General features: G+C 64.9%; 63 protein-coding genes, 1 tRNA gene and 1 riboswitch (2 of these 65 cut by a window edge). Of the genes, 33 read left to right on the top strand and 31 right to left on the bottom strand.

Annotated features, from left to right (window positions below):
* From hflK to LCL94_RS08900, 3 genes are all read left to right on the top strand, one after another.
* A protein-coding gene (gene hflK, locus LCL94_RS08910; RefSeq protein ID WP_224831890.1) for a protease modulator HflK crosses the window boundary here: on the top strand, positions 1–636 show its 3' portion. 468 nt of this gene lie to the left of the window's left edge; the window shows 636 of its 1,104 coding nt (coding positions 469–1,104); the start codon falls outside the window, past its left edge; the stop codon is at positions 634–636.
* Positions 637–649: 13 nt separating this feature from the next.
* On the top strand, positions 650–1,483 hold the full coding sequence (gene hflC, locus LCL94_RS08905) for a protease modulator HflC (protein WP_224832692.1): 834 nt from the start codon (positions 650–652) through the stop codon (positions 1,481–1,483).
* A gap of 132 nt (positions 1,484–1,615) precedes the next feature.
* Positions 1,616–3,172 (top strand): Do family serine endopeptidase, encoded by a 1,557-nt coding sequence (locus LCL94_RS08900; RefSeq protein WP_224831889.1) that lies wholly within the window; start codon positions 1,616–1,618, stop codon positions 3,170–3,172.
* A gap of 78 nt (positions 3,173–3,250) precedes the next feature.
* Here the strand turns inward: LCL94_RS08900 and LCL94_RS08895 are convergent, their stop codons facing one another.
* Both LCL94_RS08895 and msrB read right to left on the bottom strand, forming a co-directional pair.
* On the bottom strand, positions 3,251–5,428 hold the full coding sequence (locus LCL94_RS08895) for a transglycosylase domain-containing protein (protein ID WP_224831888.1): 2,178 nt from the start codon (positions 5,426–5,428) through the stop codon (positions 3,251–3,253).
* A gap of 98 nt (positions 5,429–5,526) precedes the next feature.
* Positions 5,527–5,925: a peptide-methionine (R)-S-oxide reductase MsrB gene (gene msrB / locus LCL94_RS08890; protein WP_222555494.1), complete on the bottom strand. Its 399-nt coding sequence runs from the start codon at positions 5,923–5,925 to the stop codon at positions 5,527–5,529.
* Between the two features lie 210 nt (positions 5,926–6,135).
* Here msrB and rpsT point away from each other — a divergent pair, with 210 nt between their 5' ends.
* The 4 genes from rpsT (at position 6,136) to LCL94_RS08870 (ending at position 9,627) form a co-directional block, all read left to right on the top strand.
* On the top strand, positions 6,136–6,396 hold the full coding sequence (gene rpsT / locus LCL94_RS08885; protein ID WP_222555493.1) for a 30S ribosomal protein S20: 261 nt from the start codon (positions 6,136–6,138) through the stop codon (positions 6,394–6,396).
* Positions 6,397–6,899: 503 nt separating this feature from the next.
* Positions 6,900–8,309 (top strand): chromosomal replication initiator protein DnaA, encoded by a 1,410-nt coding sequence (dnaA, locus tag LCL94_RS08880; RefSeq protein ID WP_224831887.1) that lies wholly within the window; start codon positions 6,900–6,902, stop codon positions 8,307–8,309.
* 110 nt (positions 8,310–8,419) lie between these two features.
* The gene (locus tag LCL94_RS08875; RefSeq protein WP_224831886.1) at positions 8,420–8,860 is read left to right on the top strand and encodes a DUF983 domain-containing protein; all 441 of its coding nucleotides are present in this window, start codon (positions 8,420–8,422) and stop codon (positions 8,858–8,860) included.
* Entirely contained in the window at positions 8,857–9,627 is a 771-nt protein-coding gene (locus tag LCL94_RS08870; RefSeq protein ID WP_224831885.1) for a HesA/MoeB/ThiF family protein, read from the top strand. Before LCL94_RS08875 ends, LCL94_RS08870 begins: the two co-directional genes overlap by 4 nt.
* On the opposite strand, the gene LCL94_RS08865 is transcribed toward LCL94_RS08870, so the two are convergent.
* Both LCL94_RS08865 and LCL94_RS08860 read right to left on the bottom strand, forming a co-directional pair.
* Entirely contained in the window at positions 9,560–10,009 is a 450-nt protein-coding gene (locus LCL94_RS08865) for a hypothetical protein (protein ID WP_224831884.1), read from the bottom strand. The two genes, LCL94_RS08870 and LCL94_RS08865, sit on opposite strands and share 68 nt — an antisense overlap.
* Positions 10,010–10,018: 9 nt before the next feature.
* Complete coding sequence (locus LCL94_RS08860; protein WP_224832691.1) at positions 10,019–10,720, bottom strand: NAD-dependent deacylase; 702 nt, start codon at positions 10,718–10,720, stop codon at positions 10,019–10,021.
* Positions 10,721–10,754: 34 nt separating this feature from the next.
* On the opposite strand from LCL94_RS08860, the gene dapB reads away from it, so the two are divergent.
* From dapB to LCL94_RS08840, 4 genes are all read left to right on the top strand, one after another.
* Positions 10,755–11,483: a 4-hydroxy-tetrahydrodipicolinate reductase gene (gene dapB, locus LCL94_RS08855; protein ID WP_224831883.1), complete on the top strand. Its 729-nt coding sequence runs from the start codon at positions 10,755–10,757 to the stop codon at positions 11,481–11,483.
* 13 nt (positions 11,484–11,496) lie between these two features.
* The gene (locus LCL94_RS08850) at positions 11,497–12,357 is read left to right on the top strand and encodes an ion transporter (RefSeq protein ID WP_224831882.1); all 861 of its coding nucleotides are present in this window, start codon (positions 11,497–11,499) and stop codon (positions 12,355–12,357) included.
* Positions 12,358–12,361: 4 nt separating this feature from the next.
* Positions 12,362–13,024 carry an endonuclease III gene (nth, locus tag LCL94_RS08845; RefSeq protein ID WP_224831881.1) on the top strand — a complete coding sequence of 221 codons (663 nt, stop codon included), beginning with the start codon at positions 12,362–12,364 and terminating at the stop codon, positions 13,022–13,024.
* A 67-nt stretch (positions 13,025–13,091) separates the two neighbouring features.
* The gene (locus LCL94_RS08840) at positions 13,092–13,523 is read left to right on the top strand and encodes a hypothetical protein (RefSeq protein ID WP_224831880.1); all 432 of its coding nucleotides are present in this window, start codon (positions 13,092–13,094) and stop codon (positions 13,521–13,523) included.
* A gap of 15 nt (positions 13,524–13,538) precedes the next feature.
* Here the strand turns inward: LCL94_RS08840 and LCL94_RS08835 are convergent, their stop codons facing one another.
* From LCL94_RS08835 to dapE, 3 genes are read right to left on the bottom strand one after another with little or no spacing between them, the layout of a single operon-like run.
* The gene (locus LCL94_RS08835; protein ID WP_224831879.1) at positions 13,539–14,858 is read right to left on the bottom strand and encodes a dicarboxylate/amino acid:cation symporter; all 1,320 of its coding nucleotides are present in this window, start codon (positions 14,856–14,858) and stop codon (positions 13,539–13,541) included.
* A 47-nt stretch (positions 14,859–14,905) separates the two neighbouring features.
* Positions 14,906–16,144: a dicarboxylate/amino acid:cation symporter gene (locus tag LCL94_RS08830; RefSeq protein WP_224831878.1), complete on the bottom strand. Its 1,239-nt coding sequence runs from the start codon at positions 16,142–16,144 to the stop codon at positions 14,906–14,908.
* Positions 16,145–16,168: 24 nt separating this feature from the next.
* Entirely contained in the window at positions 16,169–17,305 is a 1,137-nt protein-coding gene (gene dapE, locus LCL94_RS08825; RefSeq protein ID WP_224831877.1) for a succinyl-diaminopimelate desuccinylase, read from the bottom strand.
* A 29-nt stretch (positions 17,306–17,334) separates the two neighbouring features.
* On the opposite strand from dapE, the gene LCL94_RS08820 reads away from it, so the two are divergent.
* Positions 17,335–17,802 (top strand): cupin domain-containing protein, encoded by a 468-nt coding sequence (locus LCL94_RS08820; RefSeq protein ID WP_224831876.1) that lies wholly within the window; start codon positions 17,335–17,337, stop codon positions 17,800–17,802.
* Here LCL94_RS08820 and LCL94_RS08815 read toward each other — a convergent pair.
* Both LCL94_RS08815 and LCL94_RS08810 read right to left on the bottom strand, forming a co-directional pair.
* On the bottom strand, positions 17,799–18,692 hold the full coding sequence (locus LCL94_RS08815) for a S1/P1 nuclease (RefSeq protein WP_224831875.1): 894 nt from the start codon (positions 18,690–18,692) through the stop codon (positions 17,799–17,801). The genes LCL94_RS08820 and LCL94_RS08815 overlap by 4 nt on opposite strands.
* On the bottom strand, positions 18,659–19,318 hold the full coding sequence (locus LCL94_RS08810; RefSeq protein ID WP_222555480.1) for a glutathione S-transferase family protein: 660 nt from the start codon (positions 19,316–19,318) through the stop codon (positions 18,659–18,661). Before LCL94_RS08810 ends, LCL94_RS08815 begins: the two co-directional genes overlap by 34 nt.
* A gap of 77 nt (positions 19,319–19,395) precedes the next feature.
* On the opposite strand from LCL94_RS08810, the gene LCL94_RS08805 reads away from it, so the two are divergent.
* From LCL94_RS08805 to LCL94_RS08790, 4 genes are all read left to right on the top strand, one after another.
* Positions 19,396–19,812, top strand: a complete 417-nt coding sequence (locus LCL94_RS08805; protein WP_160608929.1) for a VOC family protein — start codon at positions 19,396–19,398, stop codon at positions 19,810–19,812.
* 302 nt (positions 19,813–20,114) lie between these two features.
* Positions 20,115–20,585, top strand: a complete 471-nt coding sequence (locus LCL94_RS08800; RefSeq protein WP_224831874.1) for an META domain-containing protein — start codon at positions 20,115–20,117, stop codon at positions 20,583–20,585.
* Positions 20,582–21,526: a hypothetical protein gene (locus LCL94_RS08795; RefSeq protein WP_224831873.1), complete on the top strand. Its 945-nt coding sequence runs from the start codon at positions 20,582–20,584 to the stop codon at positions 21,524–21,526. Before LCL94_RS08800 ends, LCL94_RS08795 begins: the two co-directional genes overlap by 4 nt.
* A gap of 49 nt (positions 21,527–21,575) precedes the next feature.
* A complete protein-coding gene (locus tag LCL94_RS08790) occupies positions 21,576–22,352 on the top strand; it encodes a hypothetical protein (protein WP_224831872.1) in 777 nt (258 codons plus the stop codon).
* 151 nt (positions 22,353–22,503) lie between these two features.
* Here LCL94_RS08790 and LCL94_RS08785 read toward each other — a convergent pair whose 3' ends face one another.
* Genes LCL94_RS08785 through LCL94_RS08775 form a run of 3 tightly spaced genes read right to left on the bottom strand, consistent with a single transcriptional unit; the run spans position 22,504 to position 25,649 of the window.
* The gene (locus LCL94_RS08785) at positions 22,504–23,310 is read right to left on the bottom strand and encodes an SDR family oxidoreductase (protein ID WP_224831871.1); all 807 of its coding nucleotides are present in this window, start codon (positions 23,308–23,310) and stop codon (positions 22,504–22,506) included.
* A gap of 14 nt (positions 23,311–23,324) precedes the next feature.
* Positions 23,325–24,464: an acyl-CoA dehydrogenase family protein gene (locus LCL94_RS08780; protein WP_160608925.1), complete on the bottom strand. Its 1,140-nt coding sequence runs from the start codon at positions 24,462–24,464 to the stop codon at positions 23,325–23,327.
* Between the two features lie 3 nt (positions 24,465–24,467).
* The gene (locus LCL94_RS08775) at positions 24,468–25,649 is read right to left on the bottom strand and encodes an acyl-CoA dehydrogenase family protein (RefSeq protein ID WP_224831870.1); all 1,182 of its coding nucleotides are present in this window, start codon (positions 25,647–25,649) and stop codon (positions 24,468–24,470) included.
* Positions 25,650–25,829: 180 nt separating this feature from the next.
* On the opposite strand from LCL94_RS08775, the gene LCL94_RS08770 reads away from it, so the two are divergent.
* From LCL94_RS08770 to LCL94_RS08735, 8 genes are all read left to right on the top strand, one after another.
* The gene (locus LCL94_RS08770; protein ID WP_224831869.1) at positions 25,830–26,693 is read left to right on the top strand and encodes an SDR family NAD(P)-dependent oxidoreductase; all 864 of its coding nucleotides are present in this window, start codon (positions 25,830–25,832) and stop codon (positions 26,691–26,693) included.
* A complete protein-coding gene (locus LCL94_RS08765) occupies positions 26,693–28,129 on the top strand; it encodes an MFS transporter (RefSeq protein WP_224831868.1) in 1,437 nt (478 codons plus the stop codon). The genes LCL94_RS08770 and LCL94_RS08765 overlap by 1 nt, the downstream gene beginning before the upstream one ends.
* A gap of 74 nt (positions 28,130–28,203) precedes the next feature.
* Positions 28,204–29,538, top strand: coding sequence for an acyl-CoA dehydrogenase family protein (locus LCL94_RS08760; protein ID WP_222555039.1), 1,335 nt, complete (start codon positions 28,204–28,206; stop codon positions 29,536–29,538).
* Complete coding sequence (locus LCL94_RS08755; protein ID WP_160608920.1) at positions 29,538–30,626, top strand: Zn-dependent alcohol dehydrogenase; 1,089 nt, start codon at positions 29,538–29,540, stop codon at positions 30,624–30,626. Before LCL94_RS08760 ends, LCL94_RS08755 begins: the two co-directional genes overlap by 1 nt.
* Positions 30,626–31,705, top strand: coding sequence for a phosphotransferase family protein (locus tag LCL94_RS08750; RefSeq protein ID WP_224831867.1), 1,080 nt, complete (start codon positions 30,626–30,628; stop codon positions 31,703–31,705). Before LCL94_RS08755 ends, LCL94_RS08750 begins: the two co-directional genes overlap by 1 nt.
* 49 nt (positions 31,706–31,754) lie before the next feature.
* Positions 31,755–32,579: a 2,3,4,5-tetrahydropyridine-2,6-dicarboxylate N-succinyltransferase gene (gene dapD, locus LCL94_RS08745; protein ID WP_224831866.1), complete on the top strand. Its 825-nt coding sequence runs from the start codon at positions 31,755–31,757 to the stop codon at positions 32,577–32,579.
* Between the two features lie 79 nt (positions 32,580–32,658).
* Positions 32,659–32,961 carry a hypothetical protein gene (locus LCL94_RS08740; protein ID WP_224831865.1) on the top strand — a complete coding sequence of 101 codons (303 nt, stop codon included), beginning with the start codon at positions 32,659–32,661 and terminating at the stop codon, positions 32,959–32,961.
* A gap of 17 nt (positions 32,962–32,978) precedes the next feature.
* The gene (locus LCL94_RS08735; RefSeq protein WP_224831864.1) at positions 32,979–33,206 is read left to right on the top strand and encodes a DUF2945 domain-containing protein; all 228 of its coding nucleotides are present in this window, start codon (positions 32,979–32,981) and stop codon (positions 33,204–33,206) included.
* Between the two features lie 16 nt (positions 33,207–33,222).
* Here the strand turns inward: LCL94_RS08735 and LCL94_RS08730 are convergent, their stop codons facing one another.
* Positions 33,223–34,446, bottom strand: coding sequence for a dipeptidase (locus LCL94_RS08730; protein WP_224832690.1), 1,224 nt, complete (start codon positions 34,444–34,446; stop codon positions 33,223–33,225).
* Positions 34,447–34,573: 127 nt separating this feature from the next.
* Here LCL94_RS08730 and LCL94_RS08725 point away from each other — a divergent pair, with 127 nt between their 5' ends.
* Entirely contained in the window at positions 34,574–34,864 is a 291-nt protein-coding gene (locus LCL94_RS08725) for a DUF427 domain-containing protein (RefSeq protein WP_224831863.1), read from the top strand.
* 66 nt (positions 34,865–34,930) lie between these two features.
* Here LCL94_RS08725 and LCL94_RS08720 read toward each other — a convergent pair whose 3' ends face one another.
* Together LCL94_RS08720 and LCL94_RS08715 are read right to left on the bottom strand one after the other, a co-directional pair.
* A complete protein-coding gene (locus tag LCL94_RS08720; protein ID WP_224831862.1) occupies positions 34,931–35,182 on the bottom strand; it encodes an SWIB/MDM2 domain-containing protein in 252 nt (83 codons plus the stop codon).
* A gap of 35 nt (positions 35,183–35,217) precedes the next feature.
* Positions 35,218–35,799: a YbhB/YbcL family Raf kinase inhibitor-like protein gene (locus LCL94_RS08715; protein WP_224831861.1), complete on the bottom strand. Its 582-nt coding sequence runs from the start codon at positions 35,797–35,799 to the stop codon at positions 35,218–35,220.
* A 237-nt stretch (positions 35,800–36,036) separates the two neighbouring features.
* Here LCL94_RS08715 and LCL94_RS08710 point away from each other — a divergent pair, with 237 nt between their 5' ends.
* Positions 36,037–37,452: a S41 family peptidase gene (locus LCL94_RS08710; RefSeq protein WP_224831860.1), complete on the top strand. Its 1,416-nt coding sequence runs from the start codon at positions 36,037–36,039 to the stop codon at positions 37,450–37,452.
* A gap of 10 nt (positions 37,453–37,462) precedes the next feature.
* Here LCL94_RS08710 and LCL94_RS08705 read toward each other — a convergent pair whose 3' ends face one another.
* The 4 genes from LCL94_RS08705 to LCL94_RS08690 form a co-directional block, all read right to left on the bottom strand.
* Positions 37,463–37,915 carry a DUF3429 domain-containing protein gene (locus tag LCL94_RS08705; protein ID WP_224831859.1) on the bottom strand — a complete coding sequence of 151 codons (453 nt, stop codon included), beginning with the start codon at positions 37,913–37,915 and terminating at the stop codon, positions 37,463–37,465.
* 43 nt (positions 37,916–37,958) lie between these two features.
* Positions 37,959–38,381 carry a COG3650 family protein gene (locus tag LCL94_RS08700; protein WP_224831858.1) on the bottom strand — a complete coding sequence of 141 codons (423 nt, stop codon included), beginning with the start codon at positions 38,379–38,381 and terminating at the stop codon, positions 37,959–37,961.
* Positions 38,378–39,301 (bottom strand): alpha/beta hydrolase, encoded by a 924-nt coding sequence (locus LCL94_RS08695; protein ID WP_224831857.1) that lies wholly within the window; start codon positions 39,299–39,301, stop codon positions 38,378–38,380. The genes LCL94_RS08700 and LCL94_RS08695 overlap by 4 nt, the downstream gene beginning before the upstream one ends.
* Positions 39,302–39,382: 81 nt before the next feature.
* On the bottom strand, positions 39,383–40,279 hold the full coding sequence (locus tag LCL94_RS08690) for a hypothetical protein (RefSeq protein ID WP_224831856.1): 897 nt from the start codon (positions 40,277–40,279) through the stop codon (positions 39,383–39,385).
* Between the two features lie 188 nt (positions 40,280–40,467).
* On the opposite strand from LCL94_RS08690, the gene LCL94_RS08685 reads away from it, so the two are divergent.
* Positions 40,468–41,013 (top strand): hypothetical protein, encoded by a 546-nt coding sequence (locus LCL94_RS08685; protein WP_224831855.1) that lies wholly within the window; start codon positions 40,468–40,470, stop codon positions 41,011–41,013.
* Positions 41,014–41,016: 3 nt separating this feature from the next.
* Here the strand turns inward: LCL94_RS08685 and LCL94_RS08680 are convergent, their stop codons facing one another.
* From LCL94_RS08680 to LCL94_RS08645, 8 genes are all read right to left on the bottom strand, one after another.
* Positions 41,017–41,421, bottom strand: coding sequence for a hypothetical protein (locus LCL94_RS08680; RefSeq protein ID WP_224831854.1), 405 nt, complete (start codon positions 41,419–41,421; stop codon positions 41,017–41,019).
* Positions 41,422–41,536: 115 nt separating this feature from the next.
* Positions 41,537–42,115, bottom strand: a complete 579-nt coding sequence (locus LCL94_RS08675; protein WP_224831853.1) for a fasciclin domain-containing protein — start codon at positions 42,113–42,115, stop codon at positions 41,537–41,539.
* Positions 42,116–42,272: 157 nt separating this feature from the next.
* The gene (locus LCL94_RS08670; protein ID WP_224831852.1) at positions 42,273–42,617 is read right to left on the bottom strand and encodes a hypothetical protein; all 345 of its coding nucleotides are present in this window, start codon (positions 42,615–42,617) and stop codon (positions 42,273–42,275) included.
* A gap of 34 nt (positions 42,618–42,651) precedes the next feature.
* Positions 42,652–42,996 carry an HPF/RaiA family ribosome-associated protein gene (locus LCL94_RS08665; RefSeq protein WP_160608904.1) on the bottom strand — a complete coding sequence of 115 codons (345 nt, stop codon included), beginning with the start codon at positions 42,994–42,996 and terminating at the stop codon, positions 42,652–42,654.
* A 100-nt stretch (positions 42,997–43,096) separates the two neighbouring features.
* Positions 43,097–43,501 (bottom strand): nuclear transport factor 2 family protein, encoded by a 405-nt coding sequence (locus tag LCL94_RS08660; protein ID WP_224831851.1) that lies wholly within the window; start codon positions 43,499–43,501, stop codon positions 43,097–43,099.
* Positions 43,491–44,108 (bottom strand): hypothetical protein, encoded by a 618-nt coding sequence (locus LCL94_RS08655; protein WP_224831850.1) that lies wholly within the window; start codon positions 44,106–44,108, stop codon positions 43,491–43,493. Before LCL94_RS08655 ends, LCL94_RS08660 begins: the two co-directional genes overlap by 11 nt.
* 12 nt (positions 44,109–44,120) lie before the next feature.
* Positions 44,121–44,576 carry a RidA family protein gene (locus LCL94_RS08650; protein WP_224831849.1) on the bottom strand — a complete coding sequence of 152 codons (456 nt, stop codon included), beginning with the start codon at positions 44,574–44,576 and terminating at the stop codon, positions 44,121–44,123.
* Positions 44,577–44,579: 3 nt separating this feature from the next.
* Positions 44,580–45,053, bottom strand: coding sequence for a Rid family hydrolase (locus LCL94_RS08645; protein WP_224831848.1), 474 nt, complete (start codon positions 45,051–45,053; stop codon positions 44,580–44,582).
* Between the two features lie 187 nt (positions 45,054–45,240).
* Between LCL94_RS08645 and LCL94_RS08640 the strand changes: the two genes are divergently transcribed.
* The 4 genes from LCL94_RS08640 to LCL94_RS08625 all read left to right on the top strand — a co-directional run bounded on the left by LCL94_RS08640 (position 45,241) and on the right by LCL94_RS08625 (position 47,281).
* Positions 45,241–45,852 carry a DUF2726 domain-containing protein gene (locus LCL94_RS08640; protein ID WP_224831847.1) on the top strand — a complete coding sequence of 204 codons (612 nt, stop codon included), beginning with the start codon at positions 45,241–45,243 and terminating at the stop codon, positions 45,850–45,852.
* Between the two features lie 78 nt (positions 45,853–45,930).
* Entirely contained in the window at positions 45,931–46,425 is a 495-nt protein-coding gene (locus LCL94_RS08635) for a helix-turn-helix domain-containing protein (RefSeq protein ID WP_224831846.1), read from the top strand.
* A gap of 47 nt (positions 46,426–46,472) precedes the next feature.
* Positions 46,473–46,820, top strand: a complete 348-nt coding sequence (locus LCL94_RS08630) for a hypothetical protein (protein ID WP_224831845.1) — start codon at positions 46,473–46,475, stop codon at positions 46,818–46,820.
* 2 nt (positions 46,821–46,822) lie between these two features.
* A complete protein-coding gene (locus tag LCL94_RS08625) occupies positions 46,823–47,281 on the top strand; it encodes a hypothetical protein (protein WP_224831844.1) in 459 nt (152 codons plus the stop codon).
* On the opposite strand, the gene thiC is transcribed toward LCL94_RS08625, so the two are convergent.
* From thiC to LCL94_RS08610, 3 genes are all read right to left on the bottom strand, one after another.
* Positions 47,254–49,137 (bottom strand): phosphomethylpyrimidine synthase ThiC, encoded by a 1,884-nt coding sequence (gene thiC, locus LCL94_RS08620; RefSeq protein WP_224831843.1) that lies wholly within the window; start codon positions 49,135–49,137, stop codon positions 47,254–47,256. The two genes, LCL94_RS08625 and thiC, sit on opposite strands and share 28 nt — an antisense overlap.
* 38 nt (positions 49,138–49,175) lie before the next feature.
* Positions 49,176–49,286: riboswitch (TPP riboswitch) on the bottom strand.
* 44 nt (positions 49,287–49,330) lie between these two features.
* Complete coding sequence (locus LCL94_RS08615; protein ID WP_224831842.1) at positions 49,331–50,020, bottom strand: thermonuclease family protein; 690 nt, start codon at positions 50,018–50,020, stop codon at positions 49,331–49,333.
* Positions 50,021–50,133: 113 nt separating this feature from the next.
* Positions 50,134–50,207 (bottom strand) — tRNA-Gln (locus LCL94_RS08610).
* A 179-nt stretch (positions 50,208–50,386) separates the two neighbouring features.
* Here LCL94_RS08610 and LCL94_RS08605 point away from each other — a divergent pair.
* Together LCL94_RS08605 and LCL94_RS08600 are read left to right on the top strand one after the other, a co-directional pair.
* A complete protein-coding gene (locus tag LCL94_RS08605) occupies positions 50,387–51,622 on the top strand; it encodes a Ppx/GppA phosphatase family protein (protein WP_224831841.1) in 1,236 nt (411 codons plus the stop codon).
* The gene (locus tag LCL94_RS08600; RefSeq protein WP_160608892.1) at positions 51,615–52,280 is read left to right on the top strand and encodes an RlmE family RNA methyltransferase; all 666 of its coding nucleotides are present in this window, start codon (positions 51,615–51,617) and stop codon (positions 52,278–52,280) included. Before LCL94_RS08605 ends, LCL94_RS08600 begins: the two co-directional genes overlap by 8 nt.
* A gap of 61 nt (positions 52,281–52,341) precedes the next feature.
* Here the strand turns inward: LCL94_RS08600 and LCL94_RS08595 are convergent, their stop codons facing one another.
* A protein-coding gene (locus tag LCL94_RS08595) for a c-type cytochrome (protein ID WP_224831840.1) crosses the window boundary here: on the bottom strand, positions 52,342–52,878 show its 3' portion. It continues 165 nt past the right edge of the window; only the last 537 of its 702 coding nucleotides appear in the window; the start codon falls outside the window, past its right edge; it ends in the stop codon at positions 52,342–52,344.

Below are 52,878 nucleotides of genomic sequence, written 5' to 3'. Positions count from 1 at the left end.
CAGGTGAAGCTGATCCTGACGGGTGACCAGAACCTCGTCGATTTGAGCTTCATCGTGCGCTGGAACATCTCCGACCTGGAAGACTTCAAGTTCCGCCTCGTCGATCCGGTGGAAACGGTCAACGACGTGGCCGAGGCTGCCATGCGCGCCGCGGTCGCCGAAACCGAGCTGGACGAGACCTTCTCGGGCCAGGGCCGTGCGGCGATCGAACAGGAAGTACGCGAACGGATGCAGCGCACGCTCGACGGCTACCAGGCAGGCGTGCGCGTGCTCGGTGTCGAAATCGAAAAGGCCGACCCGCCGTCCGACGTGGTCGAGGCCTTCCGCGACGTGCAGGTCGCCGAACAGCAGGCCGATGCCGCGCGCAACAAGGCCCGCGGTGAAGCCCAGCAGGTGCTTGCACAGGCGCAGGGTGAGGCGGAAGCCTTCGACAAGGTCTACGAACAGTACCGCCTTGCCCCCGAAGTGACGCGCCAGCGCCTCTATTACGAAACCATGGAACGCGTGCTCTCCAAGACGCCCAAGACCGTGGTCGAAACCAACAATGTGACGCCCTACCTGCCGCTGCCGGAAATCCGTGCGCGGGCCAAGCAGGGGACGCAGGCGAACACCGTGACCACGCAGGAGGGCCAGTAACATGGCCATGAACATGCAGCAGATCTGGGAAGATCATAAGGCGACCGTCGCCGCCCTCGGCCTTGCCGTTGTGGCATTCATGCTGAGCGCCTTCGTCGTGCCCGAAGAAGAGCAGGTCGTGATCGTCAGGACCGGTGAACCGGTCGGCACGATCAATACGCCCAGCGGCAATCTGAAAGCCGGCCTCCACTTCCGCTGGCCCTTCATCGACAAGGTCGTGCGCATCGAGAAGCGCCTTCTCGACCTCGAGATGAGCGATGAGGAAGTCCTTTCGAACGACCAGCAGCGCCTGCTAGTCAACGCCTATGCCCGCTTCCGCATCACCGATCCGGTGACCATGGTGGAACGCGCCGGTTCGACCGATGGCGTGCGCAATGCGCTGCAGCCGATCCTGAACTCGGTCCTGCGCCAGGAACTGGGCCGCCGCACTTTCCAGGCGATGCTCACCGCAGAACGCGGCGATGCGCTGGCCAATGTGCGGACCAATCTCGACCGGCAGGCCCGCCAGTACGGCGCGGAAGTGGTGGACGTGAAGATCACCCGCACCGACCTGCCCGAAGCGCCGCTGCAATCGGCCTTCCGCCGGATGGAATCGGACCGCGAGCGCGAAGCGCGCACGATCCGCGCACAGGGCGCCCGCGATGCCCGCATCATCCGTGCAGAAGCCGACGCGGAAGCTGCGCGCATTTACGCCGAAAGCTTCGGCAAGGACGCGGGCTTCTACGACTTCTACCGCGCGATGCAGAGCTATGATGCCACCTTCGCACCCGGCAACGGGAATGCGGAGAGCAACATCATCCTGTCGCCGGACAACGAGTACCTGCGGCAATTCCGCGGGCGGCGTTGACGGTTCGTCGAACGCGCAACACCGCGTTCAACGGGCATTCAGCGCCCCTTGGCAGTCTCGCCAGCAGGAACCGCCTGCACGGGTCCCGCATAGAAGCGGTGTGATCTTCGTGCAGATACAGACGAAGAGGAAATGAAGGACGTGAAGCCAGTGCGATATGCATATTCCGTAACCGCCGCCCTGCTTGCCGGAGGCGCTGCTCTTTCCCTCGCCGGATATCCCGCCGGAGCGCAGGTCGCCCAGAACGACGATTCCCACATGGCCCGCGTGGTCCCGCGTGCCGGGGCCCCCGAAAGCTTCGCCGATCTGACGGCACAGCTGCAGCCTGCCGTGGTCAACATCTCTACCCGCCAGCGGATCGAGATTTCCAACGGTAACGGCGGCAACCCCTTTGCCGGCACGCCGTTCGAAGACCTGTTCAACCGCCGCAATGGCGGCCAGCAACCGCAGGAGCCGCAGTACCGCGAAGGCCAGTCGCTGGGTTCGGGCTTCTTCATTTCGGCCGACGGTTATGTCGTGACCAACAACCACGTCGTCAGCCCTTCGGGCCGCGGCACGGTGGAAGAAATCACCGTCACCCTGCCCGACGGCACCGAATACGAGGCGGAACTGGTCGGCACCGACGCCCAGTCCGACCTTGCCGTGCTCAAGGTCAGCCGCAGCCAGCCCTTCCCCTTCGTGAGATTCGGCGATTCGAGCCAGGCGCGCGTGGGTGACTGGGTCGTTGCCATCGGCAACCCCTTCGGCCTCGGCGGCACGGTGACCAGCGGCATCGTCTCCAGCGTGCTGCGCAACACCGGCGCGGGCGCGTACGACCGCTACATCCAGACCGACGCGGCCATCAACCGCGGCAATTCGGGCGGCCCGCTGTTCGACATGCAAGGCAATGTCATCGGCATTAACAATGCCATCTATTCGCCTTCGGGCGGCAGCGTGGGCATCGGGTTCGCAATTCCCGCAGAAACCGCCGCGCCCATCGTCGACAAGCTGCGTCGCGGCGTGGAAATCGAACGCGGATATCTCGGCATCCAGATCCAGCCGGTGACCGAAGACGTCGCCGCTTCGCTGGGCCTGCAGCGCAATCGCGGCGAGTTCGTCCAGTCGGTCCAGGCCGGCCAGCCGGCCGAACGCGCGGGTCTGCAGCCGGGCGACATCGTGCTCAAGGTCAATGGCCGCGACGTGACGCCCGACCAGACGCTGTCCTACCTCGTCGCCAATATCGCGCCGGGCACGACCATCCCGCTTGATGTCGTGCGCGACGGCGAACGCCGCCGCATCAACGTCACTGTGGGCAAGCGTCCGACCGAAGAGGAGCTGCGCCAGAGCCAGATGTTCGACCCCGATGCCGAACAGGAAGACGACATGGCGCCGAGCGACAATGCGGTGATCGAGGAACGCCTCGGCCTGCAGGTGCTCGAACTGACGCCGCAGATTGCCCGCCAGCTGGGCGCTGGCGCCGATACGCGCGGCGTGGTGATCGCTTCGGTCAACCGCAACTCGGATGCGGCGCGCAAGGGCCTGCAGCGCGGCGACATCATCCTGTCCGCGAACTACCGCCCGCTGACCGCCGTTGCCGACCTCGAAACTGCCGTGCGCGGTGCGCAAGCCGAGAACCGCGAGGCCGTCCTGCTGCGCGTCCAGCGCCGCGGTCGCCCGGCCCAGTACGTGGCGGTTCGCCTGAGCCGCTGAGCGCACTAGCGAAGGCCACAAAGCAAAAGCCCTCCCGGTTCGCGCCGGGAGGGCTTTTTCTTTGCTCGTTCTGCCTGCCTACTGGCGGGGGCGTTCGGGCTGGCGCTGTTCGTTGCGCCCCGTAGCCCGGTCGAGGAAGTCGTCCCCGATGGCCTGCGGTGCGCCATCCGCCCCGCGACCCGGCTGCCCGCGCACCGGCGGCTGCTCACGGAGCGGGGGGCGCGTGGGATCGGTCGGCACCGGTTGCGGACGTTCGCCGTCTACCGGGAAGGGTAGCTGCCCGTCGGGACCTTCCGGCGGTCGGCCGGGCTCGATCAGATTGCCCTGCTCGTCGATGTAATAATAGTCGTCCGGGCTGCCGAAGAAGTACTCGTCATCCTCCTCCAGCTGCCATTCGGGCAACTTGAGTTCGGTATCGAATTCCTCGACCGGGCGATCCTTCACGGCATAGCGCATGAAGGCAGCGAAGGCCTTGGCCGGGGCGGCACCGCCCTGCAGCCCGCCGACGCGCTTGTTGTCGTCGCGGCCCATCCACACGCCGGTGGTGATGCCGGACGAGAAGCCGACGAAATAGCCGTCCTTGTTCGAACTGGTGGTCCCCGTCTTGCCTGCCACCGGTCGTCCGATCTGCGCGGCGCGGCCCGTGCCGGTCTGGACGGCGGCCTGCAACAGGTCGGTCATGCCCGCCGCCACGTGGTCGGGCACGAGCTGCGTGCTACGCGACTTCTTGTGCTCGTAAAGCGTCTCGCCATCGGCGGTCGTCACCTTGACGATGCCATAGGGTTCGACCGAGGCACCCTTGTTCGACACGGCGGCAAAGGCGCGGGTCATGTCGAGCAGGCGAACCTCGTTCGAGCCGAGCACCATGGCCGGATAGGTGTTGATCGGCGTGCTGATGCCGAAACGGCGTGCCATCGACGCGACCGAGCCGAATCCGACCTCGTTGCCGAGCTGCGCGGCCACGGTGTTGACCGAATAGGCGAACGCCGTGCGCAGGTCCGTCTCGCCGATATTGCGCCCCGTGGAATTGCGCGGGCTCCACCCGCCGATGGTAACCGGCGTGTCCACCACCCGGTCTTCCGGCGTGTAACCGGCCTCGAGCGCAGCAAGATAGACGAACAGCTTCCAGCTCGATCCCGGCTGGCGCAGCGCATTCGTCGCGCGGTTGTAATTGGTCTCGACGTAATCCGTCCCACCCACCAGCGCGAGGATCGCGCCGTCGCGGTCGAGGCTGACCAGCGCGCCTTGCGAGCCTTCGGGCACGTTCGACTGGACCGCGGCGGTGGCCGCGCGCTGCATCCCGACATCCAGCGTGGTCCAGACCTCGATCGGCTCGAACGTCTCGGGCAGCAGCAGGTCGAGCTGCGGTAGCGCCCAGTCGGTGAAGTAGCGCACCGAATTCTGCGCGGCCTCTTCCTTCAGCCGGACTTCCGAAGGGTCGACTGTCGCGTCCTGCGGAATGAAGTTCTGTTCCTTCATCAGGCGCAGCACCACGCTGGCGCGGCCGACGGCAGCATCGACATCGGCGGTGGGCGAATAGCGGCTAGGCGCTTTCACCAGGCCCGCGATGATTGCCGCCTCGCCGACCGAGAGTTCGTTGGCAGGGTGGCTGAAGAACTTCCGGCTGGCCGAATCGATGCCGTAGGCACCGCCGCCGAAATAGACCTTGTTGAGGTAGAGCTCGAGGATCTGCTCCTTGGAGAACTTCCATTCGAGCGCCATCGCCAGCACCGCCTCGCGCAGCTTGCGGTCGAGCGAGCGGTTCGAGTTCAGGAACACGTTGCGCGCCAGCTGCTGGGTAATCGTCGAGGTCGCGCCGAGCCGGTCCTCGCCCGTCGCCCAGACGTAGACGGCGCGAGTCAGGCCGTAAGGATCGACGCCGGGATGCGAATAGAACCGCCGGTCCTCGACCGCGATCATCGCGTCCTTCATGACTTGCGGGATTTCGTCATGCGACAGCCACTTGCCGTAACTCGGCCCAAGCTCGACGATCTCGGTCCCGTCGCGGGCGCGCACGACGATGGTCTGCGCGTTCTGCGTGGCCTTCAGCTGGTAGAAGCTGGGCAGCGAACGGGCCGCAAAACCGACCGCGATGGCGAGGAAGAGCGCGCCGACAAGCGCGAGCGCGCCACCCCAGACGAAGAGCCTTTTGGTCCAGCGCCAGAACCGGCCGGGTTCGCGTTGACCGTCGGCCTCGGCGCGCTGGGCCCGCTGTGCTCGAGCGGCCTTCTTGCGCCGGCTGCCTCTCTTATCCATTCTTCGCAAAATCCCTCATGCGGCCTGGCAGTGCCCTATAGATGCCACAATCTCGCATGGCGAGCCTCAACCCCCGCTGAACGCCCCGAGACGCCCCGTCAGTCCTCCGGCTCGAAATCGAGCGCGGCGGAGTTGATGCAATAGCGCAGGCCCGTCGGGCCGGGGCCGTCGGGAAAGACATGGCCGAGGTGGCCGTCGCATTTCGAGCAGACGACCTCGGTGCGAATCATCCCGTGGCTGGTGTCGCGATGCTCTTCGACCGCTGCGCCGTCTGCTGGCGCGCTGAAGGCCGGCCAGCCGCAGCCGCTGTCGAATTTCTCGTCGCTTTCGAACAGCAGCTGGCCGCAGGCAGCACAGTGGTATTCGCCTTCCTGCCTGTTCTTGTCATACTTGCCGGTGAAGGCCCGTTCCGTGCCCTTCTCGCGCAGGATATGGTACTGCTCGGGGGTGAGCGTCTCGCGCCATTCGGCCTCGCTCTTGATCAGCTTGTCACTCACGCATTGTCCTTTCGGCTGGCCTACCCATATAGGTGCAACAGGAGGCGATGCACGCGGTTCCTGACCCGGGCAGCATGTCATGCGACGATGTGCTTGACGATTCGGGCCCTCACCGCTAAGTGCGCCGCTTTCCGGCGGGGCATCCGCCTCTTTCGATACGACCAGACAAGATTTCGCCGCCCGTAACGTGCGGCCCGACCGAGGACAGACATGGCCAATACGCCGCAAGCCAAGAAGCGCATCCGCCGCAACGACAAGCGCGCCGAGATCAACGGTGCCCGCATGAGCCGCATCCGCAACTTCGTGAAGAAGGTCGAACTGGCCATCGAAGGCGGCGACAAGGAAGCGGCCAAGACCGCCCTGCTCAACGCGCAGCCGGAAATGGCTCGCGGCGTTGCTCGCGGCGTCATGCACAAGAACACCGCGGCTCGTAAGATGAGCCGCCTGTCGAAGCGCGTCGCAGCTCTCTGATTCGGCCTCCGGCGGCAACGCCGGACCATGGAATCGACAAGGGGTCGGCACGTCAGGTGTCGGCCCCTTTGACATATCCGGCACACTGCTGACGCAATTCCCTGCCGCACCGTCACCGGCCCGCAATCAAAACCCAGCGTTTCCAACGATTCGCATCCTGTGAATGTTCACATTGACGGAAAAACAGGGGTTTGAACGGCGGCCTGCGGGGTTCAGCGAGTCAACAAGTTTATTTCAGATTTTTTGCACTTATCCCCCTTGCGACTCATCGCCGCGGCGACTTATCAAATAGCTCTGCTCGGGGGGGACAGCCCGAGTTTTCACATCGATGGCCAAATGGGGGGAGCGCCCGGGAATCCTGCGATTCCGGGCAACGGCGGAGCCGTGCCGTCCGCCCATGCCGAATAAAAAGCACATCCGGTCGCCAAGGCCGGGCACCGGGGGTTGAATTCACTATGGTCAAGACGGGTGACCTTGCGAACAAGCGGAAGGCAAAAGACGAAATGGAGGATCTCGAGGCGGTAAACCTGGCAGCCGATTGGGCTGACATCAGCCAGGGGCTCCGCAAGGATCTCGGCCATCAACTGCACAGCCAGTGGATCAAACCGATCCAGCTCGGCAAGATCGATCCGGAAACGGGTACGCTGGACCTGTTCCTGCCGACCGAATTCAGCGCCAACTGGGTCAAGGACCGCTTTGCCGACCGGCTGAGCCTGGCATGGAAGATCGCCCGCAGCGAAGTGCGCCGGGTGAACATCTCGGTCCATCCGGGTCGCCGCCAGGTCGCCGACCTACGCCTGCACGGCGACGGCCGTCGTCCGGCCAATGATGGCGATCATTCGATGATGGCGATCGGCGCGGACACGCTGGGCGACCAGGGCTTCACCTCCTCGGTGGGCCTCGACGCCTCGCTCAGCTTCGCCGCCTTCGTGACGGGCGAGGCGAACGTGCTTGCCTTCAATGCCGCACAGCGCATGGCCGCGACCGAAAAGCCGCAGTTCTCGCCGCTTTACCTCAAGGCCGCCACCGGCCAGGGCAAGACGCACTTGCTGCACGCCATCGGCCATGCCTTCCTGAAGGCCCACACGCGCAGCCGCATCTTCTACTGCAGCGCCGAGCGTTTCATGGTCGAATTCGTCCAGGCGCTGAAGGCCAACCGGATGATCGAATTCAAGGCCCGCCTGCGCAGCTTCGACCTGTTGCTGGTGGACGACATCCAGTTCATCATCGGCAAGGCGTCGGCGCAGGAAGAACTGCTTTACACGATCGATGCGCTGCTGGCTGAAGGCAAGCGCCTGGTGTTCGCTGCCGACCGTGCGCCGCAGGCGCTCGACGGGGTGGAACCGCGCCTCCTCTCGCGCCTGTCGATGGGCCTCGTCGCGGACATCCAGCCCGCCGACATCGAGCTGCGCAAGAAGATCCTGCATTCCAAGCTGAGCAAGTTCGCGCCTCTGGCGGTGCCGGAAGACGTGATCGAATTCCTCGCCCGCACCATCACGCGCAATGTGCGCGAGCTGGTCGGCGGCCTCAACAAGCTGATCGCCTATGCGCAGCTGACCGGCCAGGAAGTCTCGCTCCAGCTCGCCGAAGAACAGCTGACCGACATCCTGTCGGCCAACCGCCGCCGGATCACGATTGACGAGATCCAGCGCACGGTCTGCCAGTTCTATCGCATCGACCGCAGCGAGATGTCGTCCAAGCGCCGTGCGCGCGCGGTCGTCCGCCCGCGCCAGGTCGCGATGTATCTTTCCAAGGTGCTGACCCCGCGCAGCTATCCCGAAATCGGGCGCAAGTTCGGCGGCCGCGATCACTCCACCGTGATCCATGCCGTCCGCCTGATCGAGGACCTCCGCGAGCGCGATGCCGATATGGACGGCGACGTGCGCAGCCTGCTGCGCCAGCTGGAGAGCTGATTTTTTCCTGACCCTTCGGATCGCACCCCGGGCAAGGAAAAGCTGACGATCGACGGGCCTGTCGCAGAGGCCTGTCGACAGTCCCTCCACATGCTGCCAACAGGCTTTCCATGAGCCTGTCCCCAGAAGCCAACCGGCCGAGTGCCTTGGGCTACGACCTCCCTGCCAGCCTGTTTGCGGCCCTACTGCGCGGCGTGCGCCATCGCTGCCCGCGCTGCGGCGAAGGCAAGCTTTTCCGCCGTTGGCTGAAGCCGGTCGACACGTGCTCTGCCTGTTCGCTCGACATCTCGGGCCAGCGGGCCGACGATCTTCCCGCCTACATCGGCATCTTCGTGACCGGCCACCTGCTCGCCCCGGTGATCATCGCGCTGGTGACGAAGTGGGAACTGGGCGCGCTTGCCCTCCTCGCCATCATCATACCGCTGGCAATCGTGATGCTGGTCGCGCTGCTCCAGCCTTCCAAGGGCGCAGTCATTGGCCTGCAGTGGTGGAACGGGATGCATGGCTTCCGCAAGGAGCGCCTGCCGGAAGGTGACGGAGCCGAGCGATGAGCCTGCCCGAAAACCGGCTGGAGCGATTCGCGCGCCATATCGTGCTTCCCGAGATCGGCGGCGCCGGACAGGTGGCCCTGGCGCAAAAGCATCTCGTGCTGGTCGGGCTTGGCGGGATCGGCTCGCCCGCGCTGCAATATCTGGCCGCGGCAGGAATCGGGAAGCTTACCCTGGTCGATGACGACAAGGTCGATGCCAGCAACCTCCAGCGCCAGACGCTCTACAACGAACGCGATATCGGCTTCGGCAAGGCGACCTGCGCCAAGCGCTGGGTGAAGCTGTTCGACCCGGCGCTCGACGTGGAGATCAGCGACCGCCGGATCGATGCCGAGAATGTCGACGCCCTCGTCGCCGACGCGGACCTCGTGCTCGACGGGACGGACAATTTCGCCACCCGTCTCGCCGTGTCGGATGCTTGCGTGCGCGCCGCCGTCCCGCTGCTGTCGGCTGCGGTGGGCAGGTTCCAGGGACAGGTGGGTGCCTTTGCCGGGCACCTCGACGAGGAAGCCTGCTATCGCTGTTTCGTGGGCGATGCCTTCGATGCGGAAGATTGCGACACCTGCGCCGAAGACGGAATGCTGGGCGCCATGGCCGGCTGGGTCGCGACCTTTGCCGCGATGCAGGCAGTGCGCATATTGCTCGACGGGACAAGCGCCTTCGGCCGCTCCGACTGGAGCAAAGTCTATTTGCTCGACGGCCTCAGTCCAGCGACCAGGGCTTTTTCGATCGCGAAGGATCCGGCCTGCAGTGGATGCGCGAGCCGTTAGCGCTTTCCTCGCAGATCCGGCCCAGCCTGTCGCGGCCCGGTTCGGGCGTATCGAGCCAGTAGAACAGGAATGCCGCGAGCAGGACCCCGCCGGCCACCAGCGCCTTCAGCCCCAGCACCGCGCAGCCGCCGCTCACTCCGGCCCCGGCGTAATCCTGTCGGGCGAGGCTGTCCTCGACACCCCTTTTCGCGCTGAAGAAGGCCGTTCCGCCGACCGCGATCAGGACGATCGGCGTCGCGAACAGAAGCACCAGCGTATAGAAGATCATGTCGCCGGAAATTCTGCAATCGTGGCAGAAGAACAGTCGGACTGCCCAGTACCAGGCGACATAGGCATAGGGCAGGACCAGCAGCAGGCAGGCGATGAGTGCGCGGCGTGACATTCCCTGCTCCTATCCTCCCAGTATCTCGGTGACCCAGCGCGGCACCAGCTCGCCGGCGCGCCCCTGGCGCGATTCGTGGAACCAGTGCGAGCCCTCGCTGCGGTCGAGGTTGAGTTCGAGCGTCCGCGCACCGAGGTCGCGCGCATCGCGCACGAAGCCGGCGGCGGGATAGACCGCGCCGCTTGTCCCGATCGACACGAACAGGTCCGCCTGGCGCAGCGCGGCATAGATGCGGTCCATCTGGTAAGGCATCTCGCCGAACCACACGACATCGGGGCGCAGCGAATGCGCCTCGCAGGTCGGGCAGGCGGGCCGGTCGACCAGCGGACCGGTCCAGCGGTGCCGCCGCTCGCAGATGGGGCACAAGGCGCTCAGCAGTTCGCCGTGCATGTGGAGCACGCGGCGAGCGCCTGCCCGCTCGTGCAGATCGTCGACATTCTGCGTGACGATGAGCAGGTCTCCGCCCCATTCCGCATCGAGCTGGGCCAAGGCCTCGTGCGCGGCATTGGGGGCGACCTCCTGCACTGCGGCGCGCCGGGCATCGTAGAAGCGCTGGACCAGTTCAGGATCGCGGGCAAAGCCTTCGGGAGTCGCGACGTCCTCGACCCGGTGCCGTTCCCACAGTCCGCCTGCCGAACGGAAAGTGTCGATCCCGCTTTCGGCGGAAATCCCGGCGCCCGTCAGGACGACGATGTTGCGCAGAGCGACCATAGGTTCCATGAACACGGAAACCCAAGGAGGGGCAATGCCAAGTTTCGGGATTATCGGCAGCAAGGGCGCGATGGGCGACGCGCTGTACCGCGTGATCGATGCCTCCGGCCATGAATGGGCGGGCGGCATGGACAAGGGCGGCGATGTGGCGGGACTGGCCGATGCGTCCGACGCGCTGATCGATTTCTCTGCCCCCGGCGCGCTGCAGGCGAACCTGCACGCGGCTGTCGGCGCAGGCATTCCCATCGTTATCGGCACCACCGGCCTCGAAGACCAGCACCATGCCGCAATCGACAGCGCAGCCCGCGCGGTGCCCGTGCTGCAGACAGGGAACACCTCGCTCGGCGTGACCCTGCTCGCCCACCTCGTACGCGAAGCGGCGCTAAGGCTCGGGGACGACTGGGACATCGAGATCGTCGAGATGCACCACCGCCGCAAGGTGGACGCGCCCTCGGGCACGGCGCTGCTGCTCGGCCAGGCGGCAGCGCAAGGGCGCGGGATCGATCTTGCCTCCAACCGCGAAAGCGGGCGCGACGGGCATACCGGCGCACGGGCGCGCGGCGCGATCGGCTTTGCCGCCCTGCGCGGCGGGACGGTGGCCGGCGAACACAGCGTCATCCTAGCCGGAGACGAGGAGCGCCTGACCCTCTCGCACAGCGCGGAAAACCGTGCCATCTTTGCGCGGGGCGCACTGAAGGCGGCTGAATGGCTGCTGGGGCGCGATCCGGGACGATACAGGATGGAGGACGTGCTCGAACTCTAGCGGGCAGGCGATGATGGCGGGGCTGAGGACTTTCCTGCATGAGCAGCTCTTCGTCGGTGCGCATCCCGACGGGCGGCTGACAGTGCTCAACCGCCTGCTGATCCTCACTATCCTGCTGGCCGTCATTACTGCGGCGCTCGCTACGGAGCCGAGCCTGCCGCCCGAATGGCACACCGCCCTGCTGCGCACCGAAGTGGCCTTCGGATTTATCTTCCTGCTCGAGTATCTTGCCCGCATCTATGCCGCGGCGGAACAGCCGGGGAGCGAAGGGAAATGGACCAAGCGCTGGCACTTCATCCGTTCGCCGATCGGCCTGATCGACCTGCTCGTGGTCGTGACAACGCTTGCTCCGCTGATGGTCGCCGACGCCGCGATCCTGCGCACTTTCCGACTGCTGCGGGTCTTCGCCGTCGCGAAATTCGGGCGCTTCTCCTACGCGGTGAAGGAGTTGTGGGGGGCAGTGGTCGACCGGGTGGACGACCTCATCATCACCGCCGCCGTTGCTTTCGTGCTGGTGCTGTTCGGCGCGACCGCGCTCTACATAATCGAAGGCGACATCCAGCCCGACACCTTCGGTTCGATCCCGCGCGCGCTCTATTGGGCGACGATCACGCTGACCACGGTCGGCTATGGCGACGTGACCCCGATCACCCCGCTCGGCAAGTTCTTCGCAGCCGGGCTGGCCATGTCGGGGATCGCCTTCGTCGCTATGCCCACCGGCATCATCGTGGCCGCTTTTTCGGATGCCATGCAACGCCGCCGCGATCACCTGATCGAGGACATGCGCAAGCATCTGGAAGAGCTCGATATCGAGGACGACAAGATCGAGGCCAAGATCGCCGCGCTCGAACGCGGACGGGGGCCGCGACGCTGACAGCATGACTAAAGACCAGATCTTCGAGTTCTTCCGCCGCCTGGCGGAGGACAATCCCTCGCCCGAAACCGAGCTCGAATACGGCAATTGCTACCAGCTGGTGGTGGCCGTCGCCCTGTCCGCGCAGGCGACCGACGTCGGGGTGAACAAGGCCACGCGGGCGCTGTTTCGCGAGGTCACAACGCCTGCACAAATGATTGAACTGGGCGAGGACGGCCTCAAGGAGCACATCAAGACCATCGGCCTGTTCAATTCGAAGGCGAAAAACGTCATCGCGCTGAGCCAGCTGCTGGTCGACGAATACGGCGGCGAGGTGCCCGACACGCGCGAGGATCTGGTCCGCCTGCCCGGCGTCGGGCGCAAGACCGCCAATGTCGTGCTCAATTGCTGGTTCGGGCAGGAAACCTTCGCGGTCGACACGCACATCTTCCGCGTCGGCAATCGCACCGGCCTCGCCAAGGGGAAGACCCCCGACCATGTCGAGGCCAAGCTGGAAAAGCGCGTGCCCCAGCCGTTCCGGCTCGGCGCGCATCACTGGCTGATCCTGCACGGCCGCTATGTCTGCAAGGCGCGGACGCCGGAATGCTGGCGATGCAAGGTCGCGGACCTGTGCAGCTACCGCAAGAAGGTGCTGGAGAAGCCCGGTCGCGCCGCCGCCAAGGGCTGACTGCTCTCCCGTTTGCCAATCGCGCGGCAAAGGCGCATTATCTGCGCAAGCAGCGGGAGGTTCCGACATGAACGCACGACACCTTGCAGCGTTGGCGGTAATCGCCACTGGCGCGGTCGCTGGCCCCCCGGCATCGGCCCAGGTGGCGGCCGAGGAAGCGGTGATCCTGTCCGGCAGTTCGGGACAGGCAGCGACGCAATCCTCGCTCGGCGAGGCTATTTCGGGCAGCATCAATTCGGCCACACAGGCGCTTCGCTCGGCCAATTCGGCAAACGCGGGCAATACTTCGCGAACCGGCAGGACGGGCTATGCCGGGACGATCCCCGAAGGCGATCCGCTCGAAAATACCGACGCCAAGACCTACCAGGTCCAGGGCGGCGCACGGCTGAAGCTGAGCGGCAGTTTCCGTCCTTCCCGGACCACTAGTTGCGAGAAGAATTGCGACACGCCGCCAGCCGATGCGGAAACGCCGGAAGAACCGGCACCGAAGCCGGACTGATCAGGCGCCCCTGCCCTAGCCGAAATTCTCCGGATCGAGTTCCAGCCCCGCCTTGCCGCCAGCTGCGGTATGCGAGGGGGCGTGCGGATGCTCGACGAAGGGCGGCTCCTCGACCTCCAGCATGCCTTCCCACTTGGTGATGACGCTGGTCGCCACCGCATTGCCAACGACGTTGGTCGCCGTGCGACCCATGTCGAGGAACTGGTCGATCGCGAGGATGATCGCCACGCCTTCGACCGGCAGGCCGAACATGGCGAGCGTGCCGGTGATGACCACCAGGCTGGCGCGCGGGACCGCGGCGATGCCCTTCGACGAGATCATCAGCGTCAGCATGATCATGATCTGCGTGCCGACGCTGAGGTCGATGCCATAAGCCTGCGCGATGAAGATCGTCGCGAAGCTCATGTACATCATGCTGCCGTCGAGATTGAACGAATAGCCGAGCGGCAGCATGAAGCCCGAGATACGGCGCGGCACGCCGAAGCGGTCGAGCTGTTCGAACAGCTTGGGCAGCGCGGCTTCCGACGACGCGGTCGAGAAGGCGATCAGCAACGGCTGGCGGATGTAGCGGACCAGCGTGACGATGCGCCGCCCGAGGAAGGCCGCCCCGATGCCGAGCAGGATGATCCACAGCAGCACGAGGCTGAAATAGAATTCCAGCAGCAGCTGGAGATAGGTGCCGAGGATGTCGAGCCCGCTCGCCGCGACCACGTTTGCCAGCGCACCGAACACCGCGATGGGGGCGTAGCGCATGACATAGCCCGTCACCTGCAGCATCATTTCCGCCAGCGCATCGGCGCCCTTCACCAGCGCCTCGCCCCGCTTGCCGATGGCCGACAGCGCGACGCCGGCAAAGATCGAGAAGACGAGGATCTGGAGGATATTGTTGGTCGCCAGCGCCTCGAAAGCGTTCTTGGGGAAGATCGACAGGATGAATTCGGTCGCCTTCAGTTCCTTGACCTCGCCCACCGCCGCCGCGGCCTCCGCCGCATCGGGTATCGGAGCGCCCACGCCCGGCTGGAACAGGTTCACCATCACGAGGCCGAGGCCGATGGAAACGAGGCTGGCGAGGATGAACCACGTCAGCGCCCGCACGCCGATCCGCCCCAGCGCCGCCGAATCGCCCATGTGGGCGATGCCCACCACGATGGTCGACAGCACCAGCGGCGCGACCAGCATCTTGATGAGGTTGAGGAAGATGTCGGACAGCAGCTTGAGCCAGGGGGCGACCTGCCCCTCGACCACGGCCGGGTCCATCGTCAGATACATCGCCTGTCCGACGATGACCCCGAGGATCATGCCGACGAGGATATAGAGCGTAAGCTTGCGGTCCATCCGGGTCCCTCACTCAAGAACAAGCTCGGGACGTTTGGATCGCCCGTTCAGACGTCGTCTGCGCTCACCATCTCGCGTCTGTCAATCTCGCCCGTCATCACGGCCACAGTTGTCGCGACGGCGGCATCGCCGCTCACGTTGGTGGTGGTGCGCATCATGTCCATGATCCGGTCGACACCGGCGACGAAGGCGATCGTTTCCAGCGGCACGCCGACCGCGCCGAAGACCAGCGCCATCATGATGAGGCCCGCCCCCGGAATGCCCGCCGCGCCGACCGCGCCGAGCGTCGCCAGGATCGAGATCAGGAAATACTGGCCCAGCGTCAGGTCGACGCCGAAGATCTGCGCGCCGAACAGCGTGGCAAGGCCGAGATACATCGCCGTGCCGTTCATGTTCACCGTCGCGCCAAGGCTGATGACGAAGGCCGCGACCGAGTTCGAGACGCCGAGGTTACGTTCCGCACAGCGCAGCGTGACGGGCAGCGTCGCGTTAGACGAGGCAGTCGAATAACTAACCGCCATCGCGTCGATGATGCCGCGGAAGAAGTCCCGCACGGGCAGCCTGGCGAGGAATTTGATCATCGCCGAATACATCACGAAGATGATCACGAGGCAGCCCGCGTAATTGAGCGCCACCAGCTTCGCGAGGCTGAGCAGGGCATCCATGCCGAGCGAGCCGGCGACCCAGGCCATCAGCGCGAAGACGCCGAAAGGGGTGAGTTCCATCACCACCATCGTCACCTTCTGCATGACGACCGCGCCGCTATCGAAGATCTTCTGGACCGGCTCGCCCTCTTCCTTGGCCATCAGGATGCCGATGCCGACGAGCAGCGAGAAGACGATCAGCGGCAGGACCGCGACATCCGCCATCACCTGCACCGGACTTTCGGGCACGATCGAGAGGATCATGTCGACCGCGGTCGTGGGATTGGGTTCGGGGGTCGCGCCCTTCTGGATGGCGCTGGTATCGACGCCTGCACCGGGAGCAAAGAAGGTGCCGAGGCCAAGGCCGAGCCAGACCGCGATCTGTCCCGTCACGACGAACAGCAGCATGGCCCTGCCGCCCACTGCGCCCAGCTTGCGCAAATCGCCGATGGCGGCGACGCCCGACACGAGGCTGAAGAAGATCAGCGGGACCACCAGCATCTTGATCGACTTGATGAAGAAATCGCCGATCCACTTGATGCTTTCCGCATCCGGGCCCCAGGAATAGCCGGTCAGGACACCGAGCAGGAGCGCTGTCAGCACGCGCTGCCACAGCGGAATTTCAAACCAGGTCCTCAGCACGGCGATCCCCTCGTATCCCAGTATTTACAGTGCCAGCGCGTCTTTCGCGATTGCTGCGTAGATGCGGCTTAGCGTGGAAAGGTCCTCGATGGCCACCGCCTCGTCCCGCTTGTGCATGGTTGCGTTGCACAGGCCGAATTCGATCACCGGGCACACGGCGCGCAGGAACCGCGCGTCCGAGGTTCCGCCGGTGGTCGAGGGTTCGGGATCGAGGCCCGTCTCTGCTTTCACCGCGCGCGCGATAATGTCCGAAAATTCGCCCGGCGGGGTCAGGAACGGCTCGCCCGAGATGATCGGCAGCGCCTGCCCGCCGTGCTTTTGCGCGATCGCTCCTACCATCTCCGACAGCGAGGCGCCCGAATGGCAGTCGTTGAAGCGGATCGAGATGCGCGCCTTCGCCTTGGCGGGAATGACGTTGTGCGCACGGTTCGGCGTGTCGATCTCGGTAATTTCCAGATTGCTCGGCTGGAACCAGTCGGTCCCTTCGTCGAGCACCAGCGCATCGAGTTCGGCGAGCATGGCGACCAGCTTGGGGATCGGGTTGTCCGCGAGGTGCGGATAGGCGACGTGGCCCTGCGTGCCCTCGACTTCCAGCCAGATGTTGACCGACCCGCGCCGGCCGATCTTCATCATGTCGCCCAGCCGGTTGACCGAAGTCGGCTCGCCCACGAGGCAAAGGTCGGGCTGGTGGCCTTCGGCCTTCATGAAGTCGATCAGCGCGCGGGTACCGTGAAGCGCGGGACCTTCCTCGTCGCCGGTGATGATGAAGCTGATGGTGCCGGCCTCTGCGGGCACATTAGCCACGGCGTCGACCATGCAGGCGATCGAGCCTTTCATGTCCACCGCCCCGCGTCCGTACAGCAGTTCGCCGCGTTCTTCCGGCTCGAACGGCGCGCTGGTCCAGCCATCGCCCGGCGGCACCACGTCGAGGTGGCCTGCAAAGGCGAAGTGGCGCGAACCTTCAGGGCCGCGGCGGATGGCGAAGAGGTTCTCCACCGCCTCTTCCGGCGATCCGGGTTCGCCATCGCCGCGCCGGAACCGCGTCACCTCGAAGCCGAGCGGGGCGAGCATCGCCTCCATCGCATCGAAAACCGGGCCGGTGGCCGGGGTCACGCTGGGTGCGGCAAGGAGCCGCTTGGCGAGGTCGAGAACTTGGGTCATGTACGCAGCGCTAGCAGGAGTGCGCCCCGATGCCCAAGCTCGATCTCGATGCGATCCCACAGACCAATGCGACGGGCTATCCCCCGCCCTTCGACGCGGAGGTGGAGGGGCGCTGGTATCGCCGCCTCGCGCCGCCTTCCGGCCTTACGAAACTGGGCGCGAGCCACGTGACGCTGGCACCCGGCGCCTATTCCTCGCAGCGCCACTGGCACGAGGGGCAGGACGAGCTGGTCGTCATGCTGCAGGGCGAGGCCGTGCTGATCGAGGACGGGGGCGAGACAAAGGTGGTGCCGGGCGATATCCTCGCCTGGCCGGCGGGCGTGCGGGACGGACACCGGCTCCACAACCGCTCTGGCGAGCCGTGCGTGTTCGTCGCGATCAGTGGCGGCGATAGAGATGAAGACCGGGGCGAATACCCCGATATCGACATGGTGTTCACGCCCGAAGGCTATTTCAGGAAGGACGGCACGCCCTACCCGACGAGCCGCGTGCCCTAGTCGCGCTCCGGCGCGGGCAGCGGCCCCGGCGCGAAGGCGGCATCGAGGAATTCGGCCATGCGGATCCCCGCCTGCGTGACGCGGCGCTGGGCAATGGGGATGGCGCGTTCGATATCCTCCTGCGTCAGCGCGGTTTCGTCCGGCAGGTCCTCGCCCTCGCAAGGTGGGCGATCGAAAGCGGTCGGGTAGACGAAATCGCGGCTCGTCTCCCAGCTCTCGCGGCCCCAGTCGGCAGGGCTGCCCCCGCCAAGCTCTGCGCGCTCTTGCGCGGAATAGCGGCGCACCAGCGGGCTCGGCGCAGAAGTGATCGCACGCTCTGCCAGCGGGCCGTCCCAGATCCAATGGAGATTGAGCCCTGGCGCGATGCCGTAAGCCGTGTCGATATCGTTGCCGCCGCGATCCTCGTGGTCGCCCGAGTGCAGCGGCATGTGCACATCGCCGATGAAATGCACGAGGAAAGCGAGCGCTTCCAGCCGCACGTTGGCTGGCAGGCTCTCGTCGGCAAGAATGCGCTGGTTGCGCTCGATCTGGGCAAGGATGCAATTGCCGCCCGAGCAGTTGGAGCGCGGGTTATAGGCCTCGCACACCGGCGCGGTGCGGTAATGCCAGGCGAAGGTATAGCCCCAGCGCCAGCCCTCGGACCGCAGGCAGTCGGGCCACACGCTCGCATCCTGCAAGTCGGCAAGGTCGCATTGCGGCACGCCCAGCTGCGGCGCGGCGCGCATCAGGCGCGCGATGCCGGCGCGCGTTTCGGGGCGCACGTTTTCCAGTGCGATGTCCGCCGTGGTGCGGTGGGCATAGAAACCCCACGCGCTCGCCTGGACGGGCAGCAGCGCCAGCAGCGCCGCCAGTGCGGTCAGGAAACGGTTTCGTATTGCTCGATGACCCATTCTTCGCTTTCCGAAGCTGCAATCCATGCCTGCATCCATTCGTGCTCCCACACCGCCTGCATATAGGCGGCGGCAAAGCCCGGGACGGCGATCTGGTAGCTGATGAACCGTGACACTACGGGGGCGAAGAACACGTCCGCCGCGCCGAAAGTGCCGAACAGGAACGGCCCGCCGCTGCCGAAGCGGCTGCGCGCTTCCGCCCACAGGCCGAGGATGCGCAGGATGTCTGCCGTGCATTCCTCGCTCGGCTCGAACCCGTCGAAGCGCTTGCGCACGTTCATCGGGCATTCGCTGCGCAGCGCCTGGAAGGAGGAGTGCATTTCCGCGACCATCGAGCGGGCCATGCCGCGCGCCGTATCGTCCTTGGGCCAGAACCGGTCGCGCCCGACCTTGTCCGAGAGATATTCGAGGATCGCGAGGCTGTCCCACACCACCGTGTCGCCGTCCCACAGGATCGGCACCTTGCCGCTGGAGGGCTGGATCTCGCCGCCCTTACGGGTCGCTTCCCAGTTCTCGCCGAACAGCGGCACGACGATTTCCTCGAAGGACAGGCCCGACTGCTTGGCAGCCAGCCAGCCGCGCAGGGACCAGCTCGAATAATTCTTGTTGCCGATGATGACCTTCATGCGCCCACCTTTCGCAAGTGCCGGTAAAGGTTCATTTTGGCAGTGTCGAGCCTGAACGGACGTGCTAGATGCATGGCATGAGCCTGCGCCCCTTCCATCTCGCCTTTCCCGTCCGCGATCTTGCCGAGGCCCGCGCCTTCTACGGCGGCCTGATGGGCTGCCGCGAAGGCCGCAGTTCGGACGAATGGATCGATTTCGATTTCTACGGCCACCAGATCGTCGCCCATACCGGCGGCGAGAGCGGGGACCGGGCCAGCAATCCGGTCGACGGGCACGACGTGCCGGTGCCGCATTTCGGCGTGGTCCTGACGATGGAGGACTGGCAGGCGCTGGCCGACCGGCTGACCGCCGCGGGCGTGAACTTCGCCATCGAGCCGACCATCCGTTTCAAGGGCCAGCCGGGGGAACAGGCGACGATGTTCTTCCGCGACCCCAGCGGCAATGCGCTGGAAATGAAAGCCTTCGCCAGCGACGACATGATCTTCGCGACCTGAGCAGCCGGTTCAGCCCATCTCCGTGACTCGGCCAATTGGCTAAGAATTTCTGCGAAGCAAAATTCAGATCGTGCCTCTTTTGAATGACATAGGGCTGATGGATCGCGTCTTCGCCCAAATTGGGTAGGCATCGTGTTGCATCGGGCCAAAACCTGGTGCGATTTATCGGCTCCCACCGAAGGCAGGATGAGAGTCCAGAAACTCCGGTGATAGAACGTAGCTTTCCTAGCTTCGGCTATCCCGTCAGTTTCTGACTCATCCTGTTTTCTCACCATTCGCAGACTTGGCAGGAGCGTGATTGGATGAAGTCCCCCAAGCTTTCGTTCGTCGGCTATTCCTCGCTAGTCTTGGCGGCTTGCGTCGGAACGGACAGCCAGATGAAACCCGACACCAGCCTCGAGGGCACGTCGTGGCGCCTGGAGGAAATTCGCTATCCCTCCAGCAGCATCCGGATTGGCGATGCCGAGGCCTACACCATGCTTTTGCAGCCTGACGGGCGGGCGTCCCTGCAGCTGGATTGCAATCGCGGCTTCGGCCAGTGGACCGCTTCAAGCCATCACGATGGGACAGGCGGAGAATTCGCGATCTCGGATATGGGTGTCACGAAAGCCATGTGCCCGCCGGCTTCGAACAGCGACAAGGTCACCGCGGACATTCAGAGGTTCGCCAAGTTCACTATCGACGGAGAGAACCTCGTCACCTCGCTCGCGGATGGTTCGGCTTCCTATGTCTGGATTCCCACCAGCGCTACCGACGAGACAGAGCCGGAATGAAATTTCATTGTGATCGCAAATACCTGATGCTCGCGGCCCTATGCGGGGGCCTGGCATCAACTCCGCTCCATGCCGCAGAAGAGGCGGTATCTGTCGCACTGCCCATCAACGAGGTGCAACCGAGCGCGGTCATGGATGCCACCGCCGACCTGTCCATTCTGCCTGCGTCGAGCGACGCATCGGTCGCTGGCACCGGATCGATCATGGACGACCAGTCGCGAAACGAGAATAATGCCGAAGAACCGGGCACCGATCCGGAAGGCAAGGCGCTGACATTCATAGTCAGCCCCTACGTCTGGATACCCAACGTATCCGGAAACATCGGTGTCGGATCGAGTGACGGCCAATTCGTGCTGGACACAGGAGACCTGCTCGATCTCTTCGAATTCGGAGGCCTTATTCGCGGAGAAGTCAGGCACCGTTCCGGCTGGGGCGTCTCGGTCGACTACATGTTCGCCGACCTGGGTGCAGGGGTCGATATCGTGATTGGCGATGTCGATGCAGACATCAATGCCAGCATCCTTGAAGCAACGCTGGTTCGCCGCGTCGAACTCGAAAGCGGATCAGTCGATCTTTATGGCGGGATCAGGCGGTGGGATGCCGAGATAGAGGCCGATATCACGACGCCTTTCTTCTCGACCACGGTGGCGACCGGTGACCGTTGGGCCGATCCGATCATCGGCGCGAGATACCAGCACCAGCTTTCACCCCGCTGGAAGCTCCTCGGCCAGGCGGATGTCGGCGGCTTCGGCGTGAGCTCCGACTTCACCTGGAACGTGGCGGCGGGTGCCTCCTACGAAGCCTGGTCGAACACCTCGTTCCAGTTCGTGTATCGGGTTCTCAACGTCGACAGGACCAGTGGCGAGGTCGGAACCCCTTCTGCGGTCGATCTGGGTATCACCATTCAAGGGCCGCTGATCGGCTTTGCCTACCGCTTCTGAACAAGCGGACACTTGCCATTTGTTTGTCGCTGGCTTGGAGAAAAATATCGTGAAACTCGGAACTGGATCGACCCTGTCTTCGATGGCCATGGCCCTGGCGGTTAGTGTGGCGGTTCCTCAGGCGGCGATAGCTCAGGAGGCGAGCCCCGCGAGCGACGAGCAGGGAACTGCGCCGGGCGTGAATCCCAAGGATAACATCACCAAGGCCGAGGCAATCTTCCAGTACAACAACCTGGATGCAGACCTCGAAACTTTCACGCTGGCCCTGAAATATGACCTCGCATTCAACTCGAAATGGGGTGGCAATGTCGAATTGCCGTTCACCACACTGAGTGGCCCCGGGTTCAGCGAGACCGATGTGGGGGATCTGAACCTTCGGGTGCGTAACGTGAATACGAACGGCCCTGTGAGCATTCTCTCGGCCGTCGAAGTCGTAGTGCCGACAGCAGGCAGCGACCTGACGGGTTCTGGAAAGTGGCAAGTGAACCCCGTGGTGGGTGCCGTTTATGCGTTCAACCAGCAGACCTTCGCATTCGTCGGCTACAAGCACTACTTCTCGATCGCAGGCGACGAAGCGCGGGACGATATCAATCGGAGCGAAGTGCGCGCGCTGTTTGCGCGACTTTTCGCCAATGCAACCTGGACTCTCGGGGATGTGAAGTATTCCCACTCCTATGAAGGGCAGGAATTCGACACGCTGGATCTGGAAGTCGAATACGGCTCGATGATTTCGAAGTCCGTGGCGCTTTCCGGGCGCGTGGGAACCTCGTTCCTCGATTCCAGCCGCGATTTCGGCATGTCGCTCAACGTGCGGAAGATCTTCTGAGGAAGCGATTTGCTTCTTGTCAGGGCAAGTCGGGTTATGCACCGCCCAATACCGGACGCTCGCCTCACCTGAGCCGAAACGAAAAAAGCCCCGCTTTTCGGCGGGGCTTTCTCGTAGCCGGACCTTGGCCCGAACCTTGCTTTGATGCCGCTTACCGGCCGCCTGCCGGGTCGGCGAAGTGCGTCGGCAGGTGGGCGTTCACGATGCCGCCGTCGACCGCGATGGTCTCCCCGACCGTGTAGTCGCCTGCGCGGCTGGCGAGGTAGACCGCGCTGCCGCCCATGTCGAACTTGTCGCCCACGCGCTTGTTCGGGATGCCCTTGGCGCTTTCATCCGCCATGTCGCGCGCGACCTTGTTCATGTTCGACGGGAAGGCGCCCGGCGCGATGCCGGTGACGTAGATGTGGTCCTTGACCAGCCGCGCCGCCATGCGCCGCGTCAGGTGGATCAGCGCCGCCTTCGAGGCCTGGTAGGAATAGGTCTCCCACGGATTGATGCGCAGGCCGTCGATGCTGGCGATATTGATCACCTTGCCCGGCTTTGCCTGGCTGGCGTTGGCGGTCAGCAGGCCGTGCAGCCTTTGCGTGAGGAAGAAGGGCGTCTTGACGTTGAGGTCCATGACCTTGTCCCAGCCTTCTTCGGGGAAGTCGAGGTAGTCCGCGCCCCATGCCGCGCCCGCATTGTTGACGAGGATGTCGAGATGGTCCTCACGCGCCGAAATCTCGGCCACCAGCTCGTCGATGCCTTCGAGCGTCGAGATGTCGCCCTGGATCGGCACGACCTTGTCGCCCAGTTCTGCGGCCGTCTCGTGCAGTTCGCCGCCCTTGCGCGCGGTGATGTAGACCCGTTCTGCGCCGGCGGCGAGGAAGCCTTCCACGATCATCCGGCCGATGCCGCGGCTGCCGCCGGTGACGAGGGCATTACGGCCCTTGAGGCTGAACATATCTTCGAGTGTCATGTCGTCTCTCCCGCTCAGTAGCCGCTCATGTCCGCCACGCGGCTCGCGTGGTAATACATGTCGCCGAGGAATTCCTGCAGCGCACGGTCGCGCTTCATGTAGAGGCCGATGTCGTATTCGTCGGTCATCCCGATGCCGCCGTGCATCTGCACGCCTTCCCGCACCGCGAGCCCTGCGGCCTTGGCGACCTTCGCCTTGGCGACCGAGGCCATGAGATCCGCCTTCTCGCTGCCGCCGTCGAGCAGCTGGGCTGCCTTCATGGTGACCGCACGGGCAATCTCGACTTCGGAATAGAGATGCGCGGCACGGTGCTGCAGCGCCTGGAATTCGCCGATCAGCTTGCCGAACTGCTTGCGCTGCTTGAGGTAGTCGACGGTCATGTCCATCGCGCCGCGGGCCACGCCCACGCCTTCTGCAGCAGCGCCGATACGTCCGGCGGTCAGCATGGCATTGAGCACTTCGCGCCCGCCATCGACTTCGCCGATAACGGCATCGCCGTCGAGCTCCACGCCTTCGAACTTCGTGTGCGAGGCCATCGAGCTGTCGACGAGGCGGACCGCGTCGTGGCTCATGTTCGCCGCATCCTTGGGCACGGCGAACAGGGTGATGCCGTCAGCATCGTCATCGGCGCCCGAAGTGCGCGCCGCGACCACCAGCATGTCCGCGCTGGCGCCGTGGAGGACGAAGTCCTTCTGGCCGGTCAGGCGGAAGCCGTTGCCCGATTTCTCGGCGCGGGTCTTGATGCGTTCGGGACGGTGCTTGGCACCTTCGTCGATCGCGACCGAATAGACGAGGTCGCCCGACACGAGGCCCGGCAGCCAGCGCTGGCGCGCCGCATCGTCGGCATGTTTCAGCGCGGTCGCTGCCAGCACCGAGCTGGCGAGGAAGGGCGAAGGCGTCAGATTGCGCCCGATTTCCTCGAGCACGATGCCCGCTTCGTAGCTGCCCATGCCGAGGCCGCCGTCATCCTCGCTCACCAGCATGCCGGTGAAGCCCATTTCGGCGAACTGCTTCCACAGCCCGTGGCCGAAGCCGTCCTTGCAATTACGGTCGCGCCAGTGGCGCAGCTGCTTGGCGATGGCACCTTCCTCGGCCATGAACTGGCTGGCGGTTTCGGCCAGCATCGCCTGGTCGTCGTCGTGATAAAGAGGCATGGATCAGGCTCCCGGCAGGTCGAGGATACGCTTCGAGATGACGTTGAGCATGACTTCGCTCGTGCCGCCCTCGATCGAATTGGCCTTCGTGCGAAGCCAGTTGCGCGACGGTTTGCCGCCGCCGGTGTCCTCGCTCTCCCATTCGAGAGCGCGGCTGCCGCCGACCGACATCATCAGTTCGTGGCGCTGCTTGTTCAGCTCGGTACCGACGTATTTCATCATGTTCGGCTGGGCGGGATGGCCCTTGCCCGACTTCATCTCGTCGAGGAACTTCTCGCCCATCGCGCTGTAGGCCAGCGCATCGACGTCGAACATTGCCAGCTGCGCGCGCAGTACGGGGTCGAGTTCGCCCGCCATGCGCTTCATCGCCGCGCCGATGGCGCTGGTGCGATCGCCGCCGCCGGCGCCCGAGATCATCTCGCGTTCGTGGCCGAGCAGGTACTTCGCCACGTCCCAGCCGCGATTGATCTGGCCGACGTAGCCGGGGATGTCCTCGCCATAGGACTTGGGCACCTTCACATCGTCCATGAAGGTTTCGCAGAACGGGCTGTTGCCCGAAATCAGCTTGATCGGCTTGGTCGAGACGCCTTCGCTCGCCATGTCGAACAGCATGAAGGTGATGCCCTGGTACTTGTTCTCCTTGTCCGTGCGGACGAGGCAGAAGATCCAGTCGGCTTCATCGGCATAGGAGGTCCAGATCTTCTGGCCGTTGACCACCCAGTGATCGCCCTTGTCCTCGCCATAGGTCTGCATCGACACGAGGTCGGAGCCGCTGCCCGGTTCCGAATAGCCCTGGCACCAGCGGATCTTGCCGGCGGCGATTTCATTGAGGAAGCGCTGCTTCTGGCCTTCGGTGCCGAAGTGGAGCAGCGCGGGGCCGAGCATCCAGATGCCGAAGCTCGAGAGCGGGGGACGCGCACCGATGCGCGACATTTCCTGGCGCAGGATCTTGCCTTCGGCCGGCGTCAGGCCGGCACCGCCATAGGCCTTGGGCCATTCGGGGACGGTGTAGCCCTTGTCGCGGCAGGCCTCGAACCAGGCCTTCTGCGCATCGTTCTTGAAGGTGGCATTGCGGCCGCCCCAGTAGACGTCGGCCTCGTCACGGACAGGCTCGCGCATTTCGGGGGGGCAATTGGCTTCCAGCCATGCGCGCACGTCGGCGCGGAATGCATCCGGATCGGACATCGGGGGGCTCCTCTCTTCAATCTCTCGGGTCTTGCGACTTGACGTTTACGTTAGGGTGATTCGGCCTCGCGCCGCAAGGCCCATCGCGGCGGAGCGCCATGCCGTAGCGTCAGGCGGATTACGTTGACGGCAGGTGCCGTGCGCCTAAGCTGAAAGCCTCGGATTCGAGGGAGAGAAAGCATGGCCGACACCAACCGATTCTCGGGCCGGACCGTCATCATCACCGGTGCCGCATCGGGCATCGGCGCTGAAGCGACGCGCCTTTTCGCAAGCGAGGGCGCGACCGTTTTCGCCAGCGATATCGACGATGAAGGCGGACGCGCCCTGGAAGCCGCGACCGACGGCGATGTCCGTTACCGGCACTGCGACGTGTGCGACCCTGCATCGATCAAGGCGCTGATGGACGGCGCCGCGGCAGAGACCGGCGGCATCGATGTCGTGTTCAACAATGCCGGCGCGGGCGGCGCGCGTGCTGCGATCGACGAGATCGAGCCGGACGAGTGGGACCGGACCTTCCACCTCCTCCTGCGCTCGGTCGCCTTCGGCATCCGCTATGCCGTCCCGCACATGAAGGGCCGCAAGGGCGCAAGCATCGTCAACGTGTCGAGCGTGGCGGCCGTGGGCCCTGGCTATTCGCCGACCGCCTATGCCGTCGCCAAGGCAGGCGTGCTGCACCTTACCAAGTGCGCGGCGACCGATCTTGCCCAGCACGGTATCCGCGTGAACGCGGTGCAGCCCGGCTTCATCAACACGAATATCTTCACCGCAACGCTGGGGATCGAGGGCGATTTGCGCCGACAGGCCAATGCGGCGATCGCGCAGATGTCGTCCAACGCCCAGCCGGTCGCGCGCGGCGGCCAGCCCCGCGATATCGCCGAAGCGGTCGCCTTCATGGCAAGCGATGCGGCAGGTTTCATGACCGGCGCATCGATGATCGTCGATGGCGGCATCACGCTGGGCCCGCGGCATAGCTGGGATCCCGAAGAGCCCGGCCTCTTCGCAGCACTCGAAGCGATGGCGGAACAGGCCCAAGCAAACGCCTGATGCCATTCGTTACCGGCCCCCTGCCCCAGCGGCTCAAGCTGATCCACGGCTTCGGATCGGTCGCCTTCGGGGTGAAGGATTCAGGCTTCAGCTTCTTCCTGCTGCTCTATTACAACCAGGTCCTGGGCATGGATGCCGGGATGGTCAGCCTTGCGCTGGTGCTGGCGCTGCTGGTGGACGCCGTGGTCGACCCGGTGCTCGGAGCGCTGTCGGACCGGACCTACACCCGCTGGGGCCGCCGCCTGCCGTGGCTCTATGCCGCACCGATCCCGCTGGCGATCGTCTGGGTCATGCTGTGGTCCCCACCGACGGGCGAGGCGCCGAGCTGGTGGGGCCTGTTCGGCATCGCCGTGGTGGTGCGCATCCTGCTGTCGGCCTGCGAGGTGCCGTCGGTCAGCCTCGTCCCGGAAATCACCTCCGATTACGACGATCGCACGACGCTGTTCCGCTACCGCTTCCTGTCCGGGTGGACCGGCGGCCTCCTGATGATGGTCATGGCCTATTACGTCTTCATGCCGACGCCCGAAGCGCTGCTGCAGCGTGACGGCTACATGATCTACGGCATATTCGGCGCGGCACTGATCGTCATTTCGGTCGTCGGATCGGCCTGGGGCCAGCACCAACTCGTCGCCCACCTGCCCGAAGTGAAGCCCACCCCGCTCACCTTCCGCGGCATTTTCGGCGAGATCATCGAGGCGTTTTCCGAGCGCGCCTTCCTGATCTGGGGCCTCGGCGCGCTGGCGGCCTATGTCAGCCAGGGGATGACCTTCTCGATCTCGAACTACGTCAACCTGTTCGTGTGGCAGTTCAACGGGCTGGCGCTGAAGCTCTACCCGGTCGTGCTGTTCTTCTCGGTCATCGTCATGTTCTTCATCGTCGGGCCGCTGCACCGCCGTTACGGCAAGCCCAAGAGCGCCTCTTGGAGCGCGATTGCCGCCATGGTCGTGGGCCTTACGCCCTACGTCCTGTTCCTTGCCGGCGCCTGGCCGCAGCCGGGCGGCACCGCCTCGACCGCCCTGTTCTATCTGTTCCTGTTCTTCGCCAACATGCTGGGCGTCGTCACGATGATCTCGGCCACCTCGATGATCGCCGAAATCGTCGAGGCGTTCGAGGAACGGCAGGGCCGCCGGGCCGAAGGCGCGTTCTATGCGGGCAACTGGTTCGTGCAGAAATGCGCCACCGGCGTCGGCATTTTCCTGACTGGCCAGATCGTTGCCGCAGCGGGCCTCGCATCGGATGTGAAGCAGGGCAGCGTGCCTGCCGAAGTGCTGGAGCACATCATCCTGTATTACGGCGGGGCGGCCGTCGTGCTCGCCCTGTTCGCGGCCTACTGGCTCGGCCGCTTCCCGATCGGGCGCGAGGAACACGAGGCACGCGTGCGCGCGCTCGACCTTGCCGCACGCGGCGATATCGACGGCGGCACCATGGTACCCTGATTTCCCCCTTGGCGAGGCTGAAAAGCTCTGCCAGTTTCATCACGCAACGGATTTTTCGAAGAGAGGATTACACGATGGATTTCGAACCCACCGAAAGGCAAACCTACTGGCGCGACCGGGTAAGGAACTTCATCGAGGCCAATGTCCGCCCCGCCGTCGCGACCTACAAGGCGCAGGATGCCGAGGGCGAACGCTGGAAAGTCATCCAGGTGGTCGAAGACCTCAAGGCCAAGGCCAAGGCCGAAGGCATCTGGAACCTGTTCATGCCGCCGCGCAACGACAGCCACCACCATGTCGACGACACGTTCGAATTCGAAGGCCCCGGTCTCACCAATCTCGAATATGCGCTCTGCGCCGAGGAAATGGGCCGCATCGGTTTCGCATCCGAAGTGTTCAACTGTTCCGCCCCCGACACGGGCAACATGGAAGTGTTCCACCGCTACGGCACGCGCGAGCAGAAGGAGCAGTGGCTCACCCCGCTGATGAACGGTGAAATCCGTTCGGCCTTCCTCATGACCGAACCCTTCACCGCTTCTTCCGATGCGACCAACATCGAATGCCGGATCGAACGTGACGGCGACGAATACGTGATCAACGGCCGCAAGTGGTGGTCCTCGGGCGTGGGCGATCCGCGCTGCAAGGTCGCCATCGTCATGGGCAAGACCGATTTCTCGGCCGGCCGCCATGCCGCCCAGTCGATGATCCTCATGCCGATGGATGCGCCGGGCGTGACCATCCTGCGCCACCTGCCGGTGTTCGGCTATGACGATGCGCCGCACGGCCACATGGAAGTGGAACTGAAGGACGTGCGCGTCCCTGTCACCAACATGCTGCTGGGCGAAGGCCGCGGCTTCGAGATCGCGCAAGGCCGCCTCGGGCCGGGCCGTATCCACCACTGCATGCGCACCATCGGCGTTGCAGAGGAAGCGCTCCACAAGATGTGCCAGCGCCTCCAGGAGCGCGAGGCCTTCGGCAAGCCGATCTACAAGCACTCGGTCTGGGAAGAGCGCGTCGCGCGTGCCCGTATCGACATCGACATGACCCGCCTGCTCTGCCTCAAGGCGGCCGACATGATGGACAAGGTCGGCAACAAGGCGGCCAAGCAGGAAATCGCCATGATCAAGGTGCAGGCGCCGAACATGGCCCTGAAGATCATCGACGATGCCATCCAGGCCCATGGCGGCGGCGGCGTGTCGGACGATTACGGCCTTGCCAATGCCTATGCCCACCAGCGCACGCTGCGCCTGGCCGACGGTCCGGACGAGGTCCACGCCCGCTCCATCGCGCGCATGGAATTCGCCAAGCACCTGCCCAAGGCCGGCCCCACCGCCAACGCCCTGCGCGATGGCAAGGCTCCGACCACGGGCAATGACAACCTCAGCTCGGGCGACATGGGAGTGGCGCGCTGATGGCGAAGGCTGCAATCCTCGAAGCCGTGGGCGGGCTGACGATCGGCGAGGTGGAACTCGCCGATCCCGGTCCGCACGAGGTGCTGATCGACACCAAGGCCTGCGGCCTGTGCCATTCGGACCTGCACTTCATCGAAGGCTCCTACCCGCACCCGCTCCCGGCGATTCCGGGGCATGAGGCGGCAGGCGTGGTCCGGGCGGTCGGCAGCGAGGTGAAGACCGTGAAGCCGGGCGACCACGTGGTTTCCTGCCTCTCGGCCTTCTGCGGCCACTGCGAATTCTGCGTCACGGGCCGCATGGCGCTGTGCATGGGCGCCGACACGCGCCGCGCACAGGACCAGGCCCCGCGCATCATGCGCGCCGACGGCAGCGGCCCGGTTGCGCAGATGCTCAACCTGTCCGCCTTCTGCGAGCAGATGCTGATCCACGAGCACGCCTGCGTGGCGATCGACAAGGACATGCCATTGGACCGTGCCGCCGTGATCGGCTGCGCTGTGACGACGGGCGCCGGGACAATCTTCAACGCCTGCTCGGTCGTGCCGGGTGAAACCGTGGCCGTGGTCGGCTGCGGCGGCGTGGGTCTTGCAGCCATCAATGCGGCCAAGATCGCGGGCGCCGGCAAGGTCATCGCGCTCGACCCGATTGCGGAAAAGCGCGAACTGGCCATGGTCCTCGGCGCAACCCATGCCTTCGACGCCATGTCGGCCGATGCGGTCGACCAGGTGATGAAGCTCACCGGCGGCGGCGTGCATCACGCGATCGAGGCGGTCGGGCGGCAGGCATCCGCCGATCTCGCGGTCAAGCTGCTGCGCCGCGGCGGGACGGCCACGATCCTCGGCATGATGCCGCTCGACTGCAAGGTCGGGCTCGGCGCGATGGATCTTTTGTCGGGCAAGAAGCTGCAGGGCGCGATCATGGGCATGAACCACTTCCCGGTGGACCTGCCGCGCCTCGTCGATTTCTACATGCGCGGCCTGCTCGATCTCGACACGATCATCGCCGAGCGCATCCCGCTCGAGAAGATCAACGAGGGATTCGAGAAGATGAAGGCCGGGCATTCGGCCCGCAGCGTGGTGGTGTTCGACTGATGGCGACGGGTCCGGAAATCGATTTCGACAAGGAAATGGTCGGCACCATCGAGGTGCCCGAACGCGACCGGCTCGACCTCGACGCGCTGACCGCGTGGTTCGAGGCGAACGTGTCCGACTTCGAAGGGCCGATCAGCTATTCCAAGTTCAAGGGCGGACAGTCGAACCCGACCTACCGGATCGATACGCCGGGACGCTCTTATGTCCTCAGGCGCCAGCCGTTCGGCAAGCTGCTGCCGAGCGCGCATGCCGTGGACCGCGAATACAAGGCCATGCACGCGCTCGGGCCGACCGGCTTCCCCGTGCCGAAGACCTACGGCCTGTGCGAGGATCCGGAGGTGCTGGGGTCGAAGTTCTTCGTCATGGGCCTCGCCGACGGGCGCAGCTTGTGGAACGGGTCACTGCCCGGCGTCGCCCCGTCGGACCGGCGCGAAATCTATAATGCCATGATCGACACCATGGCCGACCTGCACCTCCAGAAACCGGAGGAAATCGGCCTCGGCGACTATGGCAAGCCGACCGACTATTGCGCGCGACAGATCGCCCGCTGGTCGAAGCAGTACAAACTCTCCGAAACCGAGCACATGGCGAAGATGGAGCGGCTGATCGAATGGCTGCCCCAGACCATCCCGCCGCAGCACGAGAGCAGCGTGGTCCATGGCGACTACCGCCTGGACAACATGATCTTCGAGAAGGACGCCAACCGCGTCCTCGCCGTGCTCGATTGGGAGCTTTCGACGCTGGGCGATCCCATCGCCGACTTCAGCTATCTCATGCTGAACTGGCACAATCCGGCCGACGGGCGTGCGGGCCTGCTGGGCCTCGACCTCGCCGAACTGGGCATTCCCACGCAGGAAGAGGCGGTGGACCGCTACGTCGCGCGCACCGGCTATCCGGTGCCGCCGATGGACTGGTACTTCGCCTACAACCTCTTCCGGCTCGCCGGCATCATGCAGGGCATCAAGAAGCGCGTCATCGACGGCACGGCATCTTCCGCCCATGCCAAGGCAATGAGCGAACGCGTCGGTCCGCTGGTCGACCGCGCCTACGAATTCGCCCAAGCGGCGGGGATGGACTAGCGCGGCAAGGCTGCTAACGACCGCTCCGCATATTCTTACGGAGACCAGCATGAGCGCCGAGCTAGAAACCGCCATCGAAGCCGCGTGGGAAGACCGCGCCAACGTCACGCCGCAGAGCGCGGACGTGCGCGCTGCGGTCGAGGCTGCCCTCAAGCTGCTCGACAGCGGCGAAGGCCGCGTAGCCCAGCCTGACGGCAAGGGCGGCTGGCAGGTCAACCAGTGGCTCAAGAAGGCGGTCCTGCTGTCCTTCCGCCTCAACGACAACCGCGTGATGGAAGGCGGCAGCGCCGGCCATCCCGCCTTCGACAAGGTGCCGAGCAAGTTTGCCGGCTGGGACGATGCCCGTTTCCGCGAAGCAGGCTTCCGCGTGGTGCCGGGCGCCGTGGCCCGCGAAGGCGCCTATATCGCGCCCGGCTGCGTGCTGATGCCGAGCTTCGTCAACATCGGCGCCTATGTCGGCAAGGGCACCATGGTCGACACCTGGGCCAGCATCGGCAGCTGCGCGCAGATCGGCGAGAACTGCCATATCTCGGCAGGCGCAGGCATCGGCGGCGTGCTTGAACCGATGCAGGCGAACCCGACCATCATCGGCGACAATTGCTTCATCGGCGCGCGCAGCGAAATCGTCGAGGGCGTGATCGTGGGCGAAGGCTGCGTGGTTTCGATGGGCGTCTTCATCACCCAGTCGACCAAGATCGTCTACCGCGACACCGGCGAAGTCATTCGCGGCCACCTGCCGCCGTTCTCAGTCGTCGTCCCCGGCACGCTGCCCGGCAAGGATGGCGGCCCCGGCCTCGCCTGCGCGGTGATCGTGAAGACGGTCGATGCCCAGACGCGCGAGAAAACCGGCATCAACGAGCTGCTGCGCGACTGAGCGGGCGCGGAACATTCGTCACATCTGACCGTAGAAACCCCTGAATCCCGCGCGGTCGCGGAGAACAGGGAGTATTCACGTGCACAAGGAAGGTGACGAAATCCATATCGACGATGTGGAAGCCAGCGGCGGCTCCAAGGAAGGCGTCGTGCGTTACGTGCTCGCAGGCGGCCTGATCCTGGCCATCATCCTGATGTCGGTCGTCTGGATCGTTCCGGCGATGACGCAGGGCGATGTCGAGGAAGAAGCCACCATCAGCGGCGAAATTTCCTCGATGGAAGAGGAAGGCGACAGCACCGACAGCATCCTCGGCACCGGCGAGGAACCGGTTGGCAACGACGAAGTTACCCAAGAGGACGGGATCGAAGTTATTGAAAACTAAGATACCGAGGTGACCTGATGAGCAATTCGAACAGTTTCCGCACCGACCAGTACGTCAAGTGGGACTGGGGCAACGGGATGGCCAAGGGCCAGATTAAGGAACGGTTCGAACGCGAGGTCACCCGGACCCTCAAGGACTCCGAAGTCACGCGAGACGGGAGCGAGGACAACCCCGCGTATCTCATCAAGCAGGAAGACGGCGACGAAGTGCTGAAGCTGGGCTCGGAACTGCAGGCGCAGGACTGACCCGCCCCGCCCCGCTTCACTCCACGTCGCGGGGTTTGCCCACCGGATATTCGATCGGCGCCATGTCGCGGCGGCTTGCGGCGAAAGCCTCTGCCTCGCGCATGGCGCGCATCATGTTGCGGCTCGAAATCTTTTCGAGGTCCGCCTGCGAATAACCGCGTTTCGCCAGTTCGACGAACAGCGCTGGATAACCAGCCACGTCTTCCATACCCACGGGGCCGGTCGGCATGCCGTCATAGTCCCCGCCGATGCCGATGTGGTCGATGCCTGCAACCTTGCGGATGTGGTCGATGTGGTCGGCCATGTCGGCCACGGTCGAGACCGGCGGGCGATTGGTGGCGTCCCATTTCGCCAGCCCCGCCTCGACATTGTCGGGCAGGCCCGGGAACAGCGCCTTCAGCCGCGCTTCTTCGGCCGAGCGATTGGCCGAGTGGTTGCGCAGTTCCTCGTTGATGAACCAGGGCAGCGCGACCACCATTAGGACGCCGCCGTTTTCCGGCAGGCGGGCAAGCACGCTGTCGGGCACGTTGCGCAAGTGGCCATTGATCGCGCGGGCGCCCGAATGGCTGAAGATGACCGGCGCGCCCGACACGTCCAGCGCATCGTGCATCGCGGCTTCGCTCACGTGGCTGAGGTCGACCAGCATCCCCATGCGCTGCATCTCGCGCACGACGTCCTTGCCGAAAGTGTTCAGCCCGTCATGGCGCGGCGCATCGGTCGCGCTATCCGCCCAGTCGAGCGTCGTCGAGTGTGTGAGCGTCATGTAGCGCGCGCCAAGGTCGTACATCTGGCGCAGCACAGCGAGGCTGTTGCCGATCGAATGGCCGCCTTCCATACCCATCAGCGAGGCGATCCTGCCCTCTGCCATGGCCTTCGCGACATCGTCGGCGGTCAGCGCGAGCGCGAGCTTGTCCGGGTTGCGCGCAATCAGGCGCTTGGTCACGTCGATCTGCTCGATGGTCGCCTGTACGGCTTCGGGCTCGGGCAGCGCGGCGCTGACATAGACTGACCAGAACTGCGCGCCGACATCGCCCTTTTCCAGCCGGACGAGATCGGTGTGCATGGCCGCCCGGTCGCCATCCTGCGTGTCGAGCGTATCGACGAAATCGAAATCGTTGATGAGATTGTCGAACCGCCCGCGCAGCTGGATCGGCACGTCGTTGTGCCCGTCCCACACCGGCGCTGCCTCGAGCGCGGCAGCCGCCACCTGTTCCGGAGTCTCTTTCGCTGCTGCCGGCATGGCGAGGACGGCAGTGGTGGCAAGCAGTGCGGCGGCGATGCGGTTCACGCTAATTCTCCCTTTCGGAACGCAACGGGTTCTCGATGGCTCTATTACCCATGGAACAGGGTTTGGAAAGGACTGCGCGATGACTGTAGTGGCAAGCTGGAACGGCGAGGAAATCGCGCGCAGCGACGATACGGTGGTGGTCGAGGGGAACCACTATTTCCCGGCCTCCGACGTGGCGCGCAGCGCGCTGGTGCCGAGCGAGCGGACCAGCGTGTGCCCGTGGAAGGGTACGGCGCAGTACCATTCGGTCAATGCCGGCGGCGCGATCAAACCGGACGCGGCGTGGTATTACCCCGACCCCAAGGAAGCGGCTGCCGAGATCAAGGACCGCATCGCCTTCTGGAAGGGTGTCGAGGTGCACGAGGAATAGCGCGCAAAGAAAAGCGGCGCCGCGAACTGGTCGCGACGCCGCCTTTGTTGTCAGACCTTCGAGCGATCAGCTCATGTGCTTGGAAACGGCACCGGTCATCTTGAACATCGAGATCTGGTCCTTGCCGATCACCGCGCCGAGCTTGGCGTCGGGATTGATCATGCGCTTGTCCTTCGAGTCCTGCAGGCCGTTCGCCTTGATGTGGTCCCACACCTTCGACGTCACCTGGGCGCGGGTCATCGGACCCTTGCCGACGACGGCTTCGAGTTCCGGCGTCAGGTTCACCGGCTTTTGCAGTGCGTTGTTCTTGCCAGCCATTTCAGGTTCCTTTCACTTGGCTATGCTTGGTATTATCAGATGTCGAATTCATCCTCGGCATCCCATTCCTCGACCTCGTGACCTTCGAAACGGGCACTGAGGATCGCGAGTGCGGTGACATGGTTTTCCATGTTCCTGACCAGATCTGCATGCGTGGCGCCGGGCATCAGCGTCAGCGGCAGGTCCAGTGCGAAAAGCTGGAAGGCATAATGATGCTCCACCCCCACGGGCGGGTCGGGCAGCAGCCATTCCGAATTGCCGCGGGCATTCTTGCCGGTGCGCGGCGGCACCTCACCTTCGAAGAGCGCGCCCTTCTGCCCGGGCAGGCCCCAGACGAGCCAGTGCACGTCGCCGCGCTCCACGTCCTCGACTACCAGCACGAGTTCCTGCGTGCCGGGAGGCGGCGCGGTCCATTCGAGCGGCGGTGCAACGGCATCGTCCTCGCAAGCCGTGAAGCTAGGGTCGAGTTCGCCGCCATGGCGGAACGCCGGGCTGGACAGGGTAAAGCCGCCGCGGCCGAGAGCTTTCTCTTCGGCCACCATAGCAGCGGTCAGCCCGGCCTTTACTTCGCCGTTGCCGATCGCCTGCTGGATCCATGCGGGCACGCCCGTACTCACAACTTCAACTCCGTCTTCTACTGCCAAATTCGCATATCGAGGACAAAGACTAGGCACACCGACGGAGCAAAGGCCACTACACAGGCGCTAATTTGCACTGTTTTCAGGCGAAAACGGCCTTGTTTTCCCCCGAAAGACGATAACTCAGGCGGTGCTCTTGCTCAGGAGGGGTTAATTGCGCAGTTTGCAGTTGCAAATACGGACCGAATTCGGGTCGTTCTGGGAGGAATTTTTCGCATGTCCATGGGTCGCGCCATCATCTCTTCGGTACTTGCCATCTCGCTTGCCGCTTGCGGCGGCGGGGACAGCCCCAGCGGTGGCGGCGGCACGCCCACCCCGCCGCCTTCCGGAGGCGGCACGGACACCTGCTCGCTTTCGGCCCGGCAGGACTGGGTGCGCGGTGTTCTCGACGAATGGTACCTGTTCCCCGAGCTGCTCGACAACACAGTCAACAAGGCGAACTATTCGGACGTCCAGACCTATATCGATGCTCTCGTCGCGCCCGCCCGGGCGCAGAACAAGGACCGGTTCTTCACCTACCTGACCTCGATCAAGGAAGAGAACGACCTCATCAACAACGGGTCGAACGCCGGCTTCGGCATCCGCCTGATCTACGACACCAGCGCGAACCGGGTCTATGTCGCGGAATCCTTCGAAACCGGTCCGGCCTTCCCGGCGGGCTTCGATCGCGGTACCGAGATCATCTCGATCAACGGTCAGTCGGTCGCATCGCTGATGGCATCGGGCGGGCCGACCGCGGTCAGCCAGGCACTGGGGCCGTCCGATCCGGGCGTGACGCGGACCTTCGTCATCCGCAATGGCAACGTCGATCAGACCGTATCGGTCACCAAGACGGAATACCCGCTCGATCCGATTTCGGACCGCTACGGCGTCCAGATCCTCAACGACGGCACGGGCGAGGTCGGCTACGTCAACCTGCGCACCTTCATCGTGTCCGATGCCGGCCCACAGCTGCGCGCCGCGTTCCAGCAGTTCCGCGATCGCGGGATCACCAAGGTCATTCTCGACCTGCGGTACAATGGCGGCGGCCTCGTCTCGGTGGCCGAGCTCCTCGGCGACCTGATGGCCGACGGGCGCGAGGGCCAGGTCTTCTCGCGCACTGTGCTGCGCGATTCCAAGTCTTCGGAAAACTCGACCGACCTGTTCCAGAACCAGCCCGAACAGATCGCCGTGACCAAGCTTGCCGTCATCGGGCGCGCGGGCACCGCTTCGGCGAGCGAGCTGGTGACGAACTCGTTCATTCCCTACCTCGGCGGAAATCTCGCGCTGATCGGCACCAACACCTATGGCAAGCCCGTGGGCCAGTTCGCCTTCGACCGTTCGGCCTGCGACGACCGCCTTCGTGCAGTCGCGTTCAAGACGGTCAATTCGGCCGGAAACGGCGAATATTTCAGCGGCCTTGCCGGCGTGATGCAAGCCACCTGCCGCGCGGACGACGGTATCTTCAAACCCTTCAGCGACCCGAGCGAGGCATCGATCAGCGTGGCGCTCGACTTCCTCGCGGGGCGCAGCTGCACTGCGATTACCGGTCGCGGTTCGGATCCGTCGGTCCAGTCGGTCGGAACGCGCAAGGAACTGCTGCAGCCGGCCTGGCCGACCGCCGCCCAGCGCGACGTGCCGGGTATCTTTTGATCGCACTTAACTAGGTCAGGGCGATGGCTATGGTCATCGCCCCCAGCCCCACCGACAGCGGGACACGCAGCGCCATCCACCAGCGCGGCGCGAGCGAGCCGAGGCGCGCATCGACGCCGAGGCTGATCAGCAATGCCGCGCCGAGCATGACCAGCGAGGGTTCGGGCCAGCGCCAGCCGAATGCCCACGGCAGGAAGCAGGCGAGCGCCACCAGGCTCGGCGTGACAGCCGCGATCCACAGCCAGCCCAGCGCCCTGCGCCGTTCGGCAGCCGGCGCGCCTGCGGCAATGCCCCACCACAAACCTCCGAGGAAGCTGAGGATGAGGGCCGCGTAGATTGCCGCGATGCGCAGGGCCGGTTCGCGCCATTCGGGCGGGCCGAACACCAGCGCGATCAGGCAGGCCGCCTGCGGCAAGAGGCCCGAAAGGCCGAGCACCCGTGCAAGACCGGGAATTTCTCTCATCGTACCCCTCCGCTGCGAACGAACCTTCGCGCCTTAAACCGCGTCAGGGTGTTTCGGGTCCCGAATAGGGCTGGAGGTCCGTCCACGCGCAGCCCGTGCGCTGCTCTTCGCCAAGCAGGAGTGTAACGGTGAAGGGATAGGTCCGGTCACTCATCCCGTCAGAACATTCGCCCGGCGTCACGGTCGCATCGAACCGCTGTCCGTCCGCCATGCCGGAAAAGGCCACCCCGTTGAGGCCCGCAAACCGACCGGCCGGAAAGCGCAGGCCGTCGATGTTCTCGGGGGTTTTGTAGAACGCCTCGCCACCGGCAATCTCCGCGCTCCAGAAGGGTTCGGTGCCGGTCAGGTATACCGTCTCGCTCGCGGCAATGCCGTCGAATGCCTCGGTCTGGGCCGAATTGCCCTGCTCCGCTCCGTTGCAGGCGGCGAGCAGGAGGAGCGGCATCAGGATCGCTGCAAGTTTCACAGGGCATCCTTCACATGGACATGGCGCAGGAAGGCTGCCGTCTCGTCCAGCGCGGCACGCCCTTCCGGGATCGGCAGCAGCATCCAGACGTGCTGCATGCGCTCCGCCTCGCGATACACCGCCGGCGGCTCTCCCAGCGAACCCAGCTTTTCGCGCAAACGCCGCGCGTCAGACACGAGGATATCGGAGGTCCCGGCGAAGACTGCCACAGGCGGCAGACCGGTGAGATCGCCGAACAGCGGGCTCAGCCGCGGATCGTCGAGCGGAAGGCCGCCTGCATAGCGCGTCCCGCAGGCCTCCAGCCCCGAAGGCGCCAGCATCTTGTCGCGCGGTTCGATGGCGTCCATCCCCTCGCCCGACGCGGTAGCATCGAGCCAGGGCGAGAACAGGACAAGGCTGCCGGGCAATGGCTGGCCGTCCTGCTTGAGGTCCTGCACCAGTGCCAGCGCCATGCCGCCACCGGCACTGTCGCCGCCGACCGCGATGTTTTCCGCGCCGAATTCCCCCGCCAGCTCGTCATACAGGGCGCGCATCGCTGGCAGCGTGGTGGTCACCGTCACTTCGGGCGCGAGCGGATAGATCGGCACGCTGGCCGAAGCGCCGAGCCGGTCGCACAGCGAGGCAATGGCCTCCCAGTGCAGCGCGGCAATATCCATGACGTAGCCGCCCCCATGGAAGTAAAGCAGGTGCGGGGCGTGCGGCTTCGGCCCGCCGATCGGCGTCAGCGTCACCAACGGGTAGCTGCGCGAGGTATCTTCCTCGATCGTGAACCGCTTCTGCCACTTGGCAGCGGGGCGCGGCGATTTGGCCTGGCGCATCTTGGCGAGCCGCTCGTCCATGCGGTCGGGCTGGGAAAAGAACCGCTTGATGCCGAGCAGCGGCAAGGCAAGTTCGGCAAGGCGTGCACGCAGGCTGATCATCGGTGGTCCTCTCCCCGCAATCGAGAAGCGGACGCTAGCGCAGCGCGGTCATGCTTTCCAAGACTGTTTGCAGGTTCTGCCTCAGCGGCCGAAGAAACGCGCCACGAAGCCGCGCTTCACCGGATCGTCCTCCTGACCGGTTTCGGCGACCTTGCGGCGCAGGTCGGCCCCGGTGAATTCCTTCACGTCCTCGACTGTGCGGCGGGCGATGAAATTGGCCGGGATGATCTCCGCCATCTCGGTGGCTTCCTCGCTCTCGCGGTCCGCTGCCGGATTGCGGGCACCGATACCGTGCACGCAGACGACATCGGGGCGCAGGTCCACCATCCCGGCAATCACCGGGATCCCGCCGGGAAGCCCATGAATGGCGCATTCGCTGGCAACCGCCTGCTGGAACAGCAGGGCCCGCCACCAGCAGGCGACCACGTATTCGACATAGCGCCGCGGGGCGCTTTCGGGCGCATCGTCGCGGAAGAAATGACGCTGCTTGTGGAACAGGAGGCGCGTGTTGAGGAGGTCCAGCCCCTCACAATCGAGATAGACTTCGATATCCTCGTCATGGCCGGCCCATGCGGGGCCGTCCTCGCACCGCGTTTCGGCGATGAGGCCCGCCACATCGGCGGCTGAAAAGGCATAGCCCTCGTCCGAATAGAGGCCGAGCATCATGTAGGGCCGGTGCATCTGGCCCTTCTCGAAGGTGCTGTCCGCATCGTTGGCGATGGCAAGGGTCACGCCGGTGATCGGCTTGCCTTCGTGCAGCGCGATGGCTTCGACCAGTTCGGACCAGCCGGACAGCGACACGTGTTCCGGCGTGATCGCGAGGCATTCGCGGGTCAGCTCGGTATCGAGATCCGTCAGGGCCTGCGCGAGCAGGTCGTGCGCCTTGTCGAGATCGCCCGCCTCGAACAGGTCACGCAGACCGTCTTCCCAGCGTGCCTCGCCGTCCGCTGCCGCGAACAGGCGCTCCAGTTCATGCATATCCTACCCCATTGTCCTCGCGGATGCCGCGGCTCTCCTAGCCGCAGAACATCACCATGGCGTTAACTCTAGGGATGAACCTTTGCGCGCCGCTTACCGTGCGTCCTAAACAAGCCATGAAGGCGTCATCCGGTTAACCACGCAGAACGCGAAGGGAACCTCGCCACGGGCTTTCTCGTTCAACCGGCATGAAGTTCGCACCGCACATCATCGGAGCCTTCGTACTGGTCGCTGTGGCAGGGGCGGTCAGCGGCGCAGCGATCGGCGACGCTCCCATCCTGAAGCCCGAGACGCAGGACAGCCTGCCCGAAGCGCAGCCGTTTTCGGCGCTCGACCAGGCCGCGCATTCGACCAAGCGCCCGCCCGACCAATATGCTCTCGAGACGCCCGAAGGCACGGTAGAGGTCGCCGAACTCTCGCTCCGCGGACGTTTGCGCAACACCGCGCATGCCCATTGGTGGCGCGAGAGCCGCGAGGCCAGCGGTCCGGCTAGCGACTACGCTATCAAATATGGCGAGGAGGACATCGCCCGCCTCGCCCGCGAGGAAGCGCTGATCGCATTTACCACCGAGCCGGAACCCCGGCCGCGGACAGGCCCCACCCGGGCCGAAGCGCCCATGGCGCTCGCGGAGCGCCCGGCTCCCCCGCCCGCGCCGCGTCCGGCAGAGCAGGAAACGATCGGCAATGCGAAGACCATCGACCTAGCCGCCGCGCTCGCAGCGCAGGGCCGATAGGCGTTACTCCACCGGTCGCCCTTTCCAGGCGAACAGCAGGTAGGCGACACCCAGTACAAGCAAGGCCGGTGCCATGTGCTGCGCGATCCAAACCACCCGGAACCAGACATCGTCCTGCGTGGAGAGAAACAGCGCAATGAAATGGCTGTGATCCGTTTCGGGCACGTTCCTCAGCGAACTAAGCGCGTGGTCCCTGATATGCGCCTGCTGCACCAGCATGGCGGTGAGGAGGCCCATGCCGACTAGGTAGAAAACGAAGGCCGCGACCCTCAGCGAGAGCGAAGCACGGTGGAGGAAGGTCCAGACCGCCACGATCATCGCGAAGTTGATGGTGATCACCATGCCGAGTAGCGCCGCGTAAATGGTGTGGACGCCCTCGATCACGTCGAAGAGTTCGCTCTCGCTCATCTTGCCCTCCCCATGGACTGCCCCGCTATCATGCCACAGGCTTTCCGCCGGACAAGGCCGGACGCAAAAAGGGCGGCCCGCGAGGAGCCGCCCTTCGTTATCGGTTGGCCCCAGCTTACTGCGGCATCAGCACGGTATCGATCACGTGGATTACGCCGTTCGATGCTGCGACATCGGTCGCGGTGACGGTCGAGGTGCCGCCGGCCGCATCGGTCAGGACGACGTTGCCGTCGACCACCTTGGCGGTCAGCGTGCCGCCATTGACGGTGGTGATCGTGTAGCCGGCTTCGCCCGCATCCTCGATGGCCTTGGTCAGCGTTGCGGCATCAACATTGCCCTGCACCACGTGGTAGGTGAGGATGCTGCCGAGGGTTTCGGTGTCGTTCGTGGTCAGCTCGGTCAGCGTGGCTTCGGGGATCTTGCCAAAGGCGTCGTTGGTCGGAGCGAAGACGGTGTAGGGACCGTCGCCCGAAAGCGTTTCGCCGAGGTTGGCCGCAGTAACGGCGCTCACCAGCGTCGAGAAATCGGGGTTGCCCTGCGCCACTTCGACGATCGTGCCGGCGGTGGCGGTATCGTTGGCCATCTGGTCGGCCATCGCAGTGTCTTCGGCCGGAGCGGTTTCCTCGACGGGATCGCTGCATGCGGCAATCGCGAGCGATGCGGCAGAGGCGAGCGCAATGGTCAGCTTGTTCATGTTCGTACCCTTTTATGCGTGTGAAATAAGCACAATCGCAGCCGGCTCACCCGGCTGGTGCTTCAAGATACGAACGCCGCGCCTGTTTGGATGTTTCGCAATCCCACAAAATCGTGACGAGGCGGGATTCGCACGCGGCAGGGCGTGGGTGGGTGGCTCAGACCGAGGCGGAGCGCCCCTTCCCCAGCAGTATCGCGAGAAAGGCGAGCATGAAGAGCGCGTCGCCTGCAAGGATCCAGCCGACGGCAGAGGGTTGCGCACCTGATGCGACCTCCGGCCCCATCAGCGCCACCACGCCAAGCTTGCCGAGCACGCCTGCCCACAGGACCGGCCTGAACCGCTCCACATCTCGCGAGACCACGGCGTAGACGACGCCGAAGCACAGCACGAGCAGGCCGACCACCCGCGTTTCGACGGGTGCTTCGGGGCCGAACAGCGATCCGGCCCCGATCACGATATTGTAGAGTGCTGCCACGATCAGCAGCGGCTTTGCCCAGTTCATCCCTCGATCTCCCCCCACGAACGATTGCCCTCGACTACATCACCTTTTCAGGGCGCGGGTCGTGGCCGTGGCGATTGCTCTTGCCGAAATGCCGGTCGAGCCGCTGCGCCAGCGTCGTCGCAGCCTTGCGCGCCGCATCGTCCACCGTGGATGCACCCTCGGTCACGCCGATCGGGCGGCCACCACGCGGGCGTGCCTCGATGGTGCAGGCCTTGTCGTCATGGCCGTGCTTGTGCGCGTTTTCATCGTGGACGTGGATCTCGATCCGGGTGAGCCGTTCCTCGAACCGCGCCAGCTTGTCCCGCACCTTGGTCTCGATGCGTTCGGCGACGTTGGCCGTGCCCATGACGCTGCTGTCGGAATTGAACTGGACCTGCATGGTGCGTGCTCCTCTCGGTTGTGGTTCTCTTATTCCGACATGGGGTGCGACAGGGCAATGTCAAAGCGATTTCGCCCCTTCCCCGGATCGCTTCGCCGGATCAGCTGCCGAGAGCCTTGTCGGCCAGGATCGTGTCCATGTACTCGCGCACCTCCACGATCATTCCATCACGCATCCGGAAGACGAAGCAGTAATCGTTGTCGTAGCGTCCGCCGTCGACGGTTGCGGCATTGCCCTTGGCTATCACCGCCACGCGGTCGCCGTCGGCAAGGACCAGTTCCGCAGTGGTCAGATAGGGGCCGTCGATCCGCGCAAAGAGCGGTCCGACAAGATCCCGCTGGACCGCCTCCAGCCCCTTCAGGTGCTTCGACCAGGCGGAAGAGCCCATCACGCGCCATTCGATGTCAGGCGCGAACAGCGCCGTGAAATGGGTCGGATCGCCCTTGGCAAGTCCGTCGTAGGCCTTTGTGACAAGGGCACGGTTGCGTTCGGTTTCATCGCTCATGGTTCTCTCCTTGCGTGAATGTTCCTTCCGGCCTGCCCTCGCCTTCCAGCCCCAGCCGGCGCCCCCAGTCGATCTGCGCCAAGAGGACCAGCGCGCCCAGCATCGCCACCTGCAGCGCAATGCCGAGCGGGCTGGACAGCTCTTCGCGCAGCACCTCGCCCATGCTGGTCGACCGGATACCCTGCGCGGTCAGGCCGTAGATGGTATAGGACACCACGCGCCCTGCAAAGAAGGCCGTCGTGAAGGGCAGCAGCTTCAGCCGCGCCAGCCCCGCCGCCTCGAACAGCTGGGCCGACGGCACCGGCGACAGCGCGAAGAGGCCGAGCGCCAGGAGGCTGTTGCGCCGCCGCCGTTCCAGCGCCTGCCGCGCGGCGGCAAGGTTGGCGTGGGTCTTCGCCGACAGGTACCGCGTCCCCAAGGCAAGCGTCGCATGGGCCAGCAGGAACCGCCCGCTTGCCGCCGCCAGCGCCGCGAGGCCTACCAGCGGGGCCAGCGCCATGTCGCTGTTGAAGGCATAGAGCGCGATGATCGACCAGGTCGGCGGCCCGAAGGCGGGCAGCAGGTTCACACCGAGCACGAGGGCGAAGAAGAGGAGATATTCTTCCATCGCCCGGCCTTATCACTCCCCCGCAGTCTCTTGCGGGTTCCACGCCCAGCATTCCATCTCCACTCGCGCGCCCAGCGCCAGGCCGTTCACACCCATGGCGGAGCGCGTGGGATAGCGGCCCTTCTCGAAATAGGTCGCATAGATCGCATTGAAGGCAGGCCATTCGCCCATGTCGGCCAGCATCACCGTGCACTTGAACAGGTCTGCATAGCCCAGGCCATGCGCCTCCAGCGTCTTGCCGATGCGCGCGAACATGGCGCGCGTTTCGGCCTCGATCCCGCCGGGCACGACCGCGCGGCCCGTCTCGTCCGCGCCGATGTCGCCGGACAGGTAGAGCACATCGCCCACCTGCACCGCGCTGGAGAAGGGATAGGGCAGTTCCGAAGGCGTGAAGACCGGCGGCGCGGCTTCCTGCGCCAGTGCGGGCGTTGCCAAGGCGGCGAGCGCGAATGCGATGAGGCTGCGCATGGCTCAGTCCTCCCCGCCTTGCGGCAGCTGCGCGGTCACCTTGACCTCGACCAATGCCGTCGGTTCGTAGAGCGCGCTGATGCCGATCGCGGTCCACGCAGGGAATGGCGCCTTGATGTAGCGGTTCTTCACCTCAGCAAACGCATTGTTCTGGCCGGCAAGGTCGGTGTGGAAGGTCTCGATCTCGATCATGTCGTCCCAGCTCGCCCCGGCCCGCTCCAGCGTGCGGCCGATAGCGTCGAACACGCGCACGAAGCTCGGCTCCATGCCATCGTCGCCCTCCATCGGCACTGCGACCACGCCCGACAGGATCACCGTGTCGCCGTGGATGACCGCATCGGAATAGCCGACCGCCTCCTGGAAGGCGCGCGCCTCGTCGTTCTCGGGCATCAGCGTGCGCTTCGCCTCCTGCGCCTGCGCGCCCGTTGCCATCACGAGCGCTGCGAGCGCCCCTGCGAATGCTTTAGTTCGTGTCACCGGCACCTCCCCTGTGGTCGCGACCTCCACGGAGACTGACGCAGCAGGCGAAACTGTCAAGCGCGGGCGGAGCGGAGAAGGTGTCATCCGGCGACATGAGGCACGGAGAGAGGGAGGATGCAGGAAAGAAATAACCGGTTTCTCTTAGCGTTCAATTCGATATTGTTTCGAAGGGAGGTGACGAATCGTGTTCGAGAAACTGTTCTCTTCAGTATTGGACGATCCGAAGCTTATTATTCTCGGCGTTATCGTCATTCTCGTTTTATTGGCGACCCAATGGAACAACGCCGGAAAAAAGCAACCCTATCGCAAGCGGCGTAGCGGCTACCGTCCCAATTTGAAGATCGTGCCCAAGGCGGGCGACGATCCCGCGCTCGCCTCGGCAGCCGAGCAGCTGCGCACGGTCATGGGAGCGGATTTCAAATCCCGCTCGCTGCTCAACCGGCCCGAGGCAGTCGTGTTCAAGGCGCTGGACGAGGCTGTGATCGCCCGCAATTCGGCTTGGCAGGTGATGGCGCAGGTGTCGCTTGGCGAGTTCCTCTCCTCACCCGACCGCAAAGCCTATTTCGCGGTCAATTCCAAGCGGGTCGACTTCGCGCTGATGGACGAGAAATGCTGCGTGCGCCACGCGCTCGAATACCAGGGCAACGGCCACCACCAGGGCAGCGCCGCCGCGCGCGATGCGGTGAAGAAGGAAGCGCTGCGCAAGGCGGGGATCGGCTATCACGAGATCGTCGCCGGCCACACCACGCCAAGCGAACTCAGGGCGCTCGTGGAGAAGCTGGTACCGGCGGGCTGACGGATCTGCGACGGTAACTTATCAAACCATTGCTTTAGCTTGCCAATCCCGGGAAATCGGGTCCATTATGGATCAGTAATGGAAACCAAGTTCGATCTGGCGAAAGCTGCCAATCTGACCCCACGGCAAGCCGACTGCATCGAGCTTGTCAGGCGAGGACTCACGGCGAAGCAGATTGCTCACCAATTGGGAATTTCCCATCGCACGGTCGAACAGCACATCGCGACCGTGATGGACATCTTGCAGGTCAACAACCGCTTGGCAGCAGTTGCACGCTTGCAGGAAATCGAGCGGGAGCACGAAGGTACCAGCCCCAAATTCATGCTCGACCCCAACGCAGAGCTGGTGGATTTTTCGAATGCCTTCATTCAGGCCCCACCTCTCCGCACGTCCGCCAAGTCTGCACTCAGCCAGTCGATACTCCCGCCACTCGGCGGCTCCAGGAATGACGCGCCCAAGGTCCGGCGCATGATCTGGATGGTGCGCATCGCAGCTGTTGCCACGATGCTGAGCTGCCTCGTCTTTCTAACCGTTTTGGGCCTTTCCGACATGGCCGAGTTCGCCAATTCGTGACCTCATCACTGCACCGATTGATGGCAACAAACCGAAAGGATCATTCGATGCACGATATCAAAGCAGCAGCAGGCAGGGTCATCGCCAGCGACACGCAGGCTTCCGTCGAGGCTGTCGACACCGCGGTCATGCGCCTGGCGCAACTGTGCGCAAGCATTGTCGAGGTCAGCAAGGCATCCAGCCTTCCTGTTCTCGCCGCACAGGGAGCACTCGCAAGTGCCGGTGACGGCCTGACCAAGATGATCGGCACGCGCAACGACATCGGCCAGGCGACACGGGAATTGCGGAAGATCCAGAAGGCGTCGAACCTCCAGGCAGAAGCCTTCGGCTGCCCCCCCGATTACAAGGTTTCGGGCAGGCTCGCCCATGCCGAACGGAACGCCGAGGCGGCCTGAGAATGACCGACTATTTCCTGCTCGCCTTCTGGTTGTTCCTGCTTGGAGCTCTGACAATCAGCTGGCGAGCAGGCGATCGCCGCGATCGAGTAATGATCGCGCTTATCGTCGCGACAGCGATTGCCTCAAGCCTGACATTCAGCTTCCTCGCCGCCGGTCAGGCTCTGGCGGTAGTGGTCGTCATCGATTGCATCCTCTTGGCTGCAATCGGCCGCTTCGCACTTTCGGGCGACAAATACTGGCCGCTTTGGTTTGCAGCATTCCACGCAGCGACAGTGACGTTCGAAGGCATTGCCCTCTTCCTGCCGCCTGAAGCCAGCATGGTTTTCTGGCGCGTGGGCGCTTTCTGGTCGCTCCCAGCCCTGCTGGCGATGACGACCGGCTTGATCCTGGATCAGTACTTCGCTCGCAATGCAAACGGAGACGCCGTGGTTCAGTCGGCGGGGTCCGCCGGCATGTAAAGATCGCCACCTTCGCGATATTTCTCGGCCATCTCACCCATCCCAGCATCCGCCCCCTCGACCGGCGCGGTCGCTGCCAGATAGCTGTCCGAGTTCTGCTTGGCCGCGAAGTCGCGCACTTCCTGCGTGATCTTCATCGAGCAGAATTTCGGGCCGCACATCGAGCAGAAGTGGGCGGTCTTGGCGCCTTCTGCGGGGAGGGTCTGGTCGTGATATTGCTCGGCCGTGTCGGGGTCGAGGCTGAGGTTGAACTGGTCGCGCCAGCGGAATTCGAAGCGGGCCTTGCTCAATGCGTCGTCGCGGACCTTGGCGGCCGGGTGGCCCTTGGCAAGATCGGCGGCGTGGGCGGCGAGCTTGTAGGTCACCACGCCTACCTTCACGTCGTCGCGGTCAGGCAGGCCGAGGTGTTCCTTGGGCGTGACGTAGCAGAGCATCGCGGTGCCGTACCAGCCGATCTGCGCCGCGCCGATGCCGCTGGTGATGTGGTCGTAACCCGGCGCGATATCGGTGACGAGGGGGCCGAGCGTGTAGAAGGGCGCTTCGCCGCAGGCCTCCAGCTGCTTGTCCATGTTCTCCTTGATCTTGTGCATCGGCACGTGGCCGGGGCCTTCGATCATCACCTGCACGTCCTGTTCCCAGGCGCGCCTGGTGAGCTCGCCCAACGTGTAGAGCTCGGCGAACTGGGCTTCGTCATTGGCGTCGGCGATGGAGCCGGGGCGCAGGCCGTCGCCCAGCGAATAGGCGATGTCATAGGCCTTCATGATCTCGGTGATCTCGTCGAAGCGTTCGTAGAGGAAGCTCTCCTTGTGATGCGCGAGGCACCATTTCGCCATGATCGAGCCGCCGCGCGAGACGATGCCGGTGACGCGCTTGGCGGTCATCGGGACATAGGGCAGGCGCACGCCCGCGTGGATGGTGAAATAGTCGACGCCCTGTTCGGCCTGCTCGATCAGCGTGTCGCGGAAGATTTCCCAGGTCAGGTCCTCGGCGATGCCGCCGACCTTTTCCAGCGCCTGGTAGATCGGCACGGTGCCGATGGGGACGGGCGAGTTGCGGATGATCCATTCGCGCGTGTCGTGGATGTTGCGGCCCGTGGAAAGGTCCATCACCGTGTCCGCGCCCCAGCGGATCGACCAGACCATCTTGTCGACCTCGCTCGCCACGTCGGAGGCGACGGCGGAGTTGCCGATATTGGCATTGATCTTGACGAGGAAGTTGCGCCCGATCGCCATCGGCTCGGTTTCGGGATGGTTGATGTTGGAGGGGATGATCGCGCGGCCCCGCGCCACCTCGTCACGCACGAATTCGGGCGTGACGTAATCGGGCAGTGAAGCGCCCCAGGGCTGGCCGTCGTTACGGGCGGTCAGGCGCGCAGCCTCGTCCCGCAGCATTTCGCGGCCGAGGTTCTCGCGCTCGGCGACGTATTCCATTTCCGGCGTGATGATGCCGCGCTTGGCATAGTGCATTTGCGACACGTTCATGCCGGGCTTCGCGCGCAACACCTTCTTCGCCACGTTCGGGAACGCGGGCACGCCGCCCGACCGGTCGGGACCGAGCTGGCCGTTGTCTTCCGGGCGAACTTCGCGCGCGTCGTATTCCTCCACATCGCCGCGGGCGAGGATCCACTCGCGGCGCTTCTGCTCGAGACCCTTGCGGATATCGATCTGCGCATCGGGATCGGTGTAGGGGCCGGAGGTGTCGTAGACGCGCACGCTGGGCTCGCCGCCCTCGAGGTCGATCTCGCGCATGGCCACGCGCACGCCGCTGCCGCTCTTGGCGCCGACATGGACCTTGCGGCTGCCGCGAATCGGGCCGGTGGTGACGCCGATGTCGAATTTGCTGTTGATGTCGGCCATGCGAAGTCTCTCCAGAAGGCGGACGGAGAGCGGAGTTCTGGCAGTGACCAGCCCACTCCCTCCGCCGATGCTAATCGGTTCAGGTTCGACGGGTCGGGCGGTGCTTAATCCGCCCCTCTCAGCGAAAGCTCGCTCCCCGGGGATGGACGGGGCTTAGCCGAGGCCGCGCGGGGAATCCAGCGCCGATGGAGCCTCAGCGTCGGCGCGGGCCGTAGAGTTCGCAGGCCACCCCGTCGCCGTCACCGTCCATCTCGGGGCGATAGCCGGGCTCACCGCGATAGAGGGGCGCCTTGCCGGCGGCCCGCACTTCGCGGCAGCCGCGATAATAGACCCCGGCGGTCGCCTGCCTGCTGGCGGGCAAGGCTTCGAGACGCCGCTTTCGTGCGGCGAGCATGGCAGCGAGTTCGTCGCTGGTCTGCCGGTCGCTCACGCGGAACTCGGACGGCTGCATGAACTCGCCCGACCAGATGCCAACCGTCTTGCCGCGGGCGAAATCCTCCCACTCCGCATAGGCCGGACCTTCTTCGGGTATGTGGAGCGCATAGCCCATCCGGACCATTTCCTGCCCGAGGTCGCGTCCATCAGCTTCGCACCTGGCGATGACACGGCCATAGGCATCGGTCCCGGCCTGCTTGCAGCTGACGTTCTTGCCCTCGACCAGCGATTGCAGGGCGGCGGTCGCATATTCGCCGCAGTTCCATTCCGCATCGCCGCGCTTGCACGTCTGCCGCGCCTCGACGGCATCGACACCCGCCAGCACGAAGCGCACGCCGGTCATCTCCAGCGTATCCCCGTCCACCGCTACCGCTTTGCCGAAGTAAAGCTGCGCAAATGCGGGCGAAGAAATGCAGAACAGGGCAACAAGAAGGAGGCGGGCGTGCATGACTTGCTTTCGGATTACTTGCGAATTCTCGGCAAGCTAACACGAATCCATGCGCAAGTCGTAAAGATCGGCCCGGAGGTGCTGCGCCAGTCGCGCTGTCAATGTGGGAGAAGTGGATGCCCCGTGAGGATTCGAACCTCAATTGACGGAGTCAGAGTCCGTAGTCTTACCATTAGACGACGGGGCATCAGCATCGCCGGTCGGGGCGCCGAGAATCGCGCGCCGCTCCGGGAGAGGGGGCGCACTTAGTTTCGCTGGCGCGCCCGGTCAACCCTTCTGCTTGCCCGAAACGTCATGTGGCGCTAGCGTCGGCGGCAAGTCCCCGTGCGCGTTGGTTCGTGCGGGAGGATAGAAAGAAGACACCCCATGGCGGATCATTCTCCGCCGGACAGTAAAAGGGGGCCTGGTAAGAACAGGGGCGGCACGTCCGGCAAGGTAGCCGATTTCCGCTACAAGCGCCCCTCCCGGCCCGATGGCAAGCCCGGCAGAAAGCCGGCCCCGCGGCCTGCGAAACCGCGCGCGGCGGACAAGCAGGCCAACCCAATCGAAAACAACCGGCAGGCAGCGCCCGCGGAACGCGGTTTCCAGCGGCGGCAGGCCTATGCCGCGCTCGACCTCGGCACCAACAACTGCCGCCTCCTGATCGCCCGCCCCTCGGGCGAGAATTTCACGGTCATCGACGCCTTCAGCCGCGTGGTGCGCCTCGGCGAAGGGCTGGCCGCCAGCGGCCGCCTGTCGGACGCGGCGATGGAGCGTACGCTGGCCGCACTGCACGTCTGCGCGGAAAAGCTGCGCCGCCGCCATGTCCACCTCGCCCGCTCGGTCGCGACCGAAGCCTGCCGCCGCGCCTCCAACGGCGAGGAGTTCATCGAACGCGTGCGGCAGGAAACGGGCATCGTGCTCGACATCATCTCCGCACAGGAAGAGGCACGCCTCGCCGTGCTGGGCTGCCACATCCTGCTCGAAGACGGTCCCGGCCCGGCGGTGATTTTCGACATCGGCGGCGGCTCGACCGAACTGGTGCTGGTGGAGCCGAGCGGCGCGGTCCCGCGCATCCTCGACTGGATGAGCGTGCCCTGGGGCGTCGTCTCGCTCACCGACACGGTGACCGGATCGGACGAGACCCTGGAAACCCGGCTCGACCGCTACATGCGCATGCGCCGCACCGTGGGCGACAGTTTCAAGCCCTTCGCCAAGCGCATCGCCCAACACGCGCGGGGCAAGCACCCGATCCGCCTGCTGGGCACCAGCGGGACAGTGACCACGCTTGCCAGCCTGCATCTGGAGCTGCCGCAATACGACCGGCGCGCGGTCGACGGGCTGATCCTCGAATCGAAAGCCATGCGCGATATCTCCACGCGCCTTTCCCGCATGAGCGGGGCGGAACGGCAGGAACTGCCCTGCATCGGCGATGACCGCGCAAACCTGGTGGTGGCGGGCTGCGCCATTCTCGAATCGATCCTCGACATCTGGCCTTCGCAGACGCTGGGCGTGGCCGACCGCGGGATCCGCGAAGGCATCCTGCGCAGCCTGATGGCCGCCGATGCCGATGGCGAGCGCAGCCGCGCCGCACTGCAAAGGATGAGGGAACAGGATGTCTAGGTCGGGCAAGGATCGCGACACGCGGGTTCGCACCGCCAAGAAACGCACCGCGTCGTCGACGCGCTGGCTGCAGCGGCAGCTGAACGACCCTTACGTCAAGCAGGCCAAGGCGGAAGGCTATCGCAGCCGCGCGGCCTACAAGCTGATCGAGCTGGACGAGAAATTCGGCCTGCTCAAAGGCGTCGAACGCGTGGTCGATCTCGGCATTGCGCCGGGCGGCTGGAGCCAGGTGGTGCGCAAACTGCGGCCCAAGGCACAGGTGGTCGGCATCGACCTGCTCGAAGTCGAACCCATCGAGGGCGTGACGATCTTCCAGATGGATTTCATGGACGACGATGCGCCGCGCGTGCTCGAAGAGGCGCTGGGCGGCAAGGCGGACCTCGTGATGAGCGACATGGCCGCCAACACCGTCGGCCACAAGCAGACCGACCATCTGCGCACCATGGGCCTCGTCGAGGCGGGCGCATGGTTCGCGGTCGAGAACCTCGACAAGGGCGGGACCTTCCTTGCCAAGGTGCTGGCCGGCGGGACCGATGCGGACCTGCTCGCCCTGCTCAAGAAGCACTTCAAGACGGTCAAGCACGCCAAGCCGCCCGCCAGCCGCAAGGGCTCGAGCGAGTGGTACGTCATCGCCCAGGGCTTCAAGGGCGAGGCCTGAGGGCAAAGAAAAACCCCGCCGAAGCGGGGCCTTTCGTCAAATCTTCCTGAAGCCGGAAAGCTCAGTCGATCTTGGTCGCGCCGCCAGCGTCGGTGGCTGCATTGGCTGCAGCGACGGGCTGGTCCGCGCTCATCGCGCCGGCAGCTTCGGCGCCGTCGACCGGTGCGCCTTCGACCGGGCCTTCGCCTGCGCCGGGTGCGTCAGCCGCGGCTTCTTCGGCCGGAGCGGCCGGGGCCGGATAGTCGGGGCCGCCACCGTTCGCCTTCAGGTAGGCGATGATGTTGGCGCGGTCTTCCGGCTTCGACAGGCCGGCAAAGCTCATCTTGGTGCCGTTGGCGAAACCGCGCGGGTTGGCGAGCCATGCGTCCATGTTGGCATAGTCCCAGGTGCCGCCCTTGTCCTTCAGCGCCGAGCTGTAGGCGAAACCGGCAGCATGCCCGCCGAGCGGGGTGCCGAGGACGCCCCACAGGTTCGGGCCGATGCCGTTGGCCCCACCCTGGTTGATCGTGTGGCAGGCACTGCACTTGGCGAAGACGGCTTCGCCGGCCGTCGCGTCCGCCGCAGCAAGCAGCGTGCCGAGATCCGGACCGGAATCGGC

The organism is Qipengyuania gaetbuli, from assembly GCF_020171365.1.
GTDB lineage: Bacteria > Pseudomonadota > Alphaproteobacteria > Sphingomonadales > Sphingomonadaceae > Qipengyuania > Qipengyuania gaetbuli_B.
Note: the sequence above shows the minus strand (reverse complement) of the source record. Positions and strands in the feature narration are given on the sequence as shown.

What these genes read in the sequence shown, in the direction of transcription:
- hflC (WP_224832692.1), top strand. Translation starts at nt 650, where the DNA reads ATGCAGCAGATCTGGGAAGATCATAAGGCGACCGTCGCCGCCCTCGGC.
- LCL94_RS08900 (WP_224831889.1), top strand. Translation starts at nt 1,616, where the DNA reads ATGAAGGACGTGAAGCCAGTGCGATATGCATATTCCGTAACCGCCGCC.
- LCL94_RS08895 (WP_224831888.1), bottom strand. Translation starts at nt 5,428, where the DNA reads ATGGATAAGAGAGGCAGCCGGCGCAAGAAGGCCGCTCGAGCACAGCGG.
- rpsT (WP_222555493.1), top strand. Translation starts at nt 6,136, where the DNA reads ATGGCCAATACGCCGCAAGCCAAGAAGCGCATCCGCCGCAACGACAAG.
- dnaA (WP_224831887.1), top strand. Translation starts at nt 6,900, where the DNA reads ATGGAGGATCTCGAGGCGGTAAACCTGGCAGCCGATTGGGCTGACATC.
- LCL94_RS08875 (WP_224831886.1), top strand. Translation starts at nt 8,420, where the DNA reads ATGAGCCTGTCCCCAGAAGCCAACCGGCCGAGTGCCTTGGGCTACGAC.
- LCL94_RS08870 (WP_224831885.1), top strand. Translation starts at nt 8,857, where the DNA reads ATGAGCCTGCCCGAAAACCGGCTGGAGCGATTCGCGCGCCATATCGTG.
- LCL94_RS08865 (WP_224831884.1), bottom strand. Translation starts at nt 10,009, where the DNA reads ATGTCACGCCGCGCACTCATCGCCTGCCTGCTGCTGGTCCTGCCCTAT.
- LCL94_RS08860 (WP_224832691.1), bottom strand. Translation starts at nt 10,720, where the DNA reads ATGGTCGCTCTGCGCAACATCGTCGTCCTGACGGGCGCCGGGATTTCC.
- dapB (WP_224831883.1), top strand. Translation starts at nt 10,755, where the DNA reads ATGCCAAGTTTCGGGATTATCGGCAGCAAGGGCGCGATGGGCGACGCG.
- LCL94_RS08850 (WP_224831882.1), top strand. Translation starts at nt 11,497, where the DNA reads ATGGCGGGGCTGAGGACTTTCCTGCATGAGCAGCTCTTCGTCGGTGCG.
- nth (WP_224831881.1), top strand. Translation starts at nt 12,362, where the DNA reads ATGACTAAAGACCAGATCTTCGAGTTCTTCCGCCGCCTGGCGGAGGAC.
- LCL94_RS08840 (WP_224831880.1), top strand. Translation starts at nt 13,092, where the DNA reads ATGAACGCACGACACCTTGCAGCGTTGGCGGTAATCGCCACTGGCGCG.
- LCL94_RS08835 (WP_224831879.1), bottom strand. Translation starts at nt 14,858, where the DNA reads ATGGACCGCAAGCTTACGCTCTATATCCTCGTCGGCATGATCCTCGGG.
- dapE (WP_224831877.1), bottom strand. Translation starts at nt 17,305, where the DNA reads ATGACCCAAGTTCTCGACCTCGCCAAGCGGCTCCTTGCCGCACCCAGC.
- LCL94_RS08820 (WP_224831876.1), top strand. Translation starts at nt 17,335, where the DNA reads ATGCCCAAGCTCGATCTCGATGCGATCCCACAGACCAATGCGACGGGC.
- LCL94_RS08815 (WP_224831875.1), bottom strand. Translation starts at nt 18,692, where the DNA reads ATGGGTCATCGAGCAATACGAAACCGTTTCCTGACCGCACTGGCGGCG.
- LCL94_RS08810 (WP_222555480.1), bottom strand. Translation starts at nt 19,318, where the DNA reads ATGAAGGTCATCATCGGCAACAAGAATTATTCGAGCTGGTCCCTGCGC.
- LCL94_RS08805 (WP_160608929.1), top strand. Translation starts at nt 19,396, where the DNA reads ATGAGCCTGCGCCCCTTCCATCTCGCCTTTCCCGTCCGCGATCTTGCC.
- LCL94_RS08800 (WP_224831874.1), top strand. Translation starts at nt 20,115, where the DNA reads ATGAAGTCCCCCAAGCTTTCGTTCGTCGGCTATTCCTCGCTAGTCTTG.
- LCL94_RS08795 (WP_224831873.1), top strand. Translation starts at nt 20,582, where the DNA reads ATGAAATTTCATTGTGATCGCAAATACCTGATGCTCGCGGCCCTATGC.
- LCL94_RS08785 (WP_224831871.1), bottom strand. Translation starts at nt 23,310, where the DNA reads ATGACACTCGAAGATATGTTCAGCCTCAAGGGCCGTAATGCCCTCGTC.
- LCL94_RS08780 (WP_160608925.1), bottom strand. Translation starts at nt 24,464, where the DNA reads ATGCCTCTTTATCACGACGACGACCAGGCGATGCTGGCCGAAACCGCC.
- LCL94_RS08775 (WP_224831870.1), bottom strand. Translation starts at nt 25,649, where the DNA reads ATGTCCGATCCGGATGCATTCCGCGCCGACGTGCGCGCATGGCTGGAA.
- LCL94_RS08770 (WP_224831869.1), top strand. Translation starts at nt 25,830, where the DNA reads ATGGCCGACACCAACCGATTCTCGGGCCGGACCGTCATCATCACCGGT.
- LCL94_RS08765 (WP_224831868.1), top strand. Translation starts at nt 26,693, where the DNA reads ATGCCATTCGTTACCGGCCCCCTGCCCCAGCGGCTCAAGCTGATCCAC.
- LCL94_RS08760 (WP_222555039.1), top strand. Translation starts at nt 28,204, where the DNA reads ATGGATTTCGAACCCACCGAAAGGCAAACCTACTGGCGCGACCGGGTA.
- LCL94_RS08755 (WP_160608920.1), top strand. Translation starts at nt 29,538, where the DNA reads ATGGCGAAGGCTGCAATCCTCGAAGCCGTGGGCGGGCTGACGATCGGC.
- LCL94_RS08750 (WP_224831867.1), top strand. Translation starts at nt 30,626, where the DNA reads ATGGCGACGGGTCCGGAAATCGATTTCGACAAGGAAATGGTCGGCACC.
- dapD (WP_224831866.1), top strand. Translation starts at nt 31,755, where the DNA reads ATGAGCGCCGAGCTAGAAACCGCCATCGAAGCCGCGTGGGAAGACCGC.
- LCL94_RS08735 (WP_224831864.1), top strand. Translation starts at nt 32,979, where the DNA reads ATGAGCAATTCGAACAGTTTCCGCACCGACCAGTACGTCAAGTGGGAC.
- LCL94_RS08730 (WP_224832690.1), bottom strand. Translation starts at nt 34,446, where the DNA reads ATGCCGGCAGCAGCGAAAGAGACTCCGGAACAGGTGGCGGCTGCCGCG.
- LCL94_RS08725 (WP_224831863.1), top strand. Translation starts at nt 34,574, where the DNA reads ATGACTGTAGTGGCAAGCTGGAACGGCGAGGAAATCGCGCGCAGCGAC.
- LCL94_RS08720 (WP_224831862.1), bottom strand. Translation starts at nt 35,182, where the DNA reads ATGGCTGGCAAGAACAACGCACTGCAAAAGCCGGTGAACCTGACGCCG.
- LCL94_RS08710 (WP_224831860.1), top strand. Translation starts at nt 36,037, where the DNA reads ATGTCCATGGGTCGCGCCATCATCTCTTCGGTACTTGCCATCTCGCTT.
- LCL94_RS08705 (WP_224831859.1), bottom strand. Translation starts at nt 37,915, where the DNA reads ATGAGAGAAATTCCCGGTCTTGCACGGGTGCTCGGCCTTTCGGGCCTC.
- LCL94_RS08695 (WP_224831857.1), bottom strand. Translation starts at nt 39,301, where the DNA reads ATGATCAGCCTGCGTGCACGCCTTGCCGAACTTGCCTTGCCGCTGCTC.
- LCL94_RS08690 (WP_224831856.1), bottom strand. Translation starts at nt 40,279, where the DNA reads ATGCATGAACTGGAGCGCCTGTTCGCGGCAGCGGACGGCGAGGCACGC.
- LCL94_RS08685 (WP_224831855.1), top strand. Translation starts at nt 40,468, where the DNA reads ATGAAGTTCGCACCGCACATCATCGGAGCCTTCGTACTGGTCGCTGTG.
- LCL94_RS08680 (WP_224831854.1), bottom strand. Translation starts at nt 41,421, where the DNA reads ATGAGCGAGAGCGAACTCTTCGACGTGATCGAGGGCGTCCACACCATT.
- LCL94_RS08675 (WP_224831853.1), bottom strand. Translation starts at nt 42,115, where the DNA reads ATGAACAAGCTGACCATTGCGCTCGCCTCTGCCGCATCGCTCGCGATT.
- LCL94_RS08670 (WP_224831852.1), bottom strand. Translation starts at nt 42,617, where the DNA reads ATGAACTGGGCAAAGCCGCTGCTGATCGTGGCAGCACTCTACAATATC.
- LCL94_RS08665 (WP_160608904.1), bottom strand. Translation starts at nt 42,996, where the DNA reads ATGCAGGTCCAGTTCAATTCCGACAGCAGCGTCATGGGCACGGCCAAC.
- LCL94_RS08660 (WP_224831851.1), bottom strand. Translation starts at nt 43,501, where the DNA reads ATGAGCGATGAAACCGAACGCAACCGTGCCCTTGTCACAAAGGCCTAC.
- LCL94_RS08655 (WP_224831850.1), bottom strand. Translation starts at nt 44,108, where the DNA reads ATGGAAGAATATCTCCTCTTCTTCGCCCTCGTGCTCGGTGTGAACCTG.
- LCL94_RS08650 (WP_224831849.1), bottom strand. Translation starts at nt 44,576, where the DNA reads ATGCGCAGCCTCATCGCATTCGCGCTCGCCGCCTTGGCAACGCCCGCA.
- LCL94_RS08635 (WP_224831846.1), top strand. Translation starts at nt 45,931, where the DNA reads ATGGAAACCAAGTTCGATCTGGCGAAAGCTGCCAATCTGACCCCACGG.
- LCL94_RS08630 (WP_224831845.1), top strand. Translation starts at nt 46,473, where the DNA reads ATGCACGATATCAAAGCAGCAGCAGGCAGGGTCATCGCCAGCGACACG.
- LCL94_RS08625 (WP_224831844.1), top strand. Translation starts at nt 46,823, where the DNA reads ATGACCGACTATTTCCTGCTCGCCTTCTGGTTGTTCCTGCTTGGAGCT.
- thiC (WP_224831843.1), bottom strand. Translation starts at nt 49,137, where the DNA reads ATGGCCGACATCAACAGCAAATTCGACATCGGCGTCACCACCGGCCCG.
- LCL94_RS08615 (WP_224831842.1), bottom strand. Translation starts at nt 50,020, where the DNA reads ATGCACGCCCGCCTCCTTCTTGTTGCCCTGTTCTGCATTTCTTCGCCC.
- LCL94_RS08605 (WP_224831841.1), top strand. Translation starts at nt 50,387, where the DNA reads ATGGCGGATCATTCTCCGCCGGACAGTAAAAGGGGGCCTGGTAAGAAC.
- LCL94_RS08600 (WP_160608892.1), top strand. Translation starts at nt 51,615, where the DNA reads ATGTCTAGGTCGGGCAAGGATCGCGACACGCGGGTTCGCACCGCCAAG.